The sequence below is a fragment of the Micromonospora sp. NPDC049662 genome, from assembly GCF_040675055.1.
Classification (GTDB): Bacteria; Actinomycetota; Actinomycetes; order Mycobacteriales; family Micromonosporaceae; genus Micromonospora.
Genome location: NZ_JBFAOC010000033.1, coordinates 1 through 55,930, shown reverse-complemented (window position 1 = coordinate 55,930; position 55,930 = coordinate 1). Strand labels below are relative to the sequence as shown.

Annotated in this window: 57 protein-coding genes; 31 read left to right on the top strand and 26 right to left on the bottom strand. The window is 72.6% G+C overall.

Features of this window, described 5'->3' with window-relative positions; genetic code table 11:
• The first annotated feature begins 25 nt into the window (after nt 1–25).
• Nucleotides 26–394, top strand: a complete 369-nt coding sequence (erpA, locus tag AB0J36_RS22945; RefSeq protein ID WP_007463211.1) for an iron-sulfur cluster insertion protein ErpA — start codon at nt 26–28, stop codon at nt 392–394.
• A 151-nt stretch (nt 395–545) separates the two neighbouring features.
• Nucleotides 546–1,523, top strand: a complete 978-nt coding sequence (locus AB0J36_RS22940; protein ID WP_357170650.1) for a carbohydrate kinase family protein — start codon at nt 546–548, stop codon at nt 1,521–1,523.
• Nucleotides 1,524–1,649: 126 nt separating this feature from the next.
• Here the strand turns inward: AB0J36_RS22940 and AB0J36_RS22935 are convergent, their stop codons facing one another.
• Nucleotides 1,650–1,883 (bottom strand): sulfurtransferase TusA family protein, encoded by a 234-nt coding sequence (locus AB0J36_RS22935; protein WP_355049374.1) that lies wholly within the window; start codon nt 1,881–1,883, stop codon nt 1,650–1,652.
• Nucleotides 1,880–3,031: an aminotransferase class V-fold PLP-dependent enzyme gene (locus AB0J36_RS22930; RefSeq protein WP_363661093.1), complete on the bottom strand. Its 1,152-nt coding sequence runs from the start codon at nt 3,029–3,031 to the stop codon at nt 1,880–1,882. Before AB0J36_RS22930 ends, AB0J36_RS22935 begins: the two co-directional genes overlap by 4 nt.
• 230 nt (nt 3,032–3,261) lie before the next feature.
• On the opposite strand from AB0J36_RS22930, the gene coxB reads away from it, so the two are divergent.
• The 3 genes from coxB to AB0J36_RS22915 all read left to right on the top strand — a co-directional run bounded on the left by coxB (nt 3,262) and on the right by AB0J36_RS22915 (nt 5,167).
• A complete protein-coding gene (gene coxB / locus AB0J36_RS22925) occupies nt 3,262–4,233 on the top strand; it encodes a cytochrome c oxidase subunit II (protein WP_357126715.1) in 972 nt (323 codons plus the stop codon).
• 9 nt (nt 4,234–4,242) lie between these two features.
• Complete coding sequence (locus tag AB0J36_RS22920) at nt 4,243–4,668, top strand: cytochrome c oxidase subunit 4 (RefSeq protein ID WP_357126718.1); 426 nt, start codon at nt 4,243–4,245, stop codon at nt 4,666–4,668.
• 292 nt (nt 4,669–4,960) lie between these two features.
• Entirely contained in the window at nt 4,961–5,167 is a 207-nt protein-coding gene (locus tag AB0J36_RS22915) for a hypothetical protein (RefSeq protein WP_357126721.1), read from the top strand.
• Between the two features lie 314 nt (nt 5,168–5,481).
• Here AB0J36_RS22915 and trpD read toward each other — a convergent pair whose 3' ends face one another.
• From trpD to AB0J36_RS22900, 3 genes are all read right to left on the bottom strand, one after another.
• Nucleotides 5,482–6,549, bottom strand: a complete 1,068-nt coding sequence (trpD, locus tag AB0J36_RS22910) for an anthranilate phosphoribosyltransferase (protein ID WP_363661092.1) — start codon at nt 6,547–6,549, stop codon at nt 5,482–5,484.
• A gap of 90 nt (nt 6,550–6,639) precedes the next feature.
• Nucleotides 6,640–7,035, bottom strand: a complete 396-nt coding sequence (locus AB0J36_RS22905; protein ID WP_355049380.1) for a hypothetical protein — start codon at nt 7,033–7,035, stop codon at nt 6,640–6,642.
• Between the two features lie 109 nt (nt 7,036–7,144).
• Entirely contained in the window at nt 7,145–8,134 is a 990-nt protein-coding gene (locus AB0J36_RS22900) for a cytochrome c oxidase assembly protein (protein WP_363661091.1), read from the bottom strand.
• Between the two features lie 108 nt (nt 8,135–8,242).
• Here AB0J36_RS22900 and AB0J36_RS22895 point away from each other — a divergent pair, with 108 nt between their 5' ends.
• The 5 genes from AB0J36_RS22895 (at nt 8,243) to AB0J36_RS22875 (ending at nt 13,426) form a co-directional block, all read left to right on the top strand.
• Complete coding sequence (locus tag AB0J36_RS22895) at nt 8,243–8,842, top strand: heme-copper oxidase subunit III (protein WP_357126727.1); 600 nt, start codon at nt 8,243–8,245, stop codon at nt 8,840–8,842.
• A 72-nt stretch (nt 8,843–8,914) separates the two neighbouring features.
• On the top strand, nt 8,915–9,754 hold the full coding sequence (locus AB0J36_RS22890) for a cytochrome c (protein ID WP_357126730.1): 840 nt from the start codon (nt 8,915–8,917) through the stop codon (nt 9,752–9,754).
• A gap of 64 nt (nt 9,755–9,818) precedes the next feature.
• Complete coding sequence (locus tag AB0J36_RS22885) at nt 9,819–10,922, top strand: Rieske 2Fe-2S domain-containing protein (RefSeq protein ID WP_355049384.1); 1,104 nt, start codon at nt 9,819–9,821, stop codon at nt 10,920–10,922.
• The gene (locus tag AB0J36_RS22880; protein WP_355049385.1) at nt 10,919–12,550 is read left to right on the top strand and encodes a cytochrome b N-terminal domain-containing protein; all 1,632 of its coding nucleotides are present in this window, start codon (nt 10,919–10,921) and stop codon (nt 12,548–12,550) included. The genes AB0J36_RS22885 and AB0J36_RS22880 overlap by 4 nt, the downstream gene beginning before the upstream one ends.
• Before the next feature lie 195 nt (nt 12,551–12,745).
• Nucleotides 12,746–13,426, top strand: a complete 681-nt coding sequence (locus AB0J36_RS22875) for a DUF4142 domain-containing protein (protein WP_357126735.1) — start codon at nt 12,746–12,748, stop codon at nt 13,424–13,426.
• Between the two features lie 70 nt (nt 13,427–13,496).
• Here AB0J36_RS22875 and AB0J36_RS22870 read toward each other — a convergent pair whose 3' ends face one another.
• From AB0J36_RS22870 to AB0J36_RS22850, 5 genes are all read right to left on the bottom strand, one after another.
• Complete coding sequence (locus AB0J36_RS22870; protein WP_355049387.1) at nt 13,497–13,784, bottom strand: Lrp/AsnC ligand binding domain-containing protein; 288 nt, start codon at nt 13,782–13,784, stop codon at nt 13,497–13,499.
• Between the two features lie 36 nt (nt 13,785–13,820).
• Nucleotides 13,821–14,675 carry a sugar phosphate nucleotidyltransferase gene (locus AB0J36_RS22865; protein ID WP_363661090.1) on the bottom strand — a complete coding sequence of 285 codons (855 nt, stop codon included), beginning with the start codon at nt 14,673–14,675 and terminating at the stop codon, nt 13,821–13,823.
• On the bottom strand, nt 14,672–15,217 hold the full coding sequence (locus tag AB0J36_RS22860; protein ID WP_357126740.1) for an NUDIX hydrolase: 546 nt from the start codon (nt 15,215–15,217) through the stop codon (nt 14,672–14,674). The genes AB0J36_RS22865 and AB0J36_RS22860 overlap by 4 nt, the downstream gene beginning before the upstream one ends.
• 54 nt (nt 15,218–15,271) lie before the next feature.
• Nucleotides 15,272–17,065, bottom strand: a complete 1,794-nt coding sequence (locus AB0J36_RS22855; protein ID WP_357127304.1) for an HD domain-containing protein — start codon at nt 17,063–17,065, stop codon at nt 15,272–15,274.
• Between the two features lie 127 nt (nt 17,066–17,192).
• On the bottom strand, nt 17,193–18,947 hold the full coding sequence (locus AB0J36_RS22850; RefSeq protein ID WP_357170658.1) for a DEDD exonuclease domain-containing protein: 1,755 nt from the start codon (nt 18,945–18,947) through the stop codon (nt 17,193–17,195).
• Between the two features lie 127 nt (nt 18,948–19,074).
• Here AB0J36_RS22850 and AB0J36_RS22845 point away from each other — a divergent pair, with 127 nt between their 5' ends.
• Together AB0J36_RS22845 and AB0J36_RS22840 are read left to right on the top strand one after the other, a co-directional pair.
• Entirely contained in the window at nt 19,075–20,505 is a 1,431-nt protein-coding gene (locus tag AB0J36_RS22845) for an NYN domain-containing protein (RefSeq protein ID WP_357126746.1), read from the top strand.
• A gap of 123 nt (nt 20,506–20,628) precedes the next feature.
• Entirely contained in the window at nt 20,629–21,042 is a 414-nt protein-coding gene (locus AB0J36_RS22840; RefSeq protein WP_355049393.1) for a hypothetical protein, read from the top strand.
• A 50-nt stretch (nt 21,043–21,092) separates the two neighbouring features.
• Here the strand turns inward: AB0J36_RS22840 and AB0J36_RS22835 are convergent, their stop codons facing one another.
• Nucleotides 21,093–21,425 carry a hypothetical protein gene (locus AB0J36_RS22835; RefSeq protein ID WP_363661089.1) on the bottom strand — a complete coding sequence of 111 codons (333 nt, stop codon included), beginning with the start codon at nt 21,423–21,425 and terminating at the stop codon, nt 21,093–21,095.
• Nucleotides 21,426–21,448: 23 nt separating this feature from the next.
• Nucleotides 21,449–21,841, bottom strand: coding sequence for a hypothetical protein (locus tag AB0J36_RS22830; RefSeq protein WP_357126753.1), 393 nt, complete (start codon nt 21,839–21,841; stop codon nt 21,449–21,451).
• 359 nt (nt 21,842–22,200) lie between these two features.
• Here AB0J36_RS22830 and AB0J36_RS22825 point away from each other — a divergent pair, with 359 nt between their 5' ends.
• The 4 genes from AB0J36_RS22825 (at nt 22,201) to AB0J36_RS22810 (ending at nt 25,125) form a co-directional block, all read left to right on the top strand.
• Nucleotides 22,201–22,434 carry a hypothetical protein gene (locus tag AB0J36_RS22825; protein ID WP_357126756.1) on the top strand — a complete coding sequence of 78 codons (234 nt, stop codon included), beginning with the start codon at nt 22,201–22,203 and terminating at the stop codon, nt 22,432–22,434.
• Between the two features lie 155 nt (nt 22,435–22,589).
• Complete coding sequence (locus tag AB0J36_RS22820; protein ID WP_363661088.1) at nt 22,590–22,748, top strand: hypothetical protein; 159 nt, start codon at nt 22,590–22,592, stop codon at nt 22,746–22,748.
• Nucleotides 22,745–24,004 carry a M48 family metallopeptidase gene (locus AB0J36_RS22815; RefSeq protein WP_363661087.1) on the top strand — a complete coding sequence of 420 codons (1,260 nt, stop codon included), beginning with the start codon at nt 22,745–22,747 and terminating at the stop codon, nt 24,002–24,004. Before AB0J36_RS22820 ends, AB0J36_RS22815 begins: the two co-directional genes overlap by 4 nt.
• The gene (locus tag AB0J36_RS22810; RefSeq protein ID WP_357126765.1) at nt 24,001–25,125 is read left to right on the top strand and encodes a glycosyltransferase family 4 protein; all 1,125 of its coding nucleotides are present in this window, start codon (nt 24,001–24,003) and stop codon (nt 25,123–25,125) included. Before AB0J36_RS22815 ends, AB0J36_RS22810 begins: the two co-directional genes overlap by 4 nt.
• Before the next feature lie 13 nt (nt 25,126–25,138).
• On the opposite strand, the gene AB0J36_RS22805 is transcribed toward AB0J36_RS22810, so the two are convergent.
• The 7 genes from AB0J36_RS22805 to AB0J36_RS22775 form a co-directional block, all read right to left on the bottom strand.
• Nucleotides 25,139–25,795 (bottom strand): lysophospholipid acyltransferase family protein, encoded by a 657-nt coding sequence (locus tag AB0J36_RS22805; RefSeq protein ID WP_357126768.1) that lies wholly within the window; start codon nt 25,793–25,795, stop codon nt 25,139–25,141.
• A gap of 12 nt (nt 25,796–25,807) precedes the next feature.
• On the bottom strand, nt 25,808–26,392 hold the full coding sequence (locus AB0J36_RS22800; RefSeq protein ID WP_357126771.1) for a TetR/AcrR family transcriptional regulator: 585 nt from the start codon (nt 26,390–26,392) through the stop codon (nt 25,808–25,810).
• A 71-nt stretch (nt 26,393–26,463) separates the two neighbouring features.
• The gene (locus AB0J36_RS22795) at nt 26,464–28,122 is read right to left on the bottom strand and encodes an EAL domain-containing protein (protein ID WP_357127307.1); all 1,659 of its coding nucleotides are present in this window, start codon (nt 28,120–28,122) and stop codon (nt 26,464–26,466) included.
• Between the two features lie 79 nt (nt 28,123–28,201).
• Nucleotides 28,202–29,011 carry an SAM-dependent methyltransferase gene (locus AB0J36_RS22790; protein ID WP_357126774.1) on the bottom strand — a complete coding sequence of 270 codons (810 nt, stop codon included), beginning with the start codon at nt 29,009–29,011 and terminating at the stop codon, nt 28,202–28,204.
• A 189-nt stretch (nt 29,012–29,200) separates the two neighbouring features.
• Nucleotides 29,201–29,869 (bottom strand): response regulator transcription factor, encoded by a 669-nt coding sequence (locus AB0J36_RS22785; protein WP_007072219.1) that lies wholly within the window; start codon nt 29,867–29,869, stop codon nt 29,201–29,203.
• A gap of 7 nt (nt 29,870–29,876) precedes the next feature.
• Nucleotides 29,877–31,568, bottom strand: coding sequence for a GAF domain-containing sensor histidine kinase (locus AB0J36_RS22780; protein ID WP_357126777.1), 1,692 nt, complete (start codon nt 31,566–31,568; stop codon nt 29,877–29,879).
• A gap of 14 nt (nt 31,569–31,582) precedes the next feature.
• Complete coding sequence (locus AB0J36_RS22775) at nt 31,583–33,400, bottom strand: long-chain fatty acid--CoA ligase (protein WP_363661086.1); 1,818 nt, start codon at nt 33,398–33,400, stop codon at nt 31,583–31,585.
• 155 nt (nt 33,401–33,555) lie between these two features.
• On the opposite strand from AB0J36_RS22775, the gene AB0J36_RS22770 reads away from it, so the two are divergent.
• The 6 genes from AB0J36_RS22770 (at nt 33,556) to AB0J36_RS22745 (ending at nt 38,855) form a co-directional block, all read left to right on the top strand.
• Nucleotides 33,556–34,011, top strand: coding sequence for an SRPBCC family protein (locus AB0J36_RS22770; protein WP_357126783.1), 456 nt, complete (start codon nt 33,556–33,558; stop codon nt 34,009–34,011).
• 31 nt (nt 34,012–34,042) lie between these two features.
• Nucleotides 34,043–34,735, top strand: coding sequence for a hypothetical protein (locus AB0J36_RS22765; protein WP_357126786.1), 693 nt, complete (start codon nt 34,043–34,045; stop codon nt 34,733–34,735).
• Between the two features lie 79 nt (nt 34,736–34,814).
• Nucleotides 34,815–35,762: an ROK family glucokinase gene (locus tag AB0J36_RS22760; RefSeq protein ID WP_357126789.1), complete on the top strand. Its 948-nt coding sequence runs from the start codon at nt 34,815–34,817 to the stop codon at nt 35,760–35,762.
• A gap of 13 nt (nt 35,763–35,775) precedes the next feature.
• Nucleotides 35,776–36,468, top strand: coding sequence for an endonuclease/exonuclease/phosphatase family protein (locus AB0J36_RS22755; protein ID WP_357126792.1), 693 nt, complete (start codon nt 35,776–35,778; stop codon nt 36,466–36,468).
• 115 nt (nt 36,469–36,583) lie between these two features.
• A complete protein-coding gene (locus AB0J36_RS22750; RefSeq protein WP_357126795.1) occupies nt 36,584–37,990 on the top strand; it encodes an NAD(P)-binding domain-containing protein in 1,407 nt (468 codons plus the stop codon).
• A gap of 70 nt (nt 37,991–38,060) precedes the next feature.
• Nucleotides 38,061–38,855 carry an alpha/beta fold hydrolase gene (locus AB0J36_RS22745; RefSeq protein ID WP_357127310.1) on the top strand — a complete coding sequence of 265 codons (795 nt, stop codon included), beginning with the start codon at nt 38,061–38,063 and terminating at the stop codon, nt 38,853–38,855.
• Between the two features lie 13 nt (nt 38,856–38,868).
• Here AB0J36_RS22745 and AB0J36_RS22740 read toward each other — a convergent pair whose 3' ends face one another.
• Both AB0J36_RS22740 and AB0J36_RS22735 read right to left on the bottom strand, forming a co-directional pair.
• The gene (locus AB0J36_RS22740) at nt 38,869–40,341 is read right to left on the bottom strand and encodes a trehalose-6-phosphate synthase (protein WP_357126798.1); all 1,473 of its coding nucleotides are present in this window, start codon (nt 40,339–40,341) and stop codon (nt 38,869–38,871) included.
• A gap of 211 nt (nt 40,342–40,552) precedes the next feature.
• Complete coding sequence (locus tag AB0J36_RS22735; protein WP_357126801.1) at nt 40,553–41,413, bottom strand: DUF308 domain-containing protein; 861 nt, start codon at nt 41,411–41,413, stop codon at nt 40,553–40,555.
• A gap of 278 nt (nt 41,414–41,691) precedes the next feature.
• Here AB0J36_RS22735 and AB0J36_RS22730 point away from each other — a divergent pair, with 278 nt between their 5' ends.
• Together AB0J36_RS22730 and AB0J36_RS22725 are read left to right on the top strand one after the other, a co-directional pair.
• Entirely contained in the window at nt 41,692–42,000 is a 309-nt protein-coding gene (locus AB0J36_RS22730) for a hypothetical protein (protein WP_357126804.1), read from the top strand.
• 156 nt (nt 42,001–42,156) lie between these two features.
• Entirely contained in the window at nt 42,157–42,837 is a 681-nt protein-coding gene (locus tag AB0J36_RS22725; protein WP_357127312.1) for a lysophospholipid acyltransferase family protein, read from the top strand.
• Nucleotides 42,838–42,840: 3 nt separating this feature from the next.
• Here the strand turns inward: AB0J36_RS22725 and AB0J36_RS22720 are convergent, their stop codons facing one another.
• Entirely contained in the window at nt 42,841–46,383 is a 3,543-nt protein-coding gene (locus AB0J36_RS22720) for an adenylate/guanylate cyclase domain-containing protein (protein ID WP_363661085.1), read from the bottom strand.
• A gap of 149 nt (nt 46,384–46,532) precedes the next feature.
• Between AB0J36_RS22720 and AB0J36_RS22715 the strand changes: the two genes are divergently transcribed.
• Nucleotides 46,533–46,730: a hypothetical protein gene (locus tag AB0J36_RS22715; RefSeq protein WP_357126810.1), complete on the top strand. Its 198-nt coding sequence runs from the start codon at nt 46,533–46,535 to the stop codon at nt 46,728–46,730.
• A gap of 95 nt (nt 46,731–46,825) precedes the next feature.
• Here the strand turns inward: AB0J36_RS22715 and AB0J36_RS22710 are convergent, their stop codons facing one another.
• Nucleotides 46,826–47,518, bottom strand: a complete 693-nt coding sequence (locus AB0J36_RS22710) for a Crp/Fnr family transcriptional regulator (RefSeq protein WP_007463121.1) — start codon at nt 47,516–47,518, stop codon at nt 46,826–46,828.
• Between the two features lie 303 nt (nt 47,519–47,821).
• Here AB0J36_RS22710 and AB0J36_RS22705 point away from each other — a divergent pair, with 303 nt between their 5' ends.
• The 5 genes from AB0J36_RS22705 (at nt 47,822) to AB0J36_RS22685 (ending at nt 51,395) form a co-directional block, all read left to right on the top strand.
• Complete coding sequence (locus AB0J36_RS22705; RefSeq protein WP_357127315.1) at nt 47,822–48,319, top strand: polyadenylate-specific 3'-exoribonuclease AS; 498 nt, start codon at nt 47,822–47,824, stop codon at nt 48,317–48,319.
• A 77-nt stretch (nt 48,320–48,396) separates the two neighbouring features.
• On the top strand, nt 48,397–48,900 hold the full coding sequence (locus AB0J36_RS22700; RefSeq protein ID WP_363661084.1) for a pyridoxamine 5'-phosphate oxidase family protein: 504 nt from the start codon (nt 48,397–48,399) through the stop codon (nt 48,898–48,900).
• A gap of 159 nt (nt 48,901–49,059) precedes the next feature.
• Nucleotides 49,060–50,088, top strand: coding sequence for a 6-phosphofructokinase (locus tag AB0J36_RS22695; RefSeq protein WP_355049614.1), 1,029 nt, complete (start codon nt 49,060–49,062; stop codon nt 50,086–50,088).
• 93 nt (nt 50,089–50,181) lie between these two features.
• The gene (gene proC / locus AB0J36_RS22690) at nt 50,182–50,994 is read left to right on the top strand and encodes a pyrroline-5-carboxylate reductase (RefSeq protein WP_357395387.1); all 813 of its coding nucleotides are present in this window, start codon (nt 50,182–50,184) and stop codon (nt 50,992–50,994) included.
• Nucleotides 50,995–51,044: 50 nt separating this feature from the next.
• Nucleotides 51,045–51,395, top strand: a complete 351-nt coding sequence (locus tag AB0J36_RS22685) for a DUF2203 domain-containing protein (protein ID WP_355049422.1) — start codon at nt 51,045–51,047, stop codon at nt 51,393–51,395.
• Between the two features lie 151 nt (nt 51,396–51,546).
• Here AB0J36_RS22685 and AB0J36_RS22680 read toward each other — a convergent pair whose 3' ends face one another.
• Both AB0J36_RS22680 and AB0J36_RS22675 read right to left on the bottom strand, forming a co-directional pair.
• The gene (locus tag AB0J36_RS22680; protein ID WP_357126830.1) at nt 51,547–52,182 is read right to left on the bottom strand and encodes a class F sortase; all 636 of its coding nucleotides are present in this window, start codon (nt 52,180–52,182) and stop codon (nt 51,547–51,549) included.
• A complete protein-coding gene (locus AB0J36_RS22675) occupies nt 52,179–53,033 on the bottom strand; it encodes a DUF4397 domain-containing protein (protein ID WP_357395379.1) in 855 nt (284 codons plus the stop codon). Before AB0J36_RS22675 ends, AB0J36_RS22680 begins: the two co-directional genes overlap by 4 nt.
• A gap of 332 nt (nt 53,034–53,365) precedes the next feature.
• On the opposite strand from AB0J36_RS22675, the gene AB0J36_RS22670 reads away from it, so the two are divergent.
• Complete coding sequence (locus AB0J36_RS22670) at nt 53,366–54,967, top strand: glycosyltransferase 87 family protein (RefSeq protein WP_357395376.1); 1,602 nt, start codon at nt 53,366–53,368, stop codon at nt 54,965–54,967.
• A 25-nt stretch (nt 54,968–54,992) separates the two neighbouring features.
• On the opposite strand, the gene AB0J36_RS22665 is transcribed toward AB0J36_RS22670, so the two are convergent.
• On the bottom strand, nt 54,993–55,667 hold the full coding sequence (locus AB0J36_RS22665; RefSeq protein WP_357395371.1) for an NADPH-dependent F420 reductase: 675 nt from the start codon (nt 55,665–55,667) through the stop codon (nt 54,993–54,995).
• Nucleotides 55,668–55,930 lie beyond the last annotated feature (263 nt).

The following is a 55,930-nucleotide window of genomic DNA, read 5'->3' as shown; positions in this document are numbered from 1 at the left end:
CAAAACCGCGCAGGGAGACTTCCACGTGACCACGCCAGCGCAGACCGAGTCGACCGAGGCCCAGGCCCCTACTTCCGTCGTCCTCACCGACGTCGCGGCGCAGAAGGTCAAGGCCCTGATCGAGCAGGAGGGCCGCGACGACCTGCGGCTCCGGGTCGCGGTGCAGCCGGGCGGCTGCTCCGGCCTGCGGTACCAGCTCTTCTTCGACGAGCGGTCGCTCGACGGTGACGTCGTCACCGACTTCGGTGGCGTCGAGGTCGTCGTCGACCGAATGAGCGCCCCCTACCTGTCCGGCGCGACGATCGACTTCGCCGACCGGATCGACGCCCAGGGCTTCACCATCGACAACCCCAACGCGGGCAACTCCTGCGCCTGCGGCGACTCGTTCAACTGAGTCACGCACCACACCAGCGATGACGGGGCCGTCCCTTTCGGGGCGGCCCCTTCGTCGTGACGAGCTGGTTGCCGTCGCCCGACGGACCGGACACGCCCCGGTTACCGGGCCGGTAGGCTGACCGCGCCCCGCTCCCGACCCTGAGGTTGACATGAAGATCGCCGTGACCGGCTCGATCGCCACCGATCACCTGATGAGCTTCCCGGGTCGCTTCGCCGACCAGCTCATCGCCGATCAGCTGCACAAGGTTTCGCTCTCCTTCCTGGTGGACGACCTGGTGCTGCGCCGCGGTGGGGTGGCGGCGAACATCTCCTTCGGCATGGGGCAGCTCGGGCTGCGTCCGGTGCTGCTCGGGGCGGTCGGCGCGGACTTCGCCGACTACCGCTCCTGGCTGGAGCGGCACGGCGTGGACTGCGACTCCGTGCACGTCAGTGAGGTGGCGCACACCGCGCGGTTCGTCTGCACCACCGACACCGACATGTGCCAGATCGCCTCGTTCTACGCGGGCGCCATGAGCGAGGCGCGCAACATCGAACTGGCCCCGGTCGCCGACCGGCTCGGCGGGCTGGACCTGGTGCTGGTCAGCGCCAACGACCCGGAGGCGATGCTGCGGCACTCGGCCGAGTGCCGCACCCGCGGGTACGCGTTCGCCGCCGACCCCTCCCAGCAGCTCGCCCGGATGCCCGGCGAGGACGTGGTGGCGCTGATCGAGGGCGCCGAGTACCTCATGACCAACGACTACGAGAAGTCGCTGCTGCAGAGCAAGGCGCAGCTCAGCGACGAGCAGTTGCTGGACCTGGTGAAGGTGCGGGTCACCACGCTGGGCAAGGACGGCGTCGAGATCGCCGGTCGGGGCATCGACCCCATCCACGTACCCATCGCCCGGGAGATCCGGGCCGTCGACCCCACGGGTGTCGGCGACGGCTTCCGGGCCGGTTTCTTCACCGCGCTCTCCTGGGGTCTTGGCCTGGAGCGGGCCGCCCAGGTCGGCTCGCTGCTGGCCACGCTCGTCCTGGAGACGGTCGGCACCCAGGAGTACGACGTACGCCGCGACCTGTTCGTCAAGCGCCTCGCCGAGTCCTACGGCGACGTGGCGGCAGAAGAGATCCGCCCCCACCTCCTCCCGTAACCCTCACCCTCACCCTGACCCTGACCCCGACCCCGCGCCGATCTTGCACTTTGTGTCGCCGTTTCGCGGCTTGTGTCCGCTCTTGTCGGCACCGAAAGGCAAGATCGCCGGGGAGGGGGGTGGGGGTTAGTGGGTGCGGCGGATGTCGTAGGCGGGGCCTTCGGGGCCTGTTAGGGCGCCCAGGTACTCCTGGCCGCGCATGCGGCACCACGCCGGGAGGTCGACCGCCGCCGCCGGGTCGTCGGCCAGCACCCGGACGACCGTGCCGACCGGCACCTGCGGCATCCGCCGGGCCGCCGCGATCACCGGCAGCGGGCAGCGCTGACCCCGGCAGTCGATCACCTCGTCCGGCATCGTCACAGCCCGACCACCCCGGCGTCGGCCCGCAGGCCGGCGACGATCCCGGGCAGCTCGGTGAGGAACCGCTCGACGTCCTCGTCGCTGGTGTCCCGGTGCAGACTGACCCGCACGTTGCCGTGCGAGAGCACCCCCATCGCCTCCAGCACGTGCGACGGCCGCAGCGTGGACGACGTGCAGGACGAACCGGACGACACCGCGAACCCCCGTCGGTCCAGCGCGTGCAGCAACGTCTCGCCGTCCACGTACAGGCAGGAGAACGTCACCAGGTGCGGCAGGCGCAGCACCGGGTCGCCGACCACCTCCACGTCGGGCACCTCCGCCGCGACCCGCGCCCGGATCCGATCCACCAGCGGGGACAGCCGGGCCGCCTCGGCGGCCGCGTCGGCCGCCGCCGCGCGCAGGCTCGCCGCCGCCGCCACCACCGCGGGCAGGTTCACCACCCCGGGGGTACGGCCACCCTCCCGCTCGTCGGCCGGCCATGGCGACTCCCAGCGGGTGCCCTTGCGCACCGCCAGCAACCCCACCCCGGGTGGCCCGCCCCACTTGTGGGCGCTGGCGCTGAGCACCGACCAGCCGGCCGGCAGCGGCACCCGTCCGACCGACTGCGCCGCGTCGACGTACAGCGGAACCCCGGCGTCCGCGCAGACGGCCGCCGCCTCGGCGACCGGCTGCACGGTGCCCACCTCGTGGCTGGCGCTGATCAGCGCCGCCAGCGCGACCCCGGGAGCGCCGACGGCGTCCGACCAGCCGGTCAGGTCCAGCCGGCCCATCCGGTCGACAGGTACGGCGGTGGCGGCGCCGCCGGCCGCGACGTGCCGCTCGGCGGCGTGCAGGACGGCGGAGTGCTCGATCGCCGAGTGCACCAGCGTCGCCCCGACCCGACGCCGTCCCGCGAGCGCGCCGAGCACTGCGCCGTGGGCTGCGGTCGTACCGCTGGGGGTGAAGGACAGCTCGTCGGCGCGGACGCCGAGCGTCTGCGCGGCGGCCTCGCGGGCGGCGTCGAGCAGTTGGCGCGCGCGGCGTGCCTGGCCGTAGAGCTTCCCCGGGTCGGCCCAGCCGTCCTCCAGGGCAGCCAGCAGCGCCTGCCGGGCGACCGGATGCAGCGGCGCGGCCGTCGCTGCGTCCAGGTACACCGAAGAGGCGCTCACGGCGCCGCCTTCTGCTCGCGACTGCGGGGCTCGCAACCCCGGCTCACTCCTCGCACTCACGGGTCCCCACGCTATCGCGACGTTATGCCCAGGATCCCCCCGATGGGGGCGGACAGTGACCCCACCACGGCCGAGTCCGTCATGGTCGAGTAATCTGCGACCGTCGGTGACGCCTTTGCCGCCGGTGCTGACGAACGACGCACCGCGGCGCGCTAGGGAGGCAGGACCAGGTGGTCGCAAGGAGTTCGGAGGTACGGCCGTCGGCCGTACGGCACGGTGCTGCCCCACGGGTCGGTGGACGCCGGGGACGTGGTGCCGGTCGGCTGGCCGGGCTCGGTCTCGGGGGCGTGGCGCTGCTGGTTCTGCTCACGGGCTGTGACGTCGGCAAGACGTTCGACGGCTTCGGTTGGCCCCAGGGCGGCATCACGCCCGAGTCGCACCGGATGTACGACCTGTGGATCGCCTCCTGCGTCGCCGCGCTCGCGGTCGGCGTCTTCGTGTGGGGCCTGATCTTCTGGTGTGTCGTGCGGTACCGCAAGCGTGGCAACGCGCTGCCGGTGCAGACCCGCTACAACCTGCCGATGGAGTTCCTCTACACCATCGCGCCGATCCTGATCGTCTCCGTGCTCTTCTACTACACGGCGATCGTGCAGACCGACGTCGACAAGCTGTCGAAGAACCCGGACGTCACGGTCGAGGTCGTCGCGTTCAAGTGGAACTGGCAGTTCAACTACCGCGACGGTCAGGGCACGGAGGCCAAGACCACCGCGTCGACGCTCGGCACCAGCGAGGTCATCCCGGTGCTCGTGCTGCCGACCAACCGGTCCATCCGGTTCGAGGAGACGAGCCGCGACGTCATCCACTCCTTCTGGGTGCCGGAGCTGCTGTTCAAGCGGGACGTCATGCCGGGCAAGATCCGTAACGTCTTCGAGGTCTCCAGCCTGGACGCGGAGGGCGCGTACGTCGGCCGCTGCGCCGAGCTGTGCGGCAGCTACCACGCGTTCATGAACTTCGAGCTGCGGGTCGTGTCGCCGGAGAAGTACGACCAGTTCCTCGCGGCCAAGCAGGGTGGCAAGTCCACCCAGGAGGCGCTGGCCCAGATCGGCGAGGAGCCGTACGCGCAGACCACGAAGCCGTTCGACACCCGACGGACGCAGAGCAACTTCAACCCGGACGACGCTCCGGCCGGCACGGGAAGCTGAGGCAGCCGCATGAAGACCGAGTGGCGTATCTTCCTGATCATCGCCGGGTTCCTCTTCGGCGCGACCATCCTCTACGGCGCCTGGACGCACGGTGAGTCCGGCAACATCGAGTGGGTGGGCACCGTCGCCCTGGCGCTGTCGTTCCTGCTCTGCTCGATGTGCGGTGGCTTCTTCTGGTTCGTCTCCCGCCGTATCGACCTGCGCCCCGAGGACCGGGCCGACGCCGAGATCGCCGACGGCGCCGGTGAGGTCGGCTTCTTCAGCCCGGGCAGCTACTGGCCGTTCGGTCTGGCGCTGGCCGCTGCGATCGCCGCGCTGGGCTTGGTGTTCTGGCAGTTCTGGCTGATCGGTCTCGGCCTGGTGGCGGTCGTCTTCGCCGCCTGCGGCCTGCTGTTCGAGTACTACAGCGGCACCCGGCGCACCGCCGAGCACTGATCGACGAGATCGCGTACCGCCACGGAGGCCCGCACCCCGACCGGGGGAGCGGGCCTTCGTCGTGAGGCGCGCTTGATCGACCCGGGTTCCCGGAATTCGGGGTGTCCGGGTGGCCCGAACACCCCGCCTTCAGTGATGTCGGGGTGGATCACCCGAGGCGGCGCGGTCCGGGGGCGGGCGCGGAGATTTGTCGGACCCGCGTGGGAAACTACAGGCGAGTAGTTCTTCGCTTCCGTTGTGCGTCGTTGTCACGTTCCGGGGGCGGGTCGCCTGGAGTGAGAGGAGACGCCCGATGTCGCACCGCGATCTCTACTGCGACGTCTGTGCGGGCGTGACGCCGTTCGAGGCGCCGCCCTGCGTCGACGGCCACGGCAGCGACTGTCCCGAGCTGGTCTGCGCCGGTTGCGGCGCGGCCGTGGTGATCACCACGTTCGTCGCGCCCGTCACTCGGCTGGCCGAGCGCCGACGCCGCCAGCCGTCCCGCCGCCACGCCGCCTGACGCCCGCCGCCTGACGCCCGCCGCCTGACGCACGGCACCCGCCGCCGCGCCGCCTGACGCCCGCCGCCTGACGCGCGCCGCCCTCGGCCGCCCGGACATCGCGGCGACCGACGCGACGCCGTGCCCAGATCGCCGATGCGGCGGTGTCTCGCCGTGCTGTCGCCGCCAGATCGCCGATGGGGCGGTATACCGCCGCGCCGACACCCCCGCGTCGCCGAGGTGGGAGCATTCCGTCGTACTGTCGCCCCCCACCTCCCCTACCTGGTCAGACGCGGCCGCGCGTGCCGGCCGATCCGGTGGGACGGGCGCGCGGATCAGGCGGTGGTCGCGGCCTCGGCCGTGGTGGTCGCGGTCTCGATCCAGCGCTCCAGGACGCCCGCCGCCGCGCCCGAGTCGATCGACTCGGCGGCGCGGTCCAGGCCGGCGCGCAGCGCCTCGGTCAGGTCGCCGTCGAGCGGCCCCTGCGTCGCGAGCGCCGCCGCCGCGTTGACCAGGACCGCGTCGCGCACCGGGCCGGTCTCACCGGCCAGCAGGCGACGGGCCACACCGGCGTTGTACGCGGCGTCACCGCCGCGCAGGTCACTCAGGGTGGCCCGGGGTACGCCCAGGTCGCTCGCGTCCAGCACGGCCTCTCGTACGGTGCCGTTCTGCGCCGCCCAGATCCGGGTCGGCGCGGCGGTGGTGAACTCGTCCAAGCCGTCCTCGCCGCGCATCACCAGCACCGAGTCGCCACGGGCGGCGAACACGCCGGCCATCACCGGGGCCATCCGCGCGTCGAAGCAGCCGACCGCGCCGGCGCGGGGTCGGGCCGGGTTGGTCAGCGGGCCGAGGAAGTTGAACACGGTGGGAACGCCCAGCTCCCGGCGGACCGGCCCGGTGTGCCGCATGCCCGGGTGGAAGCGGGCGGCGAAGCAGAACCCGATGCCCGCCTCGGTGACGCACCGCACGATGGCGTCGGGGTCGAGGTCGAGCGGGACGCCGAGGAACTCCAACAGGTCGGCGGTGCCGCAGGAGGAGGACGCGGCGCGGTTACCGTGCTTGACCACCCGGACACCCGCGCCCGCGACGACAAGCGCGGCCATGGTGGAGATGTTGACCGTGTGGGCGAGGTCACCGCCCGTGCCCACGACGTCCAGCGCGGTGGAACGCAGCTCGTCGGGCAGGTCGACGGGGACGGCCCGGCTCAACATCGTCTCCACCAGGCCGGCCAGCTCGGCCGAGGTCTCACCCTTGGCCCGCAGCGCCACCGCGAAGCCGGCCACCTGGGCGGCACCCGCCGAGCCGGCCATGATCTCGCCCATGGCCCAGGCGGTGTCGCCGGTGGACAGCTCCTCGCCGCGCAGCAGCGAGTTGAGCAGGTGCGGCCAGGTCCGATCGCCCATGGCGGGCCTCCCGAGCGTACGAAGTGCGGGTGGGCTGGAACCGGCGCAGGCTCGGCCGGCGCCGTGTCGGTGCCGGTTGGCGCGGGGACGTCAGGCGGGTGCGTGCGTCCGCAGCAACTCGGCCACCGTGCTGCCGGTGGTCACCGGGTCGAGCGGGTGCACCAGCGTCGCGTCGACCTCGGCGTACGCGGCGAGCCATCGGTCCGCGGCGCGGGCGATCACGAGGCAGGTGGGAGGCGCGTCGTCCCGGTCGTCCTTGATCTGCCGGGCGATGCCGATGCCGCCGCCGGGGCTGGCCTCGCCGTCGAGCAGCAGCAGGTCGATCTCGTAGTCGTCGACCAGCCGGATGGTCTCGGCGTAGGTCGACGCGTCGACGAACTCGATCCGCAGGCCGGGCGCGGGCCGGGTGCCCACGGCGAGCCGCATCCGGTCACGGACCTGCGGGTCGTCGCTGTAGAGCAGGACGGTGCACAGACGCTCACTCATGCCGACACTCCGCTTCCAACCTCGTAGCTGCCCGCCGATCGTACCGGCCGACGTGACGTACCTGACACGCCGCCCGCTTCCCGCGCGTCGGGCGTGCCGTCTGCGCAGCTCAGGCCGTCGGGGCTTCGGCCGCGCGCTCGCGCGCCTCCTGGCGGTCCAGCTCGCGGTCGACGCGGCGGGCCTCCCGCTCGGACTGCTTGACCCACTGCACGACCAGCACCGCGAGCATGGTGACGCTGACGAACTCGCCGCCGGCCCAGAGGATGCCGCCGGCGACCACCTGGTCGGCCTTCGGGTCGGACCAGCTCAGGTTGAGCGACGGGTACCAGTCGCCGCCGAAGAGCGTGGTGCTCTGCATGATGGTGAGCCCGAGCACGGTGTGGAACGGCACGGAGAGCAGCATCAGCAGCGCCCGCGCCGGATACGGCCAGCGGCCGGGCAGCGGGTCGAGGCCGAGCAGCGGCCAGAAGAACACGCAGCCGGTCATGATGAAGTGCGCGTGCACCAGCTCGTGCGCCCAGGCGTGCTCCAGCGTGAAGCGGTACAGGTCGCTGAAGTACAGCGCGAACGGGTTGACCACGAAGATGGCGAACGCCACCAGCGGGAAGCTGTAGACCCGGGCGATCCGGCTGTGCACGATCGCCAGGAGGCGTTTGCGCGGCCCGACCGGCAGGGTCCGCAGGGCCAGCGTCATCGGCGCGCCCAGCGCCAGGAAGATCGGCGACACCATGGAGAGCACCATGTGCTGGACCATGTGCACCGACAGCAGCGCGGTGTCGTAGGCGTGCAGCCCACTGACCGTGACGAGCGCGATGCCGCCGAGGCCGGGGCCGAGGAAGAAGACGGTACGGGCGACCGGCCAGCGGTCGCCCCGGATGCGCAGCCGGTGCACCCCGTACAGGTAGAGGCCGGCGGCGAGCACCAGGCCGAGGGCCAGCCAGCTGTCCAACCGGGTCTCGGTCAGCACCGCGCCGATGGTGAACGGTGGCGGGGTCGCCTCGGCCCCGGCGGCCAGCGTCGACGGGCCCGCCGAGGTGGCCGCGAGCACATCGGCCGGGACGGCCGAGGTGGCGGCGAGGATGGGATCGACGTGCAGCACGCTTTTCAGGCTAGGCCAGGCGAACCGGACCCTCACGCCCGGGCCACGGAAGGCGCAGGTTTGCCACCCCGCTGATCGCCGGCCCCGGTCAGGGGCAATAATGACGGCGTGACTGCGGCCCCAGCCATTGACAAGAGCCGGATCCACTCTCTGACGCGACCCAACATGGTCAGCGTGGGGACGATCGTGTGGCTCTCCAGCGAACTCATGTTCTTCGCGGCGCTCTTCGCGATGTACTTCTCGATCCGCGCGGCTGCGCCGGAGCAGTGGGAGAAGCACACCGAGTCGCTGAACATCCCGTACGCGACCACCTTCACGGTGATCCTGGTGCTGTCCTCGGTGACCTGCCAGCTCGGCGTCTTCGCGGCGGAGAAGGGTGACGTGCACGCGCTGCGCCGCTGGTTCACCGTCACCTTCGTGATGGGCCTGATCTTCGTGCTCGGCCAGGTGAACGAGTACCGCCACCTGGTGGAGGACGGCGTCAGGATCAACGCCGACGGCTACGGCTCGATGTTCTACCTGACGACCGGTTTCCACGGCCTGCACGTGACCGGCGGTCTCATCGCCTTCATCATCTTCATGGTCCGCACGACCATGGGCCGGTTCACCCCGGCGCAGGCGACCTCGGCGATCGTCGTGTCGTACTACTGGCACTTCGTCGACGTCGTGTGGATCGGCCTGTACGCCATGATCTACTGGCTTCAGTGATCTTGGCGCGTCACGAACCGCGCCGCTGCTCCGTCCCCTGAGACAAGGTCCAACCGGTTAAGGACACAGCTCATGACTTCTGACAACGACCGCCGACGCGGCCTGCTCGCGCGGTTGCGTGGGCGGCCCGCCGCGCGCAGCAGGGGCCGCCGCCGGCTGGGCGCCGCGGTCCGGCTGATCGCGGCGCTGATGCTCGCCGGCGGCGCCTACACCGTCTTCGCGCCCGGTGCGCAGGCGCAGGACAATCCGCCGCTCACCGGCGCCGCAGCCGAGGGCAAGGCGCTGTTCGACGTGAGCTGTGTGACCTGCCACGGGCGCAACGCCCAGGGCGTCGAGGGCCGCGGGCCGAGCCTGATCGGCGTCGGCGCGGCCTCGGTCGAGTTCCAGGTCAGCTCGGGCCGGATGCCGCTGGCCCGCCAGGAGGCCCAGGCGCACCGCAAGCCCCCGGTCTTCACCGACGAGCAGACGCGGCAGCTCGCCCAGTACATCCAGGAACTTGGCGGCGGTCCGGTCGTCCCGGGCACCGAAGAGGACCTGCACAAGAGCGGCAACGTCGCGGCCGGCGGCGAGCTGTTCCGGATCAACTGCTCGCAGTGCCACGCCTTCGGCGGTGGCGGCGGTGCGCTCTCCTCGGGCAAGTTCGCCCCGAGCCTGCACCCCGCGACGGACCGGCAGATCTACGCGGCGATGCTGAGCGGTCCGCAGAACATGCCGGTGTTCGGCGACAACCAGATCACTCCGGAGCAGAAGGCCGACATCATCGCCTACATCCAGGAGACGCTGAAGACCGACCAGGACCCGGGCGGGTTCAACCTCGGTCGGTACGGGCCGTCCACCGAGGGCCTGGCGATCTTCCTGGTTGGCATCGTGGCGCTCGTGTTCGCTAGCCTGTGGATTGCGGGTAAGTCGTGACCGAGCGGATCTTCAGTTCCACCGCCGTGGTGCCGCTCGGCGCCACCCGTAGCGAGGTGACGGCATGAGCACGCACACCGAGCACCAGGCCTCGCAGGGCCCGGAGCCGCTCGACGTGAACGACCCCAGGCTGAGCCGGTTCGACATCGTCCGCGAGGGCGCGCGTCGGGACGACATCGAGATCGTCCACTACGAGCCGCAGGTGCTGCCGGGCACCAAGGCGGAGCGTCGGCTCACCCGCGTGGTGGCCGGGTTCTTCCTGATCACCGGTCTGGCGGCGACCGCCTTCCTGGCCATCTACATCTGGTGGCCGTGGCAGTACGAGCCGGGTCGCGGCGGCGACAAGTTCTACACGCCGCTGCTGGGCGCCACCCTCGGCGTGGCCCTGCTCGCCGTCGGCTTCGGCATCCTGACCTGGGGCAAGAAGTTGCTGCCCAAGGAGGTCTCGATCCAGGACCGGCACGAGGGCCAGGTCGACTCCGAGGGTCGCACCATCACCGGCCAGACCATGCTCTACCTGGCCGACGAGATGGGCATCAAGCGTCGTCCGTTGCTCGGCATCTCGCTGCTGGCCGGTCTCGCGCCGGTCGCCGCGGTCGCGGCGGCGCCGCTGGTCGGCGGCCTGATCTCCCAGCCGCACAAGAACAACCAGATGTTCACCACCGGGTTCGCCCCGACGGAGAACGGGCAGAAGATCCGCCTGGTCCGCGAGGACGGCCGCCCGGTGCGCCCGGCGGACATCAGCGCCGGTGGTCAGCTGACCGTCTTCCCCGGCATCGAGCACGGCGTGAGCAACCGGCACGCCGACTCGCCGACGTTGCTGATCCACCTGCGCGACGCGGACGCCCAGAAATCCCGCGAGGCCAACTCGCGCCCCGGCGAGACGCAGAAGCACCACAAGGACTACATGTGGGGCAACTACGCGGCGTTCTCCAAGATCTGCACGCACGCCGGCTGCCCCGCCAGCCTCTACGAGCAGCAGACCAACCGGCTGCTCTGCCCGTGCCACCAGTCCCAGTTCCTGATCACCGACAACGCCCGGCCCGTCTTCGGCCCGGCCAGCCGGTCGCTGCCGCAGCTGCCGATCGAGTTGGACTCCGAGGGCTTCTTCGTGGCGAAGTCCGACTACACCGAGACCGTCGGGCCTGATTTCTGGGAGCGGCCATGAAGCGTCGAAAGTTTGACCTGGCGGCCACGCCGGGCAAGGCCGCGGCGGGGGTGGACGACCGCTTCGCGGTGGCCACGCCGCTGCGCAAGCTGCTGAACAAGGTCTTCCCGGACCACTGGTCGTTCCTGCTGGGCGAGATCGCGCTGTTCTCGTTCATCGTGCTGTTGCTGACCGGTGTGTTCCTGACCTTCTTCTACGAGCCGGCGATGACCGAGGTGGTCTACGACGGCAGCTACGCGCCGTTGCAGGGCACCCCGATGTCCGCCGCGTACGCCTCCAGCCTGGACCTGTCGTTCGACGTCCGGGGTGGTCTGGTGATGCGGCAGATGCACCACTGGGCGGCGCTGCTGTTCATGGCCGCGATCGTCGTGCACATGCTGCGGGTGTTCTTCACCGGCGCCTTCCGCAAGCCGCGCGAGACCAACTGGATCATCGGCTCGCTGCTGTTCTGGGTCGGCTTCCTGGCCGGCTTCACCGGCTACTCGCTGCCGGACGACGGCCTGTCCGGCACCGGTCTGCGGATCGCCTCCGCGATCATGCTGTCCATCCCGGTGGTGGGCTCGTGGGTGACGTCATCGGTCTTCGGTGGCGAGTTCCCCGGCACGATCATCATCAGCCGGTTCTTCATCGCCCACGTCCTGTTGATCCCGGGCCTGCTGCTCGCGCTGATCAGCGCCCACCTGGGTCTGGTCTTCAAGCAGAAGCACACCCAGTGGCCCGGCCCCGGCCGGACCAACAACAACGTGGTCGGCGAGCGGATGTTCCCCCGCTACGCGCTGAAGCAGGGCGGCTTCTTCATGGTCGTCTTCGGCGTCATCGCGCTGCTGGGCGGTCTGTTCCAGATCAACCCGATCTGGCTGTTCGGGCCGTACGAGGCGTGGGTGGTCTCGGCCGCCAGCCAGCCCGACTGGTACGTCATGTTCCTCGACGGCTCGACGCGACTCATGCCGGCCTGGCAGATCAACATCCCGATCGGCGACGGGTACGTCATCCCGCCGCTGTTCTGGCCCACTGTCGTGCTGCCCGGCATCCTGGTCGGCCTGTCGACGATGTACCCGTTCCTGGAGGCCCGGCACCTCAAGGACCGCAAGAGCCACAACCTGCTCCAGCGGCCCCGCGACGTTCCGGCCCGTACGGCCGTGGGCGCCATGGCCGTCGCCTTCTACATCGTGCTGACGCTTTCGGGCGCCAACGACGTGATCGCCGACAAGTTCCAGATCAGCCTGAACGCGATGACCTGGGCGGGCCGGGTCGGTCTGCTCGTGGTTCCGCCGCTGGCGTACTACGTCACCTACCGGCTCTGCCTGGGTCTGCAGCAGCACGACCGGGAGGTGCTCGCGCACGGCGTCGAGACCGGCATCATCCGGCGTCTGCCGGACGGTCGGTTCATCGAGGTCCACCAGCCGCTCAGCGCGTCGAACGGGCACGCGGACGGCCACGGTGAGCTGGAGTACGTCGGCTGGGTGGTACCGAAGAAGATGAACCGGCTCGGGGCCCTCGGCCCGGCGGTCCGGGGCTTCTTCTACCCGATCGAGAAGCCGGTCGAGGCGCCGGTCTCGCCGGGTCACCCGCCGGTCGAGCCCCGGGGAGATCGTGCGGAGATCGGCAGCGGCGAGAGCCGCCGCTGACCTCCCGACAGCACCGTCACGTGACGCCCGCCGGACTTCCGGCGGGCGTCACGCCGTTTCCGGTGTCCGGTCGCCCAACCGAGCAGGAGTCGGACGGGCACGGCGGGACCGGTCGACCCCGCGCGCCGGGCGATCGCAGGAATAACCCCCGTGAGCCGGGTATCCGTGCGATCCAACGTCTCTAGGGGGGGAAGCATGTTGGGTCTCAAACGCCTCGGCCTGTTGGCCGCGCTGGTGCTGGTGGGTGTCGCGCCGGCAGCAGCCGCCCAGGCGGCGGCACAGCCGTCGACGCAGGACACCCAGTACCTGCAGGCGGTGCACCAGGTGAACCTTTTCGAGATCACCGCCGGTGACCTGGCTCAGCAGAAGGGCCAGAACCAGGGGGTCAAGGACCTGGGCGCGATGTTCAAGACCGACCACACCCAGCTGGACCAGACGGTGCAGCAGACCGCGTCGCAGCTCAACGTCCAGCTGCCGAACGAGCCCACGACCGATCAGCAGGCGGTCATCGACAAGCTGAACAACGTCAGTGGGACGGAGTTCGACCGGCTCTGGGTGACCAGTGAGCTGGCCGGTCACGTCCAGGCCATCCAGGCCACCCAGACGGAGATCTCGCAGGGCTCCGAGCAGTCGGTGGTCCAGTTGGCCCAGACCGCCCTGCCGACGCTGCAGGCGCACTACGACGAGCTGGTCCAGCTGGCCAACCAGTTGGGCATCCCGGTCCCGCAGACCAGCGCCAGCGGCACGCCCAGCCCGGGCACCTCGTCGCCGGCTCCGGGTGGCGTCACCGAGTCGCCGGCTCCGAGTGGTGGGATCACCGAGTCGCCGGAACCGGGCCTCGGCACCACCGAGCGGCCCGCTCCCAGCGAGAGCTGATCTCGCGGTAGCGCGACGGCCGGTCCACCCCACGCGGGGTGGACCGGCCGCGGCGCATGCGGGCTGCGGGTCAGTCGGCGTCCGCGAGGCCGATCGCGAACGTCTCCTCAAGGTCGAGCTTCGAGTACGCCCGGAACGCGATGTGCGACTCCGTGTTCAGCACACCCGGCACCTTGGAGATGCTGCCCGCGATGACCTGCGCGATCTGGTCGAACTCGCGGACCCGGACGATGGCGATGAGGTCGACGTGCCCCGCCACCGAGTAGACCTCGCTGACGCCGGGGACGTTGGCCAGGGCATCGGCCACCTCGGGGATCGCGTCGGTGGCGCAGTCGATCAGCACGATCGCGGTGATCACGGGGCACTTCTCCGTTCGTCGGCGTCGTCGCCCATGCTAGACCTGCACCGTCCCGCCGTCGCCGAAGCGGATCACGTTCCGCAGACGCTCGTCCGCTCGCACGGTCGCGCCCGGCCAGATCACGCTGCGTCGCACGTCGCCGTCGACCCGGGCGTGGGCGCCGACCACCGATTCGACGCAGTTCCCGGGCACCGTGGCGGACTCGTCGACGAGCACGCCGCCGGCCGCCGCGTGCAGGTTGGCCGCCAGGTAGTCGGCCGGCGTCCCGGTGTCGTAGAAGGTGCCCGCGTACGGCACCACGTCGAGCGCCCCGGCCGCCTCCGCCGGCCGCCACACCGCGCGCACCAGGTCGGACATGACCACCGGCAGGTCGCGGACCAGTCGCCACGGCAGCAGCGAGAAACCGGTGAAGCAGTGCCCGGCGAAGGTACCCGGCGCGTGCGGGTCGGCGGCGGGCTGCCCGAGCAGGCGTACGGAGTCCCGGTCCCAACCGTCGAGCAGCGCGGCCACGTCGGGGCCCGGCGCGGTGGCCGGCTCGGCCAGGTACGCGTCGGCGTTGCCGACCAGGACTCCTCGGCCGTCGATCCAGTCCCGCAGGTTCGCCACCCCGCCCGCCGTGCCGAGCGGGTCGCCGGGCTCCACCGACAGGTGGGCGCGGTCGCCGACGTGCGCGACCACCTGGTCGGCGAGGTAGCAGGCGTTCACCGCGACCCGGGCCGGACTCCTCAGGCCCAGACCGGCCAACCGATCCAGGGCCCGGTCCAGGAGCGGCACGTTACCGACCGGGCAGAGCGCCTTGGGCACCCGTTCGGTGAGCGGACGCAGCCGGGTGCCCTCGCCCGCGGCGAGCACGACCGCGCAGACGTCCCTCGGCCAGCTCGCCCTGGTCATGGCGCGGTGTCGGGCACCGGCGGCGGGAACTGCCCGGCCAGCGGCCCGATGTCGTAGTAGGCGAGCAACCGCGCGGTCGGCCAGGTGAGCTTGGGCAGGTCGTCCAACCGATGCCAGGCGGCCTCGAAGACCTCCCCGCCGTCCACCACCAGTTCGGTGCTGGACGCCGGCACCTCCGCCTCGAAGACCATGTCCACCCAGCCCTTGGCGTGCACGATCGCGTTCGGCACGGCGGGGCGCAGCCGGGACGGCGGCAGCCGGACGCCGGACTCCTCGAACAGTTCGCGGGCCGCGCCCACGACCGGGGGCTCACCCCGGTTCAGCAGGCCGGCGGGGAGCGACCAGCCCTTGTTGCCGGGAGGCTGGCGCAGCATCAGCAACCGACCCGCGCCGCTCGCCTCGGTGTCGCGGACCAACGTGACCGCGCCGACGATGTACTTCGGTACGGCGAGTCGGACCAGACGCCGGCGCACCGGCAGCGGCAGCCGGTAGAAGGCCTGGTAGAAGACGGCCCGACCGGTGGCGCGGGAACGGGGGATCATGACCCCAGGCTAGTGGTCACGAATGTCCCTCGGACGCGCTGGGGCACGCCCGAGTCACTGTCGATGGTCGACCAGGTCGATGAGCTGGCGTACCACGGCGTCCGGTTCGATCACCCGGTCGAAGACCGCGACGAGCAGGGTCTCCAGGTCGGGGTAGCCCAACTCCTCGGAGAGCCGCAGCAGCGGCAGGTCGCTGGCGAGGCCCCGGTTGTGCTGGCGCAGGGCGAGACCGATGGTGGCCCGACCGAGGCGTACCTTGTCGCTGATCGTGATGCCCGGCTCGGTGTGTTCGGCGAACCACCTGTTGATCTGCATCTGCGCGTGCGGCGACTTGACGAAGCCCAGCCACTCCTTGCGGGGGCCGCGCGGGGCGGCGGCGGCCTCGAAGCCGTTGTCGGCGTCGTTCTCGGTGAAGATCTCCACCACGTCGCCCTCGTCCAGTTCCGAGCTCAGCGGCGCGAGCCGGCCGTTGATGCGGGCCGCGAGGCAGTGGTCACCGCGATGATTGCCCAGCTCGTACGCCAGGTCGACGGGTGTGGCGCCGGCCGGCAGCACCACCTGACGGCCGTCGGCGAAGACCTGGATCTGGCCCTCGGCGAGGTCGCAGCGCAGCGACTCGTAGAACTGCGCCGGGTCGGCGGCCTCCGGCTCCCAGTCGAGCACGCGGCGCAGCCAGTCCAACTGCTCGGCCCGGGCCGCCGCGCTGCCGCTGCCCGAGCGCGGGAAGCGGAAGTCGGCGGCGATGCCGTACTCGGCCGCGCGGTGCATCTCCTGGGTGCGGATCAGCACCTCCACCGTACGGTCCTGCGGGCCGCAGACGCTGGTGTGCAGCGAGCGGTAGAGGTTGTTCTTCGGCGAGGCGATGAAGTCCTTGAAACGGCCCGCTACCGGCCGCCACGTGCCGTGGATCGCGCCCAGCGCCGCGTAACAGTCGGTGGCCGGGCCGTCGACCACCACCGAGATGCGGGGCAGGTCGTACGGCGCGGTGTGGCCGCCGGCGACGGTGTCCTTCCAGATCGAGTAGAGATGCCGGGGACGGGGGCTCACCTCGGCGTCGACCCGGCTGCGCTTGAGCGCGGCGCGGGCGCGGTTGACCACGGCGTCGAGGTAGGCCTCCCAGCCGGGCCGGTCGTGCACGTGCCGGGCCAGCCGGGCGTGCTCGTCGGGCTCCAGGTGCAGCAGCACCACGTCGTCCAGCTCACGCTTGAGGGTCTGGATGCCCAACCGGTCGCAGAGCGGGACCAGGACCTCCTGCGTCTTGCGGGCGATCCGCTCCCGGGACGCCGCCGAGCGCACCCCGAGCGTACGCATGTTGTGCAGCCGGTCGGCCAGCTTGATGATCAGCACCCGGACGTCCTTGGCGGCGGCGACGATCATCTTGCGGACCGTCTCCGCCTCGGCGGCCTTGCCGTAGAACGCCTTGTCGAACTTGGTCACCCCGTCGACGAGGTGGGCCACCTCGTGGCCGAAGTCCTCCGAGAGCGCCTGGAGCGTGTAGCGGGTGTCCTCGACCGTGTCGTGCAGCAGCGCCGCGACCAGGGTGGTGGTGTCCATGCCCAGCTCGGCGCAGATCTGCGCCACCGCGAGAGGATGGGTGATGTACGGCTCGCCGCTCTTGCGGAACTGCCCGCGGTGCATATTTTCCGCGATCGTGTACGCCCGGCGCAGCACCGCCGGATCGGTGCCGGCGTGGATGCCCCGATGGGTGCGGACCAGGTGGGTGACCGGGTCGGAGTCGGTGGTCGGCCAGGTGAGCAACGACCGCAGTCGGCGGGTCAGGGGCAGCTCGCCCGACTGGGTTGGCAGGGCGCCCCCCAGGGCGGCGCCGTGTCCGGCGTCGACGTCCACGAGGGACACCTCCTCACCCCGGCTCCGCGGTCACCGGACCCGGTGAACGGAGCAGGCCCACGAAACGGGCAGGACTGCACTTCCTTAACAGCCTAAGCGAGTCGACGTAGTCCGATCGGTCAGTTGGTCATGAGCGTTCGGTCGAGAGTTGGTGCGACGCCCCGCTCTCGGCCTTCGCCAGCAGGTCACGGAAGCGCCCCGCGCCGCCCGCCGGTGAGGACCAACCGGACGACATCTCGACCAACCGGGTCTCCGGCCGCTCCAACCAGGACAGGATGCGCTCGGACTCCTCGGCGGTGGCCGACGGCACCGGCCCGTGCCCACCCGACACCGTCTCGGCGGTGGCCCGGATGGCGTTCAGCGTGGGTCGCGGGTGGACGCCCGGCGGGGACACCCCGGCGCCGGCCAGCCGACCGTGGCGTACCAGGGCCAGCTCCCAGCCGCCCCGGGCGGCCGGTCGGGCCGCCGCCAGCTCGGCGATCCCGGTCAGCGCCGCCAACCGCTGCATCCGCACCGTGGCGCGCAGCACCGCGGCCAGCCGGTACCGCACCACGGCGGCCTCCTCGTAGCGCTGGTCGGCCGCGAGCACGTCGATCCGGGCCAGCAGCGCGTCCACCACCGGCCGCGGGTCGCTCGTGGTGGCCGTCCGGAATGGCTCGACGGCTCTGTCGTCGTACTCCTCGGGGGTGATCCGGTGCTCGCAGGGCGCCGGGCAGCGACCCAGCTCGGCCAGCGCGCAGGCCGGCGTGACGGTGCGCAGCGAGAGCCGGTGCGTGCACTGGCGCAGCGGGACCGCGTCGTGGAAGGCGGCGGCGGCCAGCTCCGCGGCCCGCCGGGAGGTGAACGGCCCGAGGTAGGCGGTGTCGGTGGGGGAGATGTCGCGCACGATCGACAACCGGGGGTACGGCCCGTCGGTCAGCTTGAGCCAGACCATCCGCTCCGGGTACTTCGACCGCCTGTTGTACGGAGGCGCGTGCGCGGCGATCAGCCGCAGCTCGCGGACCTCCGCCTCCAGCGAGTGCGCGCACTCCACCGCCTCGACCCGCTCGGCCGCGGCCAGCATCTCGGAGATCCGGGCGCGCTTCTCGCCGGCGGTGAAGTAGCTGCGCACCCGGGTGGCGATGTCGCCCGAGGTGCCGACGTAGAGCGGCCGGTCGTCGGCGGCCCGGAAGATGTAGACCCCCGGGACCCTGGGCAGCCCCTCGGCCAGATGCCGCTTGCGGCGCTGCGTCGGGGTGACCGCGCGGGCGAACTCGATGGCGTCGCCGACGGTGTCGACACGGTGCCCGCCGAGGCGGCCGATCAGACCGTGCAGCACGTCGACGGTGGCCTTGGCGTCGTCCAACGCCCGGTGGGTGGGCTGGGTGGCGGTGCGGAAGTACGCCGCGAGGGTGCCGAGCTTGCGGTTGGGCACCTCGTCGCGGGTCAGCACCCGCCGGGCCAGCGCCGCCGTGTCCAGCACGCGAGGGTTGGGCCAGCGGTAGCCGTGCCGGGCGCAGGCGGCCTTGAGGAAACCCACGTCGTACGGGGCGTTGTGGGCCACCAGCACGGCGTCGGCGATGAACTCCAGGAAGCTGGGCAGCACCTCCTCGATCGGCGGGGCCGGCAGCAGCATGGCCTGGGTGATCCCGGTCAGCACGGTGATGAACGGCGGGATCGGCTGCCCCGGGTTGACCAGGGTGGCCAGCACCCCCAGCTCCTCGCCGCCGCGCACCTTGACCGCGCCGATCTCGGTGATCCCGCCGCCGTCCGGCGCGCCGCCGGTGGTCTCCAGGTCGACCACCACGAAGGTCGTCGCGTACAGCGGCAGGGCCGGGTCCACCCCGCCCACCGCCGGGTCGAGACCGGCCAGTGACTCCTGGACGTACTCCGCCTGTGCCATCGGCGGCACGCTAGCGCCCCGGTCCGACACTCCCGTCGCAGAGGTCCCAGCAGTCACCATGGGGCTAGGATGAGAGATCGGCTCACTCACCAGGCGGTGGGCCCGCCAGCGGTGGGAGACTTGCCACATGCCCCTCGCCGAGCCGCACGACGACCACCTCCCGCAGGAGGATCCGGTCGCCCGCGACGGCGCGGTGAGCGATCCGGACGCCAGTGACACTCCCGCCGATTCGGGCGGTGATCCGACGATCGAGCCGGAGCCGACGCTGCCCGAGCCGGTCCGGCAACGGATCGTGGCGCTGACCGCCGCCGTGCTACCCAGCCTCCCCGGCGACGAGGTGCCGGTGCCGTTGCGGCGGGTGGCCAAGTTCGCCCCCAACCGGCGCGCCCGTCTCGGCGCTCCGGCCATCGCCGCCCAGCTCACCGCCGACCCGCTGTTCCGGCAGCGGGTCACCGCCCGGGTGCTGGCCGACGCCGGTGACCTCGGGGCGGCCGTGGTCGAGGGCACCGCGCCGGCCGCCGCCGACCCGGTCGAGGTGGCCGCACTGGCGTATCTGGTCCGGCCGCGCGGCTGGCGGGAGCTGATCGACGCCAGCGGCGCGGCGGTCCGCGCCGAGGCGGACAGCGCCGTCGTCGCCGAACTGGTCCGCGAGGCCGAGCAGCGGGCCACCCGCGCCGAACACGACCGTGCGGTGGCCCGGGTCGAGGCCGACAAGCTCCGCGACGAGCTGGCCCGGGTCCGCGAGGAACTCGGCCAGCTCCGTGAGGAGTCCCGTCAGCTGGCCCGTACCCTTCGCGAGACGCAGGCCCGCGAGCGCAAGGCCAGCGAACTTCTCGCCACCGAACGCGGCCGGGCCGCGCGCGCCAGCGCGGACGTCGACGCCGAGCTGCGCCGCGCCCGCGCCCGGCTCGCCGAGGCGGAGGCCGCCGCCGGCGTGGCCCGGGCCAGCGCCAAGGAGGCCCGCTCGGTCGACGACGCCCGCCTCTGGCTGCTGCTGGAGACCATCGGTCAGGCCGCCGTCGGGCTGCGCCGGGAGCTGGCGCTCGACCCGGTCGACAAGCTCCCCGCCGACTTCGTCGCCGACGCGTTCGCCGAGCAGCCCGGTACCGCCCCGGCGGGCCCGGCCGCGCGCGCCCGCGACACCGACGACCCGGCCCGGCTCGACCAGCTGCTCGCCCTGCCCCGGGCGCACCTCGTCGTGGACGGCTACAACGTCACCAAGCGCGGCTTCGGCGAGATGTCGCTGGAGCAGCAGCGCAAGCGCCTCATCACCGGGCTGGGCGGTATCGCCGCGCAGACCGGCGACGAGGTCACCGTCGTGTTCGACGGCGCCGAGCGGATGCACGGGCTGCCGCCCGCCCCGCGCGGCGTACGGGTGCTCTTCTCCCGCAAGGGCGAGACCGCCGACGAGCTGATCCGACGCCTGGTCCGCGCCGAGCCGGCGGGCCGTCCGGTCGTCGTGGTCTCGTCCGACCGCGAGGTCGCCGACGGGGTACGCCGGCACGGCGCGTATCCGCTGGGGGCCGACTCGCTGCTGCGCCGCCTCGCCCGCTCCTGACCGCACGTCCGGGCAGGCTGTCGGGGCGGGCAAGAATTTGGCGAGGTTCCGGCAGGTCCGGTCGGCGACGGTGTCCGCATCCGCCCGGCACCGCCGGGCACCGGACGAAGGCAGGCGAACGACATGGGAAAGAGACTGCTGGGCACCATCCTCGGCACGGTGGTCACACTGGCGGCGCTCCTGGTCGCCCCGGCAGCGGCCCAGGCGGCCTCGGGTGGCGGCTGCACCGGGGCCTACCCGATCAGCTCGTGCATCTCGTACCAGGGCTCCAACCAGACCGTGGTGGGTGACTTCTACATGAACGCCACCCCGGACGGGTCCCGGTGCACGGCGTACCTCCAGTTGCGGACCAGCAACAACGGCAACACCTCCTGGATCTACTACGACCTCAACCGGACCGGCCGGTTCGGGCCGATCAGCCGCAACGTCAACGTGATGAACAACTTCAAGGGCTCCGCCGTGGCGGTGGTCGAGGTCTACACGTGCAGCGGAGCGTTTCACGGCACCTACACCAGCCCTCGGGTCTACTACCCGTGACGTACGGATCCGGCCGTTGGCGCGTCAGCGCCAGCGGCCGGATCGGCGTGTCAGACGCAGCGGGAGACGGCGGGGTTCGGGTCGTGGCCGGTGTACGTGTAGTCACCGGCGAGCATGCCGCTCGCGTTGCCGTAGAAGGCGTTGTACCAGACGGTGTCGCCGTTGACCGACGATCCGGTCGCCCAGCAGTTGAGGTAGACCGACTGGCCCTTCGGGATCGTCAGGATGACCGAGCACTGCGAATTGTTCAGCCACTGGCAGTAGCGCAGGTTCAGGTCCGTCTTCGTCGTGAAGTAACCTCCGGCGAACGCCGGGGTGGCGACCAGGCCGACCGATGCGGTCACCGCGACCGCGCAGGCGGCCAGGAGACGTCGTGGATTCATGTCGTCAACCTCCGGTGAGCGGGTCAGTAGGAGCAGTACGGGGAGTCCATGATGTCGATGGCGACCGCGTAGCCGTACGGCTCGAGGTAGGCCAGCTCGCCCGGGGAGACGCAGACCCAGTCGTTGTTGGAGTAGAAGATCTTCGCGCCGTCGTCGTTGCGGCTGTTGTAGACCCAGTCCGCGCCCTTACTGCGGGACCCGAGGGTCTGGTAGTAGGTGTCCTGGAACGACGCGGTCGGCGGCGCGCCGTCGTACGGGTTGCCGCTCACCCAGAAGCAGACGCGGGGGTAGTTGCAGCCGAGTGCCGAGGTGGCCTGCGCCGGCGTGGCGACGAGCCCGCCCGCGGCCGTCGTGACGCCCGCGAGGAGCGCGACGGCGGTGAGCCGGGAGCGTGTGGTCGAAGATGGTCCGCGCATGTCGAAGCCTCCGTTGAGTCAGGGTGGTGCGACCCGTTCCGTTCGGCCCGGACCGACGGCCAGGGCTGGGGCCTCGCCCGGCGTGGCCCGGACGTAGCACCACGATCGCAGTGACCTGGATCGACGAAACAGGCGCTTGACCGGCAGTTGACCGGCGATTCGACGGGGTGCGCCCGCGCGAGGTCGGCGATGTCGGGCTGTCCGGCCGTTCGGGATACCCCGATTTCGCTGATCTGGAGTCGATCTAGCCCTCAACGGGCGGTTCTGTCGTACCCGGTGGATAACGTCGATGTGACCGATGGTGCTCGGGTGGCGACGACAGGGTGTCGGCCGCGCATCGCGAGCGATCAGGAGGCGTGATGCTCATCGACTGCGACGGGTGCGCGAAGCGGGCCGACGGCTGCTCCGGCTGCCCGCTGACCGCCCTGTTCGACGACACGTCCCCGGCGGCCGGGCTGGTCGCCGCCGAGGTTGAGGCGATCGAGGTGTTCGCCCGGGCCGGCTTCGACGTCGAGGTGCTGGCCGCGCCCGCCCGGCCCGACGCGCCCGCCCGGCCCGGCGCTGGCGCGCGTCGGGTCCGCCGGGTGGCCTGAGCCCTCGCCCCGGGGCCGGCCGGATGGCCGTCGACGAGCCGTGCGGGCGCTGAGCACAGCCGTGCGGGGGCCGCGTCGGCGAAGTGCGTCACCGCACCCGAAGCGGGCTTTTCGCGGGCCATAGGATGGGCGGTCACGGCGGGAGGAGCGGCGGGATGAGCGGGGTACGACGCGAGCACGACGGGCCCGTCGGTGCCCCGCGCGCCGGTGCCGTGTGGCGGTGGCGCGGCCACGCGCGGCGGCCCGACGCCGCCGCGTGCCGGGGTGATCGTGACCGGGCGTTGAGCGTGGTGGCCACGGCGGTGCGCCGGTGAGCCCGCGCGGCTGGGCGTTGTTGACGTTGGCCGGGTTGACGGTGGCCCTGCTGGTGACCGTCGCCGTGTTCGTGCCCTGGCACCGGCCCCCGGCCCCCCGTGCCGACCAGCTCGCCGCTCTGCGGGATCTCCCGGCCGACCAGGTGGCCAGGGGGCGGGAGTTCCGCGCCGCGCTGCGCCCCGGCGGCTACGCCGCGCTCGCCGTGGGGCTGCTGATCGCCGTCGCGCTGGGGCTCACCCCGCTGGGCAGTCGCCTGGTCGAGCTGGTGGGCCGGCCCTTCGGTGGGCACTGGATCGCCCAGGCGGTGCTCGGCGGCCTCGCCGTGGTGCTCGTCGCCGACCTGCTCACCCTCCCGTTCTCCGCCTGGCGGCAGACCGTCCTGACCCGCTACGGGCTCAGCACCAACTCCTGGAGTGGCTGGGCCGTCGACCTGCTCAAGTCGTACGCGGTGAGCGCCGTCATCGGTGCGGTGGCGCTGTTCGGCTTCTACCTGGTCATCCGGCTCGCGCCGCGCTGGTGGTGGGCGCTCGGCGCGGCGGGCGCGGCCCTGCTGGTGGTGCTGCTGTCGTTCGTGCTGCCGGTGCTCGTGGAGCCGGTGTTCAACAAGTTCACCCCGATGGAGCAGGGTGCGCTGCGCACCGAGCTGATGAGCATGGCCGCCCGCGACGGGGTGCCGGTGCGCGACGTGCTCGTCGCCGACGCCTCCCGGCGGACCACGGCGGTCAACGCGTACGTCTCCGGCCTCGGCCCGACCCGCCGGGTGGTCGTCTATGACACGCTGCTGCGCGAGGCCGACCCCGCCGAGGTGACGGCCGTGGTGGCGCACGAGCTGGGCCACGCGAAGGACTCCGACGTGGCGGTGGGCACGCTGACCGGGGCGCTGGGAGTCGCCGCCGCGGTGGTGGCCCTCTACCTGCTCGGCTCGTGGGGGCTGCTGCTGCGGTTGGCCGGCGTCGACTCGATCGCCCATCCACGCGCGTTTCCACTGGTAATTGCCCTGGTCACGGTGGCTGGTCTGGTCGCCACCCCGGTGCAGGCGCTGGTGTCGCGGCGGGTGGAGGCGCGGGCCGACGCGCACGCGCTCGCGCTCACCGGCGACCCGGCGGCCTTCGAGTCGATGCAGCGCCGTCTCGGCACGGTCAACCTGGGCGACCCCGACCCGCCGCGGTGGGAATACCTCTACTCGGCCTCGCATCCGTCCACCGTGGAGCGGATGGCCGCCGCCCGCGCGTACGCCCGGGAGGCACGCCGATGAGCCGCACGTTGCTGATCACGAACGACTTTCCGCCCCGCCCGGGGGGCATCCAGTCCTTCGTGCACAACCTCGCCGTGCGTCAGCCGGCGGGGTCGGTGGTCGTCTACGCGTCGAGCTGGCGTGGTGCGGAGAAGTTCGACGCCGACCAGCCGTTCGAGGTGATCCGGGAACGCACCCGGGTGCTCCTGCCCACCCCGCTGATCGCCCGGCGCGCGGCCCGGCTCGCCCGCACGTACGACTGCGACACGGTGTGGTTCGGCGCGGCGGCCCCGCTGGGGTTGCTCGCCGCCGGTCTGCGCAGGCGCGCGGGCGTACGCCGGGTGGTGGCGCAGACCCACGGCCACGAGGTCGGCTGGGCGGCGCTGCCGGCCGCGCGGCCGGCGCTGCGGCGCATCGGGCGTGGCGTCGACGTGACCACCTACCTCGGCGAGTACACGCGCGCCCGGCTCGCCCGGGTGCTGGCCGGGGTGACCGACCTGCGGCGGCTCGCGCCGGGCGTGGACGTGGACGCCTACCACCCGTCGGTGGACGGCGAGCCGGTCCGGGCCCGGTTGGGGCTGACCGACCGGCCGGTGGTGGTCTGCGTGTCGCGTCTCGTGCCGCGCAAGGGCCAGGACATGCTGATCCGGGCACTGCCGGAGATCCGCCGCCGGGTGCCCGACGCGGCGCTGCTGATCGTCGGCGGCGGGCCGTACCGGGCCACCCTGGAGAAGCTGGCCCGCCAGACCGGCGTCGAGCGGGACGTGGTCTTCACCGGCTCGGTGCCGGCGGCCGACCTGCCCGCGCACTACGCGGCCGGCGACGTCTACGCCATGCCCTGCCGTACCCGCAACCGTGGCCTGGACGTGGAGGGGCTGGGCATCGTCTACCTGGAGGCGTCCGCGACCGGCCTGCCGGTGGTGGCCGGCGACTCCGGCGGCGCGCCCGACGCGGTCCGGGAGGGCGAGACCGGGTACGTGGTCCGTGGCCGGGACGTCGCCCAGCTCGCCGACCGGGTCGCCCGGCTGCTCGGCGACCGGGACCTGGCCCGCCAACTCGGGGCGGCCGGCCGGGCGTGGGTGGAGCGGGAGTGGCGCTGGGAGGCGCAGGCGCAGCGGATGGCGGCTCTGCTGGCCGGCTGACCGCCGCCGCCGCTCAGGCGCGGGGTTGCCGGGGCGGGGCGTAGCGGGGGACGTACTCCTGGTCGGTGAGCCCTTGGATCGCGGCCATCACCTCGTCCGTGATGGCCCGGATGTCGCGCGGCCCGGTGATGCGGTCGGCGACCGGGATCGCCGGGCCGAAGCGCAGGGCGACCGGGTGTCGGCGGGGGATTCGCGCGTCGACCGGCAACACCTCGGCGGTGCCGAGTACGCCGACCGGGATGATCGGGACCTCGGCGTCGCGGGCCAACCGGGTCATTCCGGTGCGGCCGCGGTAGAGCCGCCCGTCGGGGGACCGGGTGCCCTCCGGGAAGATGGCGACGAGACCGCCGGCGCGCAACACCGGCACGGCCGCGTCGAAGGCCGTGAGGGCGGCCCGGCCGCCGGCGCGCTCGACGCGGATGGCGCCCATGCCGGCCACGACGTGCCGGCTGAGCCAGCTGCCGGTGAAGTACTCGGCCTTGGCCCAGAACGTCACGTGTCGGGGTGTCAGGCAGGCGAGGACCACCTGGTCGGCGACGGACAGGTGGTTGCTGGCGAGGATCGCCCCGCCTCGGCGGGGCAGGTGCTCCAGGCCTTGGACGCGCGGTCGCCAGCCCAGTCGCAGGGCTGAGCCGACGGTCAGTTTGCTGAGGTCGTACAGCAGGGGCACGTCTTCTCCCGTTCAGTTCCGCGCGGGGCCGAGGTACGCGTCGAGCGCGGCCCGCAGCACGGTGTCGTCGTCGCGGTCGCCGGTGGCCAGCGGCAGGCTGCCCCAGGCCCAGAGCTGGGCGATGCCGTGCAGGTTGGCCCAGAGCGCGCCGGCCACCACCGGCGCGGGCGGGGCGGTCGGCTGGCGTGTCTGGGCAACCAGGTCGGTCAGGAGGGTGAACAGCGGCAGGCTCGTCTCGCGCAGCCGCAGACGACTGCTGGCCAGCAGGTCGTGGCGGAACATCAGCTCGAACATGCCGCGGTGCCCGGCGGCGAAGTCCAGGTACGTCCGGGCCAGCGCGACCAATCGGGTACGCGGCTCCGTACCGGCCGCGTGGATCGTCCGCTCCACCCGGGCGGTGAGGTCGGCGAAGCCCTCCCGGGCGATGGCCGAGAGCAGGTCGACGTGGGTGGGGAAGTAGCGGCGCGGGGCGCCGTGCGACACGCCCGCCCGACGGGCGATCTCCCGCAGGGACACGGCGGACTGGCCCTCACGCAACACGAGGTCGACTCCGGCCGCCACCAGCCGGGCCCGGACTCCGGCCTCCTCCACGGTCATAGACACTGTCTACCAGTTCGCCGTAGACGTTGTCTACGGCCGTGGGCGACGGTGCGGGTGCCCGTGCCGGCTCAGCGGATGCGGGCCAGGATGCGGTCGGCAGGGGCCGGGCGGCCGAAGTGCCAGCCCTGGGCGGCGTCGCAGCCGATCGCCCGCAGCCGCTCGGCCTGCCCGGCGGTCTCCACCCCCTCGGCGGTCACCGTGAGGTCGAGGGCGTGCGCCAGCGACACCAGCGAGGCGAGGATCCGCTCGTCGGTACGCCCCACCGTCGGCGACCGCAGGCCAGCCACGAACTCGCCGGCCACCTTCAGCTCGGTGACGGGCAGATCCCGCAGGTACGCCAGGTTGCTGTAGCCGGTGCCGAAGTCGTCGATGGCGATCCGTACGCCCAGGTCGGCCAGCAGCCGCAGCGCCCGGACGGGCTCCTTGGCGCTGCTCATCATCGTGCTCTCGGTGATCTCCAACTGGAGTCGTTCGGGCGGCAGGCCGGTCTGGCGCAGCAGCGTACGGACCTCCCGCACCAGACCGGGCCGGTGCACCTGCCGGACGGCCAGGTTGACGCTCACGAACGGCGCCTGCGCGCCATCCGTCGACCACGCCTCCGCCTCCCGGCACGCCTCGGCGAGCACCCACCCGCCCAGTTGCACGATCAGACCGGTCTCCTCGGCCAGCGCGATGAAGCTGTCCGGCCGCAGGACGCCCAGCTCCGGGTGTCGCCAGCGGACCAGCGCCTCCACACCGAGCAGTCGGCCGTCGCGCAGCGAGGTCAGGGGCTGGTAGTCGAGATAGAACTCGCCCCGCTCCAGCGCGGCCGGGATGGCCGCCGACAGGGCGTACCGGGCCAGCTCGCGACGGTTGCGCTCGGCGTCGTAGAGCGCCCAGCGCGCCCCTCCGGCCGACTTCGCCCAGTGCAGGGTGCTGTCGGCGGCCCGCATCAGGTCACTCGGGTTGGAGCCGGCCACCTGCCGCTCGACGATGCCGATGCTCGCCGTGACCTGGAGCTCGTGCCCGTCGACCACCGCGGGTGTCCGGACCGCGGCCAGAGCGCTCTCGGCGACCTCCACGACTGCGTCGGTGCCGCCCGCGCCCTCCACCAGGATGACGAACTCGTCCCCACCGAGGCGGGCCACCAGATGCTCACCGAGGCACTGGCGCAGCCGGTCGGCCACCGTGGTCAGCAACCGGTCGCCGACCTGGTGTCCCAGCGTGTCGTTGACCACCTTGAAGCGGTCCAGGTCGAGGAAGCACACCCCGACGCGTTGGGCGCCCCGGCCCGGCTCGTTGAGCGCGGCGGTGAGCCGCTCGGTGAACAGCGTCCGGTTGGGCAGACCGGTGAGCGGGTCGTGGGTGGCCTGGTGGCGGAACCGCGCCTCGCTGGCCCGCAGCGCCCGTTCGGCCTGGGTGCGCGCCATCATGGCGGCCCGGCGGATGGACTCCTGCTCATCGAGCGTGCGGTCCCGCAGCGCGCGGGCGTAACCGGTCGCCACGGCGGCCAGGAGTCGGGCCATCCGGTCCTCGACGTCCTCGGCCACCAGTCCCAGGTCCCGCACGAGCCGAAGCTGGATCACCTCGACGGTACGGCCCAGTCCCTCGGCGGACGCGATGTGCGCGGCGACCAACTCCGCACCGACCCGGTGCCCGGCCCGCAGGTCGAACGGCTCGGCGAGCAGCGCCTGGGCCAACTGGCCGGCGAGCCTCTGCAACAAAGCCTCGAGCTGGGCCTGTGTCATCGGTAGGTAGCTCGTACCGGAGACCGCCTTGGCCCAGGCGCGGGCGAAGGTGCCGGGGCGGGTGACCGCCGAGGGCGACTCAGTCACCGAGTCGCCCGACGCCGCCCATGAAGACCGCCCGCTCGGCGTCCTCCGCGCTCTCGGGAGTGTCCGGTCGCCACTGTGGCACCCAGACGACGCCCGGATCGACCAGCTCGAACCCGTCGAAGAGGGCGGTCACCTCGGCCCGGTTGCGAATCGTGAGCGGGCTGTCGGTACGCCGGTAGACGCGTTCGGCCTCGGCGCGCTCCTCCCCGGCGCGGCCGTCGTCGCTGGCCTGCGACAACACCAGGTAGCTGCCGGGCGCCACCGCGTCCCGAAGCGTCGCCAGCAACTCCGCCGGCCGGTCGTCGTCGGGGACGAAGTGCAGGACCGCCACGATCATCACCGCCACCGGCTGGCCGAGGTCGAGCAGCCGGCGCGTGTCGGGGTGCGCCAGGATCTCCTCCGGGTGCCGCAGGTCCTCCTGGACGATCGTCGCCCGGTCGTTGTCGGCCAGGATCTCCCGGCTGTGCGCCACCGCGACCGGGTCGACGTCCACGTAGACCACCCGCGACGCCGGGTCGATCCGCTGGGCGATCTCGTGCACGTTGCCGACCGTGGGGATGCCCGAGCCGATGTCCAGGAACTGGCGGACGCCGGCCTCGGCGAGGTGGTGGACCGCCCGGCGCAGGAACGCGCGGTTGGCCTGCGCGGCCAGCGGCGCCTCCGGTACGGCCGCCACCATCGCCTGCGCGGCGGCCCGGTCGGCGGCGAAGTTGTGCGATCCGCCGAGGTAGTAGTCGTACATCCGGGCGACGCTCGGGCGCTCGATGTCGATGGTGTCGGGCGCCCAGTCCGGCCGCTGCATGCGCTCACCCCTTGAGTCCACGACGCGGACGTCATCGCCCGCGCGGGTATTCTGCCCCCGCGGTACCCGCCAGACCATAGCGTGCCCGTCCACCCGTCGCGGACGTCGGTCGATACGCGAAGGTCCGCGACGGCGGCGAGCCGGCGCGGACCTTCGGTTACGGGATTACGCTCAACGAACGGGCGCGGGTCAGAACTTCGGCGCGTCCGGCGCTTCGAGCAGGCCGAGTCGCAGCGCGGTCATCAGGGCCTGTGCCCGGTTGGCGGCGCCGAGCTTCTCGTAGAGCTTGGAGATGTGCGTCTTCGCCGTGGACTCGCTGACGAACAGCTGCTTGGCGATGCCCGCCACGCTCATCCCGTCGGCGAGCAGCCGCAGCACCTGCCCCTCGCGGGGGGAGAGCTGCGGGCCGGAGGGGGCGAGCCGACGCTTCATCGCCTCGGCCAGGTCGGCGGCGGTGAACGCGCTCGGGGACGAGGCGGCGTGCCGCGCGGCGGCCACGACCTCGTCGGCCGGGGCGGTCTTGGGCACGAAGGCGCTCGCCCCGGCCTCCAGGGCGCCGAAGAGCTGGTCGTCGCCGGCGTACATGGTCAGCACCACGATGCCCATCGACGCGCTGGACTTGCGCAGCGCGCGGGTGGCCTCCAGGCCGCTGCCGTCGGGCAGCCGCAGATCCATGATCACCACGTCCGGCTGGAGGGCGCCGGCCTGGCGTACCCCCTCTGCCGCGGTCGCGGCCTCGCCGACGACCTCGAACTGACGGTCGCGCTCGAAGGCGTGCCGCAGGCCCTTACGAATCAGGTCATGATCGTCAACAAGGAGGACCTTGGTGCGGGTGGCCGGTGTCGGACTTGTGGTCATCCTCGGGTTACTCCCCTTCTGGTGCTGCGCTGTCACGCACGTTATCGCGCCGGGACGAGGTGCCGAGAACCACCGCCACGGTCGTGCCGCTGGGTTGCCGCGGCCTGATCTCCAACCGGCCCCGGATACGTTCCGCCCTCTCGGCCATGATCGCAAGACCGTACCGCCCGTCGGGGCGCTGGTCAGCCATCCCCTGACCGTCATCCGACACTTCTATTTGCGCGTACGGGGGGTCGACCTCACACGTGACCCACAAATTGGACGCTCCGGCGTGCTTGCGGGCGTTGGTCACGGCCTCCTGCGCGATGCGCAGCAACTCGGCCTCGGTGGCCGCCGGCAGGCGGGCCGTGGACTCGTCCAGCGACAGGTGCACCCGCAACCCGCCCGACGCGCCGACGGTGCGGGCGTACTCGGCGATCGCCGCGGCCAGGCCGCCCTGCCGGTCCACCTCGCTGCGCAGCTCGAAGAGGCTCAGCCGCAGCTCCTGGATCACCCGGGTCACCTCGGCGCGCAGCGTCCGCAGGGCCTCGGCCGTCTCGTCCGCGTCGTCGAAGACGGTGGCCAGGGCGTTGTCGATGCCGTAGCCGACCATCACCAGCTCCTGCGCCACCCCGTCGTGGATCTCCCGGGCCAGCCGCTGGCGCTCCTCGTTGGTGGCCAGCGACCGGACCTCGTCGAACAGCAGCGCCGCCTCCAGCCGCAGCGCGGCGGGCCGGGTCAGCCCGGTCACCCGGGACACCACCGGCGGCGGGTACGCCTGCGCGACATCGGCCTCCAGCACCACCAGCCCCACCGTGCGTACCCCCGCGACCAGCGGGACGATCAGCGCGGACACGTCCGGACCCCGGTGCGAGCGGGACTGCGAGCGGGCGGCGGTGGTGGCCTGCTGACTGGCCCAGGCGTCGGCGATGGCCGAGTCCGCGTCCAGCGTCGTCTCCCAGTCCACGCGGTCCGCCCCGGCCTGGGCGAGGACCACGAGCCGGCCGCCGCCGCTGGCGGACAGCACCGCGCCGCGGTCCGCCCGGGCCACCGTGCGCAGCTCGTCGATCAGGTGCTCGGAGATGCCCCCCGGGTCCAGGGTCGCCCCGGGCAGCTGCCGGGCCACCGTCCGCAGTTGGGTCAACAGCCGGGTGGCCTCGGCGTACGGCTGGGGCTTGCTGTCGGCGCGTACGGCCATCACCCGGTGCAGGGTGCCGGCGGCGTAGAGCCCGAGCGCGGCCAGGATCAACCACTGCGCGCAGACCGCGAGGTAGCCCACCTGGCCGAGTTGACGTTCCCCGTCGACCTCGGTCAGCGCCCCGCTGACCAGCAGCGTGCCGGCGGTCACCGCGAGCAGCGCCGCGCCCTCGCGGAAGCGGCGGCGCAGCGCGGTGACGGTCACCGGCACCGCCAGGTAGGGCAGCACGGCGGAGGCGCCGAGCCCGTCGACCGTGCCGCCGATCGACGCGACCGCGGCGACCTGGCTCGCGGCCAGCCCCAGCACCACCACCTCGGCGACCCGGCTCAGCGGCCCGACCAGCCGGTGCTGCGGCGCGAGCAGGGAGGGCAGCCCGGCGACCGCCAGCAGCGCGATCCACCACAGCTGGGTGACGTCGCGGGTGGCGAACAGGGTCAGGATCGCGACCAGCGCCAGCATCACCACGCGGGCGGCCGCGGCGAGAGGATGCGGGTGTGGGACGGCGGTTGTGGATGCGGGCACGTGACGGATCGTAGTCAGCCGCGGTAGATGTCGGCGATCTCCGCCGCGTACGTCTTGTGGACGACCTGGCGTTTGACCTTGAGCGACGGGGTCAGCTCGCCGGTGACCTCGGTGAAGTCGCGGGGCAGGATCCGGAAGACCTTGATCGCCTCGGCCTTCGACACGGCCTGGTTCGCGGCGTCGATGGCGGACTGCACCTCGGCGCGCAGGCCCTCGTGCTCGCGCAGCGTCTCGACCGAGGTCTCCGGTGGGAGCCCGGCGTTCGCCAGGAAGGTCGGCAGCGCCTCCTCGTCGATGGTGACCAGCGCCGCGATGAACGGCTTCGCGTCTCCGACGACGACGCACTGACTGATCAACGGGTGCGCCCGGACCTGGTCCTCCAGCACCGCCGGGGCGACGTTCTTGCCGCCGGCGGTCACGATCAGCTCCTTCTTGCGGCCGGTGATGCTCAGGTAGCCGTCGGCGTCGAGCTGGCCCAGGTCACCGGTGCGGAACCAGCCGTCGGGGCTGAGCGCCTCCGTGGTCGCCGCCTCGTTGTGCCAGTAACCCTGGAAGACCAGCTCGCCGGAGATCAGGATCTCGCCGTCGTCCTCGATCCGGACGGTCACGCCGGGCAGCGGCCGGCCGACGGTCCCGATCCGGGTGCCGGTGGGCAGGTTCGCGGCGGCGGCGGGGGACGTCTCGGTCAACCCGTACCCCTCCAGGACCGTCACGCCGACGCCGCGGAAGAAGTGGCCGAGCCGCGCGCCCAGGGGCGCGCCGCCGGAGATGGCGTCGCGGCACCGCCCGCCGAGCGCGGCGCGCAGCTTGCGGTAGACGAGCCGGTCGAAGACCGCGTGCTGCGCGCGCAGCGCCAGGCCCGGCCCGCGCGAGGTCTCCAGCGCCTCGCTGTACGAGATGGCGACCTGCTCGGCGCGGGCGAAGACGCCGCCCTTGCCGTCGGCCTCGGCCTTCTGCTTGGCCGCGTTGTAGACCTTCTCGAACACCCGGGGTACGGACAGCACGAAGGTCGGCCGGAACTCCTGCAACTCGCCGACCAGGTTCTTGGTGTCCGCGCAGTGGGCGAGGGTGGCCCGTGCCTGCACCACGCCGATCTGGATGAGCCGGGCGAACGCGTGCGCCAGCGGCAGGAAGAGCAGGGTGCTCGCGCCGGCGTTGAACAGGTTCGGCAGCACGGGCACCGCGTTGGCGATGTCGGCGTACATGTTGCGGTGGGTCAGCACGCAGCCCTTGGGGCGGCCGGTGGTGCCGCTGGTGTAGATGATGGTGGCCAGGTCGTCGGCGCGGACCGCCTTGCGCCGCTGCTCCACCTGGGCCAGCTCGACCGTCGCGCCGACGGCGACCAGCTCGTCGACCGCGCCCCGGTCGATCTGCCAGACGTTCGTCAGCTCGGGGAGGCGGTCGCGGACACCGGCGATCAGCTCGGTGTGGGCGCCCGTTTCGACAAGCGCGGCGACCGCGCCGGAGTCGGCGATGATCCAGGCGGCCTGCTCGGCGCTGGAGGTCTCGTAGATCGGTACGGTGACCCCGCCGGCCGCCCAGATGGCGTAGTCGAGCAGGGTCCACTCGTAGCGCGTCCGGCTCATCAGGGCGACCCGCGCGCCCGGCTGGACGCCGGCGGCGATCAGGCCCCGGGCCACGGCCGCCACCTCGTCGCGGAACTGCAGGCAGGTCACTTCGGCCCAGGTGGTGGTGTCGCCGCCGTCGGCGGAGCGGGTGGCGCGGGCGAACTGCACGGTGTCCGGCGCGATCTCGGCGTTGTCCCAGACCGGATCGGTGAGGTTGGCCGCCTCGCCAACGGTGACGATCGGTGGAACGGAGAACTCGCGCACTTGCACTCCTTCGTGCTCGCACTGGCCTGGGCCGGACTCTGCCCGAGAGCATCGGCTCTGTCGAAACCTACCCGGCGGGCGGTTCGGGTGGGGTAGGCAGGGCGCGGCGGGGGCGGCGGGGGGTGTGGGCGGCGTCAGCCGGGTAGCCTCCCCCCATGGCGGACTCCTCCACCCAGTCGATCATCATCGGCGCGTCACCCGACCGGGTGGCGACGGTCATCTGCGACTTCCCGAGTTACCCCGAGTGGACCGAGGCGGTCCGCCGTGCCGAGGTGATCGAGGAGTACGAGGACGGCTACGCCAGCCAGGTGCGGTTCACCATCGACGCCGGGGTGATGGCCGACGAGTACGTGCTCGCCTACGAGTACGCCGAGGACCTGTCCCGCGTCGAGTGGCATCTGGTCGCCCCCTCGAAGATGCAGAAGAGCCAGCGTGGCTCGTACGACCTGGTGGGCAACCCGGACGGGACCACCACGGTGACGTACACGCTGGAGGTCGAGCTGTCCGTGGGGATGCTCGGCATGTTTCGGCGCAAGGCCGAGAAAATGATCATGGATACGGCGTTGAAGCAGCTCAAGCGCCGGGTAGAAGCACCCGGTGCGGCGCAGTGACGCGTCCGGCAGCGGGGTAGAGGAGCCGAGGGTGGGCGGAACGGACCCGGGTTCGGCCCGGGAAGAGGCGGAGCGTCTGGTGGCGGCCCTGCTCGCGGGGGCGCGGCTGGCCTCCAGCGGGTCGACGGGCGGCGCGTTCGGCCCGTTGGGCGGGATGTTGGCCGGTGTCCTCGGTCACAGTGCCGCTCCGGGCGGCGGCGATCGCGCCCGTGGTGGTTTCGCCACCGGTTCGGCCGAATGCTGCGTCTGCCCGGTCTGTCGTGGCATCGCCGCGTTGCGCGATCCGAGTCCGGAATTCGCCGAACGCCTCGCCACCGGCGCGGGCGACCTCGCCGCCGGCGTGGCCAGCCTGCTCCGCGCGTTCGCGCCGCCGGAGCCGTCCCCGACGACCGGGCCGGAGTGGGCCGCGTCGTCGCAGGCGGCGGCCGGTGCGGGCGGCGACGGCGAGCCGGCGCGGCCGGCCTCGACCGCGCGGTCGGCCGAGGCCTTCGACGAGCACGTGTGGCGCGATGCCACCCGCACCGGGCATGATTCCCAACCGGCGCCGGAGCGGGATGTCTGGTCGGTCGCCACCCGGTCGGCGGACACACCCGCCCCGGCCACCGCGGCACCCGTCGACGACGCCGGGGCGGTGGCCGCGCCGGTGCCGACCAGCCGACCCGTGGTGCCCGCTTCGCGGGCGTCCGACGACACCGGCGCGGACGCGCCGGGCGGCGGCGCCTGAGCGCGGGACATCGCGATCCGGACCGGCGTGCCCCGCGGCGCGCGCGAGCCGGACAGCACAGCAGAGGGGAGCGGCGGCGGTGACGCTGACCATCGGAGTCGACGTGGGTGGCACGAAGGTGGCCGGCGGTGTCGTGGACGACACCGGCACGGTCCTCGTGCAGAGCCGACGGGACACCCCCGCCGACGACGTCGCCAAGACCCGCGACGTCATCATCGAGCTGGTCGACGAGCTGGCCGCCGGGCGAACGATCGAGGCGGTCGGCGTCGGCGCGGCCGGCTGGATCGACGCCACCCGCTCGACCGTGCTCTTCGCCCCCAACCTGGCCTGGCGCGACGAGCCGCTGCGCGAGTACGTGAGCGCCGCCGTCGGCCTGCCGGTGATCGTGGAGAACGACGCCAACGTGGCCGCGTGGGCCGAGTTCCGCTACGGCGCGGCCCGCGCCGCCGACGACTCAATGATCATGTTCACGATCGGCACCGGCGTCGGCGGCGGCATCGTCCTCGGCGGCGAGCTGATGCGCGGCGCGCACGGCATCGCCGCGGAGCTGGGCCACATGCTGGCCGTGCCGGACGGGCACCAGTGCGGCTGCGGGCGGCTCGGCTGCATCGAGCAGTACGCCAGCGGCAGCGCCCTGGTCCGCTTCGCCCGTGCCGGCGCTCGACAGGAGCCGCAGCGGGCCACCGCCCTGCTGGAGCTGGCCGGCGGCGAGCCCGAGGCGATCACCGGTCACATGGTGACCGCCGCCGCGCAGGGCGGCGACCCGGTCTCCGCCGAGGCGTTCGCGCAGATCGGCCGGTGGCTGGGCACCAGCCTCGCCGACATGGCGCAGATCCTCGACCCGCAGGCCCTGGTCGTCGGCGGCGGCGTGATCGACGCCGGTGACCTGCTGCTCGGCCCGACGCGTCGCTCGTACCTCGACGCGCTGGCCCAGCGGGGACGCCTGCCGGTGGCCGAGGTCCTCCCCGCCGAGCTGGGCAACAGCGCCGGGGTGATCGGCGCGGCCGACCTGGCCCGCCGGATCTGAGGGCGGCCAGGAGATGGGCGTACCGCTGCGCGTGGTGTCGTACAACATCCACAGCCAGCGCGACGACACCGCCGCGCTGGCGGCGGTCGTCCGGGCCGCGAAGCCGGACGTCGTGATCGTGCAGGAGGGTCCGCGCCGGTTCCGGTGGCGGCAGAAGTCGGCCACGCTGGCCGAGTCGTTCGGCCTGGTGGTGGCCGCCGGAGGGCTGCCCGCCCTGGGCAACCTGCTGCTGACCAGCCTGCGGGTGCAGGTGCGCGGCGCCCGGTGCCAGCGGTTCCCGCTGACCCCGGGCCGGCACCTGCGCGGCGCGGCGTACGCCGACTGCCGGGTCGGCGACGCCCGCTTCACCCTCGCCGGCTCGCACCTGTCCACCGACCCGGCGGAGCGGCCCGCGCAGGCCGCCGAGTTCCGACGCGGCCTGGACGCCGCGAATGCTCCGGTGGTGGCGGGCGCCGACCTGAACGAGGGCCCGGACGGGCCGGCCTGGGCGACGGTGGCGCGCGGCCTGACCGACGCGGCGGTCGCGGCCGACCGCGCGGAACGGCTCACCTACTCGTGCGCCGACCCGCGCCGGCGCATCGACGCGCTCTTCGTCGACCCCCGGATCACCGTGGTCGACTACGACGTGGTGGACACTCCGCAGACCCGCCGGGCCAGTGACCACTTCCCGGTGCTCGTCGACCTGCTGCTGCCCGCCACGGCCTGACCCCCACCGGTCCGGACCCGCCGATCGGTCCGCGCCGGGGCTGGACATCCGGCTCCGATGTGGAGAGGATTTCGCGGCGAACCGGCACCCGTGCCGCACAAAAGGAGATGTCCCGGTGTCCACCTCCACCGACCAGGGCCGGCCCGACCCGGATGCGATCCCGTCCGCGCAGAGCCGCGACGGCCGCTCGCTCTCCGACCGGGGCGACACGGTCTGCGTCATCGGCGCCGGGGCCAGCGGCCTGACGGCCATCAAGAACCTGCGCGAGCACGGGTTCGGGGTGGACTGCTACGAACGCGAGACCGGCGTCGGCGGGGCCTGGAACTGGCGGCACGACCGCAGCCCGGTGTACGCCAGCACCCACCTGATCTCGTCGAAGCCGTTCACCCAGTTCCCCGACTTCCCGATGCCGGACTCCTGGCCGGACTACCCCCACCACGGCCAGCTCCTGTCGTACTTCGAGCGGTACGCCGACCACTTCGACCTGCGCTCGCACATCTGGTTCGGCACCGAGGTCGTCCGGGTCGAGCCCGCGCCGGGGGAGCGGTGGGACGTGACGACCCGCTCCACCGGCGGGTACGGCCCGGAGCGCACCTCCCGCTACGCCGCCGTGGTGATCGCCAACGGGCACAACTGGTCGCCGAAGCTGCCCCGCTACGAGGGCCTGGAGGAGTTCCGGGGCGAGATCATGCACGCGTCGTCCTACAAGGACCCGGCGCAGTTGCGCGGCAAGCGGGTGCTCGTGGTCGGTGCCGGCAACACCGGTTGTGACATCGCCGTCGAGGCCGCCCAGCAGGCGTCGCGCTGCTGGCACTCCACCCGGCGTGGCTACTGGTACGCCCCGAAGTACGTGCTGGGCCGACCGGCCGACCAGATCAACGACGCGCTGCTGTCACTGCGGGTGCCGCTGCGGGTCCGCCAGTGGCTCTACCACTGGACGATGCGGTTGACCGTCGGCAACCTGACCCGCTTCGGGCTGCCCAAGCCCGACCACCGGGTGTACGAGACGCACCCGATCGCCAACAGCCAGCTCGTCTACTACGTGGGCCACGGCGGGATCGGCCCGGTGCCCGACATCGCCCGGTTCCAGCCGTACGCCGTGGAGCTGGCCGACGGCCGCGAGATCGACCCCGAGCTGGTCATCTTCGCCACCGGCTACCTGCCGCGCTTCGAGTTCCTCGACGCGTCGGTGTTCGGCGACAGCGCCGGCACCGGCCGTCCCACGCTCTGGCTCAACGCCTTCACGCCGGGGCACCCCACGCTGGCCGTCGCCGGCCTGGTGCAGCCGGACTCCGGCCTGTTCACCCTGTCCCACTGGCAGACGGTGCTCTTCGCGCGGCTGCTGCTGGCCCGACGGGACCGACCCGAGCGGGCCGCCGCGTTCGCGCAGCGGGTCCGGGACCGGGCCGGGGAGCGCTACGCGGGCCAGGTCAAGGACAGCAGCCGGCACTGGTTCGAGGTCGGGCACGCCGACTACCTGCGCGCCGTCCAGCGCGCCCTGCACGACCTGGAGGGCAAGTGAGCGCGAGGAGTGAGCTTGCGAGCCCCGCAGTCGCGAACGAAAGGCTGGATCAGTGACCGAGGTGCGGATCATGCGGGGCCGGGAGTGGGCTCGTCCGGTCCGGCCGGCGCGCCGTGAGGTGCTCAGCGCCGTACCCGAGTTGGAACAGGGGCGTCCGCCGCTGCTGTTCGTACCCGGGTTCGGGCACGGGGCGTGGGCGTTCGCCGAGCACTGGCTGGGCCATGCCGCGTCGCGGGGCTTCCCGGCGTACGCGCTGAGCCTGCGGGGGCACGGCGGCAGCGAGCCGGCGCCGGAGGCGACGCTGCGCGCGTACACCCATGATGTGACCCAGGTGGCCGCGAGCCTGCCGCGCCAGGCGGTCCTGGTGGGGCACGGCGCCGGGGCGCTCGTGGTGGCCCACGCGATGGCGCGCTATCCGGCGCGCGGCGCGGTGCTGGTAGCGCCGGTCTTCGGCGGCTGGGGCGTCTTCGGTACGGCGGTGCGCCGCAACCCGGCCGGGACGCTGCCGGCGGTGTTCGGCGGACCGCTGCGGCTCAGCCGCGCGCAGCTGTTCAGCCGGGAGTTGCCCGACGAGGACGCCCGACGGTACGTGGCGCGGCTGGGCCGGGCCGGTCGGCGCGCGCAGTGGGCGCTGCTGGGCGAACCGCAGGCCGAGGCGGCCGTGGGCGAGCCCCCGGTCCTGGTGCTGGGCAGCCCGGACGACCGGGTGGTGCCGGCGGCGACGTTGACGCGGGTCGCCCGCCGGTACGGGTCGGCGCCGCTGTTGTTCCCCGGCATGGGGCACGACCTGATGCTCGACGCGCGCTGGGCCGAGCCGATCGACGCGATCCTGGACTGGTTGGAGAAGGAGCCCGCCGGCCGCTGATCACGCGGCCCGGTCAGCCGCCGGCGTGCTGGGTCGCCCGGGTCGCCGGCCGTGGCACCCGGGCGGTGCCGTCGGTGCTGGTGAGGCGGCTGACCAGCGCGCCCGTCTCGTCGAGGGCGCTCAGGTAGGAGCGGGCCCAGGCCCGGATGTCGTGCTCGTGCAGGTGGGCGCGCATCGCCCGCATGCGGGCGATGACGTCGGCGGGGTCGGCCCGCAGCGCCGTGCGCAGCGCCTGCTTGAGCCCTTCCAGGTCGTGCGGGTTCACCAGGTACGCCTGGGACAGCTCCGCGGCGGTGCCGGCGAACTCGCTGAGCAGCAACGTTCCGGTGTCGTCCACCCGGGCGGCGACGTACTCCTTGGCGACCAGGTTCATCCCGTCGCGCAGCGGGGTCACCGCCATCACGTCGGCGACCCGGTAGAGCGCCGCCAGCTCGGCCCGGTCGAAGGGCTGGGTGAGGTAGTGGATGGCGGGCTCGCCGACCCGCCCGAACTCGCCGTTGATCCGGCCCACCTCGCGCTCGATGCGTTCGCGCAGGATCTGGTACTGACCGACGCGTTCCCGGCTCGGCATGGCGACCTGGACGAGCACCGTGTCGCGGACCTTGACGTCGCCGCTGGCCAGCAGCTCGCTGTACGCCTTGAGTCGCTGTTCGATGCCCTTGGTGTAGTCCATCCGGTCCACGCTGAGGATGACCTGCCGGGGATCGCCGAGATCCTGCCGCAGGCGGCGGGCCCGGGCGGCCACGTCGGGGCGGGCGGCGAGGGCGGCCATCTCGGCCGTGTCGATCGAGACGGGGAACGCGCCGATGCGGACCACCCGGTCGTCGATCCCGATCCGACGGTCGGTGGCCGGCAGCTCCAGCACCCGGGTCACCAGCTGGGCGAAGTTGTGTGCCGCCTGCGCCCGCTGGAAGCCCACCAGGTCGGCCCCGAGCATGCCGCGCAGCAGCTCGGCGCGGCGCGGCAACTGCATGAACAGCTCCGGCGGCGGGAACGGCACGTGCAGGAAGAAGCCGATGCGCAGGTCGGGGCGGAGCGCGCGCAACAGCCCGGGTACGAGTTGCAGGTGGTAGTCCTGTATCCAGACCACGCCTCCCGGCTCGGCCACCTCGGCGGTCGCCTCCGCGAACCGCTGGTTGACCCGCTGGTACGCCTCCCACCAGCGCCGGTGGTGCTCGGGTTGCTCGACGGCGTCGTGGTAGAGCGGCCAGAGGGTCGCGTTGGCGAAGCCTTCGTAGTGATCGCGCAGGTCCTCGTGGCTGAGAGCGACGGTGTGCATGTGGACGCCGTCCACGTCCGGCAGGGCGGGCGCCGGGCCGGTGCCGCCGGCCCAGCCGACCCAGATCGCCGGGGTGTGTCGCAGCAGCGGGTGTAGCGCGCTGACCAGCCCTCCGGGGCTGCGTCGCCACTCGCAGGCGCCGTCCGGGGCCTGGCTGTCGTCGATGGGGAGGCGGTTGGCCACCACCACGAGGGAACTCTGTCGCATCTCGGGCATTCCGATCAGCAGAGGACTGACCGCCACGAGCAAGGGAAAACCGGTCAGTCAGCGGGGGAAGTGACGTACAGCGGTATTCCTACTGACAGTAAGTTACACCACTGTTACGCCCCGAGTGAGGGCGGTCGTGTCCCGCGATGCGGGCCGGGTAGGGCCAGCTTCATAAGGGCGGCCGGCCAGTTTCTTGCTGATGAAACAGGCGCTAGACGACGGCGCCGTTGTCCGGGTCGTCGTCCTCCTCGTCACCGGGGCGCAGCCGCCAGATCAGCGTGACGAAGCCGGCCAGGATGCCCGTGAACCCGAACAGGGTGACCGCCGAGCGGTCGATCGGGAGCAGCGACGGGAAGAGGAAGAGCACGAACCCGACGACCACGGCGAGCGCGCCGACCACCGCGTACTTGGAGACGCGGGGCAGCGGCGGCGGCGGGGGCGGGTGGTAGGTGTCCTCGTCGTCGTCCGGCAGGTCGGCGCCGAAGGTGTCCAGACCGTCCAGCAGTGAGGGCTCATCGTCCCGGCTGTTGCGGCCGACCGAGATCCCGGAGAAGTCGGTCGCCGACGGCAGTCGACGGACGTCGGTCGCGGTGGGCCCGGCCTCGTCGACGCCGGAGCGGGCGAGCGGACCGGCCGTCGGCTCGTCCCGGGTGTCCCGGTCGTCACGTTCGTCCACGTCCTCCGCGGCCGGCCAGGGCCGCTCGTCGGTGGTCGAGGGGGTGCTGTGGAAGCCGGCCACGATCCGGGCCCACTCCGCGTCGATGTCCGGCTCGTCGCGGGCCGGGGGCTGCTCCGGGGCGCTCTCGTCGGCGAGCTGCGTCAGGTAGTCACGGGCGGTCCGCAGGTGCGAACGGTCGACGTAGAGCCGGTCGACCGGACGGGCCGGGACGGTGGTGGTACGGGTGACCGGATTGAGGTCGGCCGACGGTTGCAGGTAGGCGGCGATCCCGCCGGCGGCCAGCACGTCGAGCAGGTGCTCGCCGACGCGCGGATCGACATCGCCGACGACGGCGTACTCGCTCGCGTCGAGCCCGTTGTCCCGCCGTCCCCGGCGGGCCCCACCCGCTGACACCCGGACATCCTCCTCAACGCGCCCTGCGGCGCGGCCACCGCTGCCCCCTCGACGCCCGTGCGCACGTCGTGCTCTGAATCGTGACACGTCAGGGGCCGGTTCCGGGAGTGCGTTGTGTCGCGTCTTGGAAAGTCGGGGCTGCCGTCGCAGGTCGCGGCGGGGGTTCTTTGTCCGTTCTTGCGCGAGACGTGCGATCTCGGTGATCGTTGACGCCAGGGCGACCCGCGGTCCCGAACACCGCCCTGCGACCTGCCACCGACCGGGAACGAGAGGCGCACGTGGCTACTGACGACCACGAGGAGCTGAACATCCCGCCGCACCTTCAGACCTTCGCGCAGCGTCATCACCTTGACTACCGGCAGACGCCGCCCGGGATCGCGCTCTACCTGGGCCTGGGTTCGGCCCTGCTGGGGTTGCTGTTCAGCACCGCCCCGAAGGTCACCGGCGACCGGGCCCTCGGCTATCTGATGCTGGGCAGCGGTGTCGTGCTCCTCGTCGTCTCGCGGGTGCTGCACCGGCGCACGCGACGTCGGGAGGAGCAGCTGTACCAGGAGTTCCTGCAGTGGAAGACGGAGCGCGGCGAGTAGAGGTCGACATGGATCCGGCCTTGGAGACCGTCGTGGGGGAGCGCGTCCGCCGCGTCGTGGTGGTGAGCGTCCGTCCGTTGTGGTGAGAGCGCTCGCTTCGTAGGCTCCACGGGGATGACGGCCAGCGCTGTCGCGCCCCCCTCGGAAAGGACGCCGGTGCTCTACTGGCTGTTGAAGCACGTGATCCTCGGTCCGCTGCTCAAGTTGATCTTCCGCCCGCGGGTGGAGGGGCTGCGCCACGTGCCGGCGACCGGCCCGGTGATCCTGGCCAGCAATCACCTCTCCTTTTTCGACTCGATCTTCATCCCGTTGATCGTCTCGCGGAGGGTCACCTTCGTGGCCAAGGCCGAGTACTTCACCGGCAAGGGGATCAAGGGCTGGTTGACGAAGATGTTCTTCGTCGGCACCGGCACCATCCCGGTGGACCGCTCCGGCGGCCAGGCCGCCCGCGCCGCGCTGGACACCCAGTTGCGGGTGCTGCGCGCCCAGGGGGTGGCCGGCATCTACCCCGAGGGCACCCGTTCCCCGGACGGGCGGCTCTACCGGGGCAAGACCGGGGTGGCCCGGCTGGCCCTGGAGAGCGGCGCGGTGGTGGTCCCGGTGGCGATGCTCAACGCCGACGAGCTCCAGCCGCCCGGCCGGTTGCTGCCCCGGATCGGCCAGGTGCGGGTCCGCTTCGGCGCGCCCCTGGACTTCTCCCGCTACGCGGGCCTGGCCGGTGACCGGTTCGTCGAGCGCGCGGTCACCGACGAGATCATGTACGAGGTGATGGAGCTCTCCGGCCGCGAGTACGTCGACATCTACGCGCAGAAGCTCAAGACGCCGGTGGCCGCCTGACTCTCAGCAGGCGACCGCCGGTCCGGTCGGGCTGATCGGCCGCCCGGTCAGCGCCAGCAGGCCCGGCGCGTCGTTGCGCAGGGCGAAGGTGCGCACCTCGGCGCGGGGCGCCCGCGCGCCGGCCGGGTCACCCGCCCGGGTCAGCTCCGCGGCCGCCAGCGCCAGCGCCAGCACCCGGTCGCTCGCGTCCGGGATCCGCCCGTACGTCTCGGCCGCGGCCAGGTGCAGCTCGGCCGCGCGCCGGTGGTCGCCGTCGGCCGCCGCCACCGCCGCTGTCACCGTCCGCAACGCCGCCTCCGACCACGGCGTCCGATGTCCGACCCGGTCCAGCATCGCCCGGACCTGCACCGCGGCGTCCCGGCCGGCCAGGGCGCCGGCGTACGCGGCCGCGGCGATCCACTCCCCGCTGGCCAGCGCCGGCACCGCCGACCAGGACCGTTCCAGTTCGTCGATCAGCTCCGCAGCCTCGGCGTGGCGCTCCTGCAACGCCCGACACAGCGCGGCCATGCCCAGCATCGTCCAGCGCAGCCGGTGGAAGCCGCTGCGCCGGGCGGTGGCCAGCGCGTGCCCCAGGTCGGCCGGGTCCTCGTCGTCGCGCAGCACGAGCAGGCAGCACCGCAGCCCCCGCACCTGCATGTCCCAGCTACCGGTCGGCGTGTCCACGAACGCCTCCGCCGCGGCCAGCAGCCGGCCGAAGTCACCCTCGAACCAGGCCCGCATCGCCTCGGCCGAATAGCTGGTGGTCAGCGTCTGCCCGCTGGCCGTGCGCGCCGGAGCGGCCGAGAGCAGGGCGTTCGAGCGCAGCCAGTCGCCCTCCTCGCGGATGGCCCAGGCCAGGTTCTGGGTGGCCCGGGGCAGCGCGAGCAGCTGACCGGCCCGGCTGAACTCGACGATGGCGTGCAACTCGTCCAGGCCGATCCGGTCGCCGGCCTGGTAGCGGGCGGTGGCCGCGGTGATCCGCGCGTTGGTCCGCGCCTCGGTCAGGCCCAGCCGCTCGGCGATCTCCGCCGCGGTGTCCGCCGCCGACACCGCCGGGTCGCGCTCGTAGTTGAGCATGTGCAGGCGGCCCAGCTCGGCGTACGCGTCGGCCTTCTGCGGGCTGTCCGGTAGCTGTTCGAACAGTTGGACCGCGCGATCCAGGCAGGCCAACGCCTCACCCCGGTCGGCGCGCAGCCAAGCCGCCTGGCCGAGCAGCGTCCACGCCCGCGCGGCGCACGCGTCGTCACCGTGCGCCGCCAGCCGGTCGGCCAGCGCGTGCACCTGCTCCGGCCCGCCGCCGGAGAGGAACGCGTTGCCGTCCCGGTAGAACGAGATCTCCGTGCTCAGCAGCTCCAGTTGCAGCCGGCCCACCGGGTCGCTGTCGTCGGCCAGGCCGAGCGCCCGGCCGGCGTGGCTCGCCGCCGCCTCCAGCCCGTGCAGGGCGTACGCCCGGCGGGCCGCCCGGTGCAGCGCCTGTCGCGCGGGCCCCGCGTACCGCTGCATCTGCATGCCGAGGGACCGCGCGATCTCGTGGGCCGCCCAGCGGTGGTGGGCGAGGACCTCGGCCAGGTCGGTGTCGCGGCTCTGCGACAGCGCGTCGAGCCAGTCCGCGGCCCGCTCGTGCCGTGCCACCCGCTCGGTTCGGGGCAGCCGCTGGTAGCAGACGTCGCGGACCAGCACGTGCCGGAACCGGAACTCGGCCTGCCCGGCCATCGTCGACGCGGCCTGCTCGTGCACGAAGTCGCGCTGTTCGAGGCGGCGCAACGCGCGCTCGACCGACTCGACCGGCTGCCCCAGCGCGGCGGCCACCGCGCCCGGCCAGAACTGCACCCCGACCACCGAGGCGGCGAGCAGCACCGCCCGGTCCTTGGCGTCCAGCAGGTCCACCCGGTTGGCGATGACCGAGTGCACGCTCTCCGGCATGGTCAGTTCGAGCTGCTTGTCCAGCGACCAGCCCCGCCCCGACTGGCGCAGCGCGCCCTGCTCGATCAGCATCCGGACGTACTCGTGCGCGTAGAGGGGGTTGCCGCCGGCCACCTCGATGAGCGGCGTCAGCATCTCGGCGGAGAACGCCGCCTGGCCGAAGAGGTGCGCGTACAGGGCGGCGATGCCGGTGTCGCGCAGCGGCGGCAGGGTGATGGTCACCGAACCCGTGATCGTCCCGGCCCAGCTCGGATCCCGGTCGACCAGCTCCGGACGGGCGGTGCACAGCAGCAGGAGGGGCACCTCACGAGCCGCCGCCCCGAGCAGTTCCACGAAGCGCAGCATCGCGTCGTCGGCCCAGTGCAGGTCCTCGAAGACCAACACGGTGGGGCGGCGGGCCGCCAACGCCAGCAGGAACCGCCGCCACGCCGACTCCGCCTCCTCCGCCGGCAGCGGCGTGCCGGGCAGTCCGACCAGCGGACGCAGCGCGTCGACGACCCGGTCGCGCTCACCCGGCCCGATCAGCTCCCCGACCGCGGTGCCCAGCCGCTGGGCCGCGCTGGCGGCCGGGTCGGTGTCCAGGATGCCGGCCTCGGACTTGACGATGTCGGCGAGCGCGGCGAACGTGACGTTCTCACCGAACGGCGGGCAGCGTCCCGTCCGCCACGTCAGCGGCTCGTCCACCAGCCGGCCGGTGTGCCGGTACAGCTCGCGCAGCAGCCGGCTCTTGCCGATTCCGGCCCGGCCGAAGATCGTCACCACCTGGGGCAGCCGGTCGCGCAGCGACCGGTGCAGGGCGTTGACCAGCATCCCCAGCTCGTGCTCGCGGTCCACCAGGGGCGTGGTGTCCGGCTCCCGGTCGGTGGGCTGACGGCGCAGCGGGGACAGGGCGAGCCACACCTCGGTGGGTGAGGAGCGCCCGCGCAGGGTGACCGGGGGCTGCTCCTCGTAGCGGATCGCGTCCTTGGTCAGGGCGTGCGTGGTGCCGCAGACCAGCACCCCGCCGGGCGGCGCGACCGACTGCATCCGCGAGGCGGTGTTCACCACGTCACCGGCCACGATGGCCTGCCCACCGTCGCGGGCGGCGGCCACGTCGACGAGGGCCTCACCGGTGGCCACCCCCACCCGGAAGCGCATCTCGGTGCTGCCCGTCGGCGCGAACCGAGTGAGCACCCGTTGCAGCTCCAGCCCCGCCCGTACGCAGCGCAGCGCGTCGGTCTCGGTGGCGATCGGCGCGCCGAAGAGCGCCATCACCGCGTCACCGATGTACTTCTCCACCACCCCGCCGTACTGGCCGACCACCCGGCGGGCCGCCGAGAAGAAGCCCGTCTGCATGCCGCGGACCTGCTCCGGGTCGGCGCGCTCGACGTACGGGGTGAAGTCGATGAGGTCGACGAAGAGCACGCTCACCCGCCGGCGGTCCTCCTGCGGGGTGACCGTGGCGGTCCGGTCCGTGCCCGGCCGGGGCGACCCGCACGAGGTGCAGAACGCGACGTCCGAGGCGAGCGGACGAAGGCAGTGCGGGCAGACAGCACCCAGCTCGGCGCCGCAGCCACCGCAGAAGCGGTCCCCGTCGGCGGCCGTGCGTCCACAGCGCCCACACTGCGCGGCGATGACACACCCTCCACTGGCGATACCGGCCACGCCCCCAGCGCCGCCGCCCGCAAGGAGTATCGCCCCCGGAAGGGCTTGTCGGGTACCGGCCTGTTGGTTTGTGGACAGTCCACCAACGGCCTGAGCGACTACATTCAGTCCGCCACATCTTCGATCAGCGACCAGAGGGGGACAGGTCAATGGTGTACGTAAAGCTGGAGAGTGACTGGACCGACGGCAAGGGCGTCAGTCACTCGGCGGGCGAGTCCGTGGACGTCGACGCCGCCACGCTCGCCACGCTGCAGGCCGAGGGGATCGTCAGCGAGCAGTCCACCGGCTCGGGCGGCGACAGCAAGGGCCCGAACAAGTGGGCCGGCCCGGGCAGCCCCGGAGTCTGAACCGCACTTCGGTGACACAGCGCAACGGCCGGGCCGCCCGTGGGCGGCCCGGCCGTTGCGGATGTATGAACCCCGCGTTCGGGGCGGTGGGCAGCTCAGCGGTCGTTCATGCCCGCCCGACGGCGCAGCGCGGCGACGTCCGTGACGACGATCCGGCGCCCCTCGGTCCGCAGCCAGCCGCGGCTGGCGAAGGAACCGATGGCCTGGTTGACGCTCTGCCGGGAACCGCCGGCCATCTCCGCCAACTGGCTCTGGTTCAACTCGATGGTGATCATCGGGGCCTGGCTCTCGCCGGCCAACCGGACCAGCGTCTTGGCGACCCGACCCGGCAGGTCGAGGAAGACGTGGTCGGCGTTCTGCTCGGTGAGCCGGCGGATCAACCCGCCCAGCGACCGCATCACCGCGTCCAGGATGCGTGGGTTGGAGTGCACCAGCTCCATGAACGCGCCCCGGGAGAGCGCGAGCGCCGCGCAGTCCTCGATGGCCTCGGCCGACGCGGAGCGGGTGGAGGCGTCCAGCAGGGAGACCTCGCCCAGCACGTCCGGCGGACGGATCACCGACAGCACCGCCCGCTCGCCGGTCGGCGCGGTGCGGAACACGGCGACCGCGCCCCGGCGCAGCACGATGAGCGACTCGCCCGGGTCGTTCTCGACGAACAGCAGCTGACCCTTGCGGTAGGTGCGCGGAACGGCGGCCGCGATGACCCGCTGCCGCACCTCGGGCTCCAGGCCAGCGAACATCTCGACACCCGTGAGCGCGTCACCCGGCTCCGGCAGGCGCATCTCCACGGCCCAACCCCTCCCCGGTCATGGACCACACAATCGCTCACCGGGTGAACCTGATGGCCCTGACGAGGTGAACTGACACCGGTTCGGCATCCGGTAGCGGTACACATCAGATCATGACGGTCCGGTCGCTTGCTGTACACCCCTCGAAGCACTTCCGTGACCGTCGCGAGCTGCGGCGTACCCCCTGGGGCTTCGCCGGAGCGGCGTCGGCGGCCGGGTCGCGGCCGGCCCACGGCGGGCCGGCCGGGCTCGGACCCGGCCCCGCCGCGCGCCGACGGACGGCGGTGGGTGAGGATGTCCGGAATGGTCTACCGCTACTTCTACGACTGCGAGTTCATCGAGGACGGCCGGATCGTCGACCTCGTCTCGATCGGTGTCGTCGACGAGAACGGCCGCGAGTTCTACGCGGTCTCCACCGAGTTCGACGACTCCCGAGCCGTGCCCTGGGTCCGACGTAACGTGCTGGACCGGCTGCCGTCGCCGGCCGACCGGGCCTGGCGCTCGCGGGAGCGCATCCGCGACGACCTGTACGACTTCCTCATGGAGCCCGTCCGGGACCGGCCGGCCGAGCAGTTGGAGCTGTGGGCCTGGTACGCGGCGTACGACCATGTGGTCCTCGCCCAGCTCTGGGGTGCGATGCCGGCGCTGCCCCGGGAGATTCCCCGGTTCACGAAGGATCTGCGGCAGCTCTGGGACGACCGGGGCCGGCCGGCGCTGCCGGACGCGGACGCGGCCCGGCACGACGCCCTGGTCGACGCCCGGCACAACCTGGCCCGCTGGCGGGCGATGACGGCGCGCTGAGCGATGGTCATACGTCTGTAGGTTTGACCGGTTCTGTCCCGGGCAACGGTTCGTCAGCCGAGCCGAGGGAGATTGCCATGAGCAACGATCCGACCAGCGTCGCCGACGCCCGGGCGCGGGTCACCGAACTGATCCGCGCCGCACGGATCTGCATGCTCACCACCATCGCACTGGACGGGCGGCAGGTGAGCCGGCCGATGGGGCTGCAGGAGGCCGAGTTCGACGGGGACCTCTGGTTCTTCGCCTACACCGACTCGGCCAAACTGCGTCAGATCCGGGTGAATCCGGAGGTCAACGTCGCCTTCTCCGACCAGAGGCACAACTCCTGGGTCTCGGTCTCGGGGACCGCCAGTGAGAGTTCCGACACCGAGCGCGCGAAGCGGCTCTGGAACCCGCTGCTCAAGACCTGGTTCCCGGACGGGCTGGACACTCCCGGCCTGACCCTGATCAAGGTGCACGCCAGCTCCGCCGAGTACTGGGACTCGCCGAGCAGCACCGTGGTCAACCTCCTCGGCTTCGCCAAGGCCGCCGTCACCGGCCGTCCGCCGTCACCCAGCGAGAACCGTGAGGTGACCTACTGAGCCGCCGCCCCCCGGGGCGCGCTGTCGTCGCGCGCGCAGGCCGACTACAGTGCGCAGTGACGGCCCGCCCCGGGCCGGCAACGGCGCCGATGGTCTGACCTGACACATACCCTGGGGCATATCGGGCTTTACCTGATGCTCCAGGAGGATGAGCGGATCATGCGTATCGGCGTGCTCACCGGCGGCGGCGACTGCCCGGGTCTCAACGCGGTCATCCGGGCGGTGGTCCGCAAGGGCGTCGCCACTTACGGTCACGAGTTCGTGGGCTTCCGGGACGGCTGGAAGGGCCCGCTGGAGGGTCTGTCCCGCCCGCTCGGCATCGCCGACGTGCGCGGCATCCTGCCCCGGGGCGGCACCATCCTCGGCTCGTCCCGGACCAACCCGTTCAAGATCGAGAACGGCGTCGAGCGGATCAAGGACAACCTCGCCGAGCAGGGCGTGGACGCGCTGATCGCGATCGGCGGCGAGGACACCCTCGGCGTGGCCACCAAGCTGCACGAGCTGGGCGTGAACGTCATCGGCGTGCCGAAGACGATCGACAACGACCTCGGTGCCACCGACTACACCTTCGGCTTCGACACCGCCGTCAACATCGCGATGGAGGCCATCGACCGCCTGCACACCACCGCGGAGAGCCACCACCGCACCCTGGTCGTCGAGGTCATGGGCCGGCACGCCGGCTGGATCGCCCTGCACGCCGGCCTGGCCGGTGGCGCCAACGTGATCCTGCTGCCCGAGCGGCAGTTCGACGTCGAGCAGGTCGCCGGCTACGTCGAGAAGCGCTTCCAGCACCAGTACGCCCCGATCGTCGTGGTCGCCGAGGGCGCCCAGCCGCTCGACGGCCAGATGGTGCTGCACAACCAGGAGCTGGACGCGTTCGGCCACGTCCGCCTCGGCGGCATCGGCCAGTGGCTCGCCGAGCAGCTGGAGGCCAAGACCGGCAAGGAGGCCCGCACCGTGGTGCTGGGTCACATCCAGCGCGGTGGCACCCCGACCGCCTTCGACCGGGTCCTCGCCACCCGCCTCGGCCTGCAGGCCATCGACGCCGCCAACGACGGCGACTGGGGCAAGATGGTCGCGATGCAGAGCACCGACATCGTCCGGGTGCCCCTCGCCGAGGCCACCCGCGAGCTGAAGACCGTGCCGCTGGAGCGGTACCAGGAGGCCGAGGTCTTCTTCGGCAGCTGAGGTGTAAGGAAGGGCCCCCTCTTAACGCGTGGCGTATAGCAGGGGGCCCTTGCTAACAGTCGACCCGTAGCAGTCGACCGACGAGGAGGCGTGGTGAGCGGGCACACGGTTGCGGTGATCGGCGCGGGCAAGATCGGCGAGCTGATGCTCTCCGGGCTGCTGCGCTCCGGATGGCCGGTGGAGCGGCTGCTCGCCACGGCGCGCCGACCGGACCGCGCGCAGGAGCTGTCCGACCGCTACGGCGTCCGGGTGGTGGACAACCTCACCGCGGTGGAAGAGGCCGGCGTGCTCGCCGTCTCGGTCAAGCCCCAGGACGCCGCAGCGCTGCTGGACGAGATCGGTCCGAAGGTGCCCGCCGACAAGCTGGTCATCTCGCTCTGCGCCGGGCTGCCCACCAGCTTCTTCAACCGTCGGCTGCCCGACGGCACCCCCGTGGTCCGGGTCATGACCAACACGCCGGCGCTGGTCGACCAGGCGATGACGGCCATCTCCGCCGGCGCGTACGCCACCGGGGCGCATCTGAGCCTCGCCGAGGAGATGTTCAAGCCCCTCGGTCAGACCATCCGGGTGCCCGAGTCGCAGCAGGACGCGGTCACCGCGCTCTCCGGCTCCGGACCGGCCTACTTCTACCTGCTGGTGGAAGCCATGATCGACGCCGGGATCCTGCTCGGTCTGCCGCGCCAGGTGGCGCACGAGCTGATCGTGCAGACCGCCATCGGGTCCGCCGTGATGCTGCGCGACTCCGGCGAGCACCCGGTCAAGCTGCGTGAGGCGGTCACCTCGCCCGCCGGCACCACCATCTCGGCGATCCGTGAGCTGGAGAAGCACGGCGTCCGCGCGGCGCTGCTCGCCGCGCTGGAGGCGGCCCGGGACCGCGCCCGCGAGCTGGCCGCCCAGGCCGACTGACCACGCCGAGCGGGGTCACTGCGGCGCGGTAGGTGGCGCATACTGGCGGCGTGTTCACTCTCGCCCAGGCCCGGCACCTGGTGGCCACCCTGCAGCCGCGTGTCGACGAGCTGATCCGTGTCCGCGCCGACCTGGCCGAGTTGCGCGTCGACCTGGCCGACCACGGGGTCAGCGCGCTCGGTGGGCTGGCCGAGGTCAAGGGGCTGGAGGCCCGGCTGCACGCCGTCGTCGACGAGCTGCACCAGCACGAGATTCAGGTCAAGGGCATCGCGCCGGTGCTGCTCGACTTCCCGGGCGAGCGCGAGGGCCGCGCCGTGCTCTGGTGCTGGCTGGAGGGCGACTCCGACGTGCGGTGGTACCACCGCGCCGAGTGCGGCTTCGCCGGCCGTCGCCCGCTCTGACCGTCCCGCGCCGCCGCGCCGCTGGGGTGTTGATCCACTCGGGTTCATGGAAACCGTGGTGTTAGCTTGCGCCGGATGCCGCGATTTCCATGAACCCGAGTCGATCAAACCCTCCGCCCGCCGCAAACGTCGTCCGCTTTGACCGGGCTGGTCACCCGTCGAGGACCGCGAACACCACCACGTTGTCCCGGTAGTGTCCGCGCCGCCGGTCGAAGTCGCCCCCGCAGGTGACGAGGCGCAGCTCCGGCCCGGGTGTCGGGCCGTAGACCGTGGCCGTCGGGAACCGGTCCTTGCGGGTGCGCAGCGACCCGGTCACCCGGAACGACAGCCACTGCCCGTCGCGCCACACCTGAACGCGGTCGCCGGAGCGCAGCTCGTCGAGCCGGGCGAAGACCGCCGGGCCGCGCCGCGAGTCCAGGTGCCCGGCGAGCACGGCCGGACCGGTGTCGCCGGGGGCGGGGCCGCCCCCGTACCAGCCGGCCGTGTCGAAGTCGGCCGGCGGGACGAGCGCGCCGGCGCGGTCCAGGCCCAGCACCGTGAGCGCCGAGTCGACGCCGATGCGCGGCACCCGTACCCGGGTGGGTGGACCCTGTGGTCGCGGCGACGCGGCCACCGACGGGCAGCCGTCGGCGCAGCCGGGGTGCCAGGTCGCGACCGGCGGCGGCCCGGTCGTCGCGAGCCCGACGCCGCTGCCGGCGGCCAGGCAGACCGCCGCGCCGGCCGCGACCAGCGCGGCCAGCGGCGCCCGACGGTCGCGGTGCCGTCGGATGGCGGGCCCGATGCTCACCAGGTGGTGCGCCGCCGCCGACGCCACAGCAGCAGGCCCGCCGCCACGGCCGCCGCGGCCACCGCGCCGGCCATCAGGGGGTACGCCCCGAGCCCACGCCCGGCCGTGCCACCCGCGCCGGTCTCCACCCCACCCGCCGGTACGACGGTGCCGCCCTCGGCGTCCTGACGCAGTTCGGCGCTGAGCCCACCCTGCTTGTCGTCGAGGACCAGCAGCGAGTAGACCGCGCCGCCGGTGAGCCGTACCTCGGTGTCGGTGCTCGGACCGCCCGCGCCGGTCAGCCGCAGCTTCCAGGTGCCCGGCTCGACCTGTTGGTAGTCGGTGGTGGTGGCGAACTGCACGCCGTCGGCGATCCTCGGGCCGTCGGGGTCGGCCACGTCGAGGACGGGCGTGCGCACCGACGCCTGCACGACGCGCACCTTGGCCCGGCCCTGCGTGGGAGCGCTCAGGTCGTCGGTGAGCACCCGCAGCCCCAGGTCGGCGTGCCGCCCGACACCGGCCACCGTGTACGCGCCGCCACTTCGCACCGCGACCTCGGTGGTGAGCACCGGCGGCTCGCTGGCGGGCGTGCCGGCCTCGCGCATCGCCACCGCGTACCGGCCCGGAGGCAACTGGAGATAGTCGGAGACCACGCCGTAGCCGACGCCGGGAAAGACCCTCGGCTTCGCGGCGTCGGGGGCGGCGAGGTAGACGTCCACCGCCGGTGTGTCGGGGGAGAGGTGGGCGAGTCGGACGTACCCGACGCTGGCCGCGCCGGCCGACGCCGGGATCGCGGCAGCGAGGGAGGTGCCGAGCAGGAGCGCGCCGGCACCGGCCAGCAGCCGGCGGGACGCGGTACGAAGCGTGTGCATGTCGCCTCCGAGGCACGGTCGGTGAGCGGGCGGCAACCCACCGACAGAGTCCCGTGCGTGAGACTCTCGCGCAAGTTGTACACGCGATGTTTCTTCCCGCCGCGCCGTCGGATGCTGCCCGTGCCGGATGCTGCTTGTGCTGCGGGCCGTGCTGCGGGTCGCAAGATCGTGCTCGATCCAGGATGTAGTGGCCTCGGCGTCGGGAGGATGCCACTGGATCCATGATCGAGCGCGATCTTGCCGCTCGGAGAGGGATGCTCCTGACTCGTGGAGCGAGACTGCCAGCGGTCGAAGGGGCCTTGGCTTGTCTCGCGTTCGCCTATTCTCGGGCGGTGCGGGATCGACGCGTGGCGCTGGTCTGGGCGGTCTTCGTCGTCGTCGCGATGGTGTCCTGTGTGCTCGTGTCGACCCGCGATGACCGACTCTCCGATCTGCACATCTACTACGGCGCACTGTCCGATCTGCACGCCGGCCGGCCGCTGTACGAGTACCGCGCCGCCAACGGCGGGCCGTTCACCTACCCGCCGTTCGCCGCTCTCGTGCTGGGGCCGATCACTCTCGTGGGTGAGGGCGTACTCCAGGGGATCTGGCTGGTCGCGACGTGCGCGGCGGTCGTCGCCGTCGCCGCGATGGTCGGTGTCGCGCTGAGCGCCGATCGGTCCCGCCGCCCGTTGGTCGTCGCGGTGGCCGCCACGGTCCTGATGCTCTCGGCGCCGGTGCAGAGCAACCTGCGGTTCGGGCAGGTCAGTATCTTCGTCGTGCTGCTGGCGCTGCTGGACGGCATGGGCGTCGTTCCGCCACGGCTGCGGGGAGTGCTCGTCGGGGTGGCGGCGGCGATCAAGCTGACCCCGCTGCTGTTCGTCGTCTACTTCCTCGCCACCGGGCGCTACCGCGACGCCGGGCGTGCCGCGGCGACCTTCGTGGCCTGCGCCGGGCTGGCGGCGCTCGTGCTGCCCGGCGAGAGTTGGATCTACTGGACCGAGGCCGTCCGGCAGACCTCACGGATCGGCAACCTGGCCTCGCTGGGCAACCAGTCGGTGCACGGGATGCTGTTGCGCGTCGGGGTCGACGAGGCGACCCTGCCCGTGCTGTGGGCCGCTCTGGTCGCGGTGATCTGCGGGGTGGCGCTCCTTCGCGCCCGCCAGTTGGCGGCGCGGGCCCGTCCCGGCCACGCCGCCGTGCTCGTGGGCTGCGCCACGGTGGCCGCGTCCCCGGTGTCCTGGACCCACCACCAGGTGTGGCCGGTGCTCGCCGCGATGCTGCTGGTCGGCGCGTCCGGCGTCACCCAGCGGGTGGCCGGCGCGGCGCTGCTCGCCGCCATGGTCGTCTCGCTGGGGGCGGTCCTCGGACCGGTGTCGGCGCGTCCGGGCGTGCAGTTCCTGTTCGAGAACGCCCGTACCGTCGGCACGTGCCTGCTGTGCCTGGCCGGCTTCGGCGGTGTCGCGGTCGCCGCCGCCCGGGGCAGCCGTCGCCCCGCCGCTCGCCGGGCCTGGCTGCGGGTGGGCGTCACGTCCGCCGTGGCTCTCGCCTTCTTCGCCGTACAACCGCTGCCCGCCGGGGCGGACCCGACGTTCAAGGCGTACGCCCTCGACGACGTGGCCAACCCGCGGTACTTCTTCGTCTGCCGGGGTCCGGCCGAGTGCGCGGCCTACGCCACCGACGCGCCGGTCACGTTCGGCACCCGGGCGGAGAAGACCAAGGTACGGGTCAACGGTGTGGTCTCCCCTCGGGTGGCCCGACTGGAGTACTACTCCGCCCCGGGCGGCGCACCCCGCAGCATCCCCCTGCTGGCGCCCTACCCCGGTACCCGGATGTTCTCGTTCCGGTCGGCCAGCATGGCGCAGGGTCGGTTGGTGGCGTACGACGTCGACGGTCAGCCGGTCGCCAGTTACGACGACGAACTGGCCGTCGCCCTCCGGAGGGCCACCCGGTAGGCGGTCACCGGAGGGCGACGGGTGCTCAGCGGGTGGCGGCGGCCAGGGCCGCGCGCAGCTTCTCGGCGTCGCCCGGCGCCGGGTGCTCCCAGTCGGTCGGGGTGGCGGAGTAGAGCGTGCCGTACGCCGGGGTGTCCGGCTGGTAGCGCCAGCCCTCCGCGAGCGGGCCGACGTCGACCGCGTCGTACCCGATCCGGTCGAGGAAGGCCGTGACCTCGGCCTTCGCGGCAGCGTCGTCGCCGGCGATGGCGAGAGCGCTGCGGTCGGCGGCCCCGGATGGCCGGGCGAGCGCGGCCAGGCCCGTGAAGTAGATGTTGTTGAAGACCTTGACCACCCGCGACTCCGGCAGGTGCCGCTGGAGGAGTTCGCTGCTGGTGGTCTCGCCCGAGTCCAGCTCCGGGAAGTTCCCGTCCCGCTGCGGGTAGTAGTTGTTGGTGTCGATGACGACCTTGCCGGCCAGCGGCTGGACGGGCACCGCCCGGTACGCCTTGAGCGGCACCGTGACCACCACCAGGTCACCGACCTGCGCCGCGTCCTGCGACGTGCCGGCGCTGGCCCGCTCGCCCAGCTCGTCGACCAGATCGGTGAGCGTCTCCGGCCCCCGCGAGTTGCTCAGCACCACGTCGTAGCCGGCGGCCACGGCCAGCCGGGCCACGGTGCCGCCGATGTTGCCACTGCCGATCAGTCCCACAGTTGTCATGTTTCTTCCCAACTCCGTCCACCCACGACGCATTCCGGCCGATGCGCGAAGTTGTCCCGGTTACCGCACAACCTACTGCGGACGGACGTCGCCCGACCGGCCCCCACCCACGTACCACCCTCCGGTGGCCGCGCTGCCCCGGTGGCCGCGCTGCCCCGGTGGCCGCGCTGCCCCGGTGGCCGCGCTGCCCCGGTGGCCGCGCTGCCCCGGTGATCAAGAGGTTCGCGTCACCGATCGGCCGATTCCTGACGCGAACCTCTTGA

Coding starts and splice junctions, on each gene's coding strand:
- AB0J36_RS22940 (WP_357170650.1), top strand. CDS start 546: ATGAAGATCGCCGTGACCGGCTCGATCGCCACCGATCACCTGATGAGC.
- AB0J36_RS22920 (WP_357126718.1), top strand. CDS start 4,243: ATGAAGACCGAGTGGCGTATCTTCCTGATCATCGCCGGGTTCCTCTTC.
- AB0J36_RS22915 (WP_357126721.1), top strand. CDS start 4,961: ATGTCGCACCGCGATCTCTACTGCGACGTCTGTGCGGGCGTGACGCCG.
- trpD (WP_363661092.1), bottom strand. CDS start 6,549: ATGGGCGATCGGACCTGGCCGCACCTGCTCAACTCGCTGCTGCGCGGC.
- AB0J36_RS22905 (WP_355049380.1), bottom strand. CDS start 7,035: ATGAGTGAGCGTCTGTGCACCGTCCTGCTCTACAGCGACGACCCGCAG.
- AB0J36_RS22890 (WP_357126730.1), top strand. CDS start 8,915: ATGACTTCTGACAACGACCGCCGACGCGGCCTGCTCGCGCGGTTGCGT.
- AB0J36_RS22885 (WP_355049384.1), top strand. CDS start 9,819: ATGAGCACGCACACCGAGCACCAGGCCTCGCAGGGCCCGGAGCCGCTC.
- AB0J36_RS22880 (WP_355049385.1), top strand. CDS start 10,919: ATGAAGCGTCGAAAGTTTGACCTGGCGGCCACGCCGGGCAAGGCCGCG.
- AB0J36_RS22875 (WP_357126735.1), top strand. CDS start 12,746: ATGTTGGGTCTCAAACGCCTCGGCCTGTTGGCCGCGCTGGTGCTGGTG.
- AB0J36_RS22865 (WP_363661090.1), bottom strand. CDS start 14,675: ATGACCAGGGCGAGCTGGCCGAGGGACGTCTGCGCGGTCGTGCTCGCC.
- AB0J36_RS22860 (WP_357126740.1), bottom strand. CDS start 15,217: ATGATCCCCCGTTCCCGCGCCACCGGTCGGGCCGTCTTCTACCAGGCC.
- AB0J36_RS22850 (WP_357170658.1), bottom strand. CDS start 18,947: ATGGCACAGGCGGAGTACGTCCAGGAGTCACTGGCCGGTCTCGACCCG.
- AB0J36_RS22845 (WP_357126746.1), top strand. CDS start 19,075: ATGCCCCTCGCCGAGCCGCACGACGACCACCTCCCGCAGGAGGATCCG.
- AB0J36_RS22840 (WP_355049393.1), top strand. CDS start 20,629: ATGGGAAAGAGACTGCTGGGCACCATCCTCGGCACGGTGGTCACACTG.
- AB0J36_RS22835 (WP_363661089.1), bottom strand. CDS start 21,425: ATGAATCCACGACGTCTCCTGGCCGCCTGCGCGGTCGCGGTGACCGCA.
- AB0J36_RS22830 (WP_357126753.1), bottom strand. CDS start 21,841: ATGCGCGGACCATCTTCGACCACACGCTCCCGGCTCACCGCCGTCGCG.
- AB0J36_RS22825 (WP_357126756.1), top strand. CDS start 22,201: ATGCTCATCGACTGCGACGGGTGCGCGAAGCGGGCCGACGGCTGCTCC.
- AB0J36_RS22820 (WP_363661088.1), top strand. CDS start 22,590: ATGAGCGGGGTACGACGCGAGCACGACGGGCCCGTCGGTGCCCCGCGC.
- AB0J36_RS22810 (WP_357126765.1), top strand. CDS start 24,001: ATGAGCCGCACGTTGCTGATCACGAACGACTTTCCGCCCCGCCCGGGG.
- AB0J36_RS22800 (WP_357126771.1), bottom strand. CDS start 26,392: ATGACCGTGGAGGAGGCCGGAGTCCGGGCCCGGCTGGTGGCGGCCGGA.
- AB0J36_RS22795 (WP_357127307.1), bottom strand. CDS start 28,122: ATGACACAGGCCCAGCTCGAGGCTTTGTTGCAGAGGCTCGCCGGCCAG.
- AB0J36_RS22790 (WP_357126774.1), bottom strand. CDS start 29,011: ATGCAGCGGCCGGACTGGGCGCCCGACACCATCGACATCGAGCGCCCG.
- AB0J36_RS22785 (WP_007072219.1), bottom strand. CDS start 29,869: ATGACCACAAGTCCGACACCGGCCACCCGCACCAAGGTCCTCCTTGTT.
- AB0J36_RS22770 (WP_357126783.1), top strand. CDS start 33,556: ATGGCGGACTCCTCCACCCAGTCGATCATCATCGGCGCGTCACCCGAC.
- AB0J36_RS22755 (WP_357126792.1), top strand. CDS start 35,776: ATGGGCGTACCGCTGCGCGTGGTGTCGTACAACATCCACAGCCAGCGC.
- AB0J36_RS22745 (WP_357127310.1), top strand. CDS start 38,061: ATGCGGGGCCGGGAGTGGGCTCGTCCGGTCCGGCCGGCGCGCCGTGAG.
- AB0J36_RS22740 (WP_357126798.1), bottom strand. CDS start 40,341: ATGCGACAGAGTTCCCTCGTGGTGGTGGCCAACCGCCTCCCCATCGAC.
- AB0J36_RS22715 (WP_357126810.1), top strand. CDS start 46,533: ATGGTGTACGTAAAGCTGGAGAGTGACTGGACCGACGGCAAGGGCGTC.
- AB0J36_RS22705 (WP_357127315.1), top strand. CDS start 47,822: ATGGTCTACCGCTACTTCTACGACTGCGAGTTCATCGAGGACGGCCGG.
- AB0J36_RS22700 (WP_363661084.1), top strand. CDS start 48,397: ATGAGCAACGATCCGACCAGCGTCGCCGACGCCCGGGCGCGGGTCACC.
- AB0J36_RS22695 (WP_355049614.1), top strand. CDS start 49,060: ATGCGTATCGGCGTGCTCACCGGCGGCGGCGACTGCCCGGGTCTCAAC.
- AB0J36_RS22675 (WP_357395379.1), bottom strand. CDS start 53,033: ATGCACACGCTTCGTACCGCGTCCCGCCGGCTGCTGGCCGGTGCCGGC.
- AB0J36_RS22665 (WP_357395371.1), bottom strand. CDS start 55,667: ATGACAACTGTGGGACTGATCGGCAGTGGCAACATCGGCGGCACCGTG.